This window comes from Bacillus sp. ISL-7, from assembly GCF_018613065.1.
In genome coordinates, this window is the sequence record NZ_JAGGQW010000041.1 from 115,343 (window position 1) to 173,013 (window position 57,671).

The window sequence follows — 57,671 nt, forward strand, 5'->3', positions numbered from 1 at the left end:
TACCATAGGAATATTATGTAGTTAGTTAAATAAAGTATTAGATCTACTAGGGGTGCCCTGTAAACAGGCTGAGAGAAAATGGAGAAATTTTCAACCCTTCGGACCTGATCTGGGTAATACCAGCGGAGGAAAGTAGCCAAGTGAATGTTAATTATTTCTTTGACTAACTAACCAGGTCCATTATTGGATCTGGTTTTTTTATTTTAAAATAAGAAACGGGGCAATTGAAATGGAAAAAAAAAGTTTGTATGAAACGTTGGAAGAAGTTAGAAAGGTTAATCCGCTGGTACATAATATTACCAATGTGGTCGTTACGAATTTTACGGCAAATGGGCTCCTTGCCCTTGGTGCCTCACCGGTTATGGCATATGCAGCTGAGGAAGTAGCAGATATGGCCAAGATTGCAAGTTCATTAGTATTGAACATTGGAACATTAAACCCACAGACAGTAGAATCGATGATCATTGCCGGAAAAGCGGCCAATGAATCCGGTGTTCCCGTCATTTTTGACCCGGTTGGTGCAGGGGCTACCCGCTATCGAACCGAAACCGCGCAAAGAATTATGAACGAGGTAAAAGTCTCTGTGATTAGAGGTAATGCAGCCGAAATTGCCAATGTGGTTGGTGAAAAGTGGGAAATTAAGGGCGTCGATGCTGGGGATGCTAAAGGAAATATCATTGAACTAGCTATTACTTCAGCACAAAAATTGAATGGTCTTGTCGTCATCACTGGAAAAGAGGATGTCGTTTCGGATGGGAAAACAACCTATGTCGTGTCAAATGGACATCCAATTTTAACGAAGGTGACAGGCACTGGCTGTTTATTAACCTCTGTGATTGGAGCGTTTGCAGGAGTGGAAAAGGACCTGCTTCAAGCTTCAGTGGCTGCTTTAACGTATTATGGAATCGCGGCAGAGAAGGCAGCAGCAAAAACAGTTGAAATGGGACCTGGAAGTTTCCAAATCGAATTCTTAAACCAATTAACTTTAGTTTCTTCCGAAGATATCATTTCACATGCTTCTGTTAAACAATTCAATCGATAACTGGGGGTAATTTAAATGAAAAAAGCATTAACAATCGCTGGCTCTGATAGCGGCGGTGGAGCAGGAATTCAAGCGGATTTAAAGACATTTCAGGAATTAGATGTTTTCGGGATGTCGGCATTGACTGCAGTAACTGCCCAAAATACATTAGGCGTCCATGCTGTCTATCCAATGACGGCTGAGGCAGTCGTAAAACAGATCGAAGCGATCGGCGAAGATATCGGTACGGATGCGGTGAAAACAGGAATGCTTTTTAATGCTGAAATAATCGAGGCCGTCGCTGCACAGCTTAGAAATTATCAATGGCAAAATATTGTTGTCGATCCTGTCATGATTGCAAAGGGTGGCGCTTCTTTGTTGCAAATGGAAGCCATTTCTGCCATGAAAAAATACTTATTGCCGCTAGCAACGGTAATCACCCCGAATATTCCAGAAGCGGAAGTACTAACGGGCATGTCGATTCTGACAGTGGAAGATAAACTGGAGTCTGCTAAAAGACTACTTGCGTTAGGCGTAAAAAATGTCGTGATTAAGGGCGGCCATGATGAAAATGAGTCTGAATCCACTGATTTATTATTTGATGGAAAGGAATTTTACTACTTTACCAGCAAGAGAATTCAGACAAAGAACACACATGGAACCGGTTGTACTTTTTCCGCAGTAATTACTGCTGAACTAGCAAAAGGGGAAACTCTTTATGAAGCAGTTTGTATAGCAAAGGATTTTATTCAGTCCGCAATTGAAAACCATTTGGAGATCGGGCAGGGACATGGTCCAACTAACCATTGGGCATATCGAAAAAGAAAAATTGCAAAGGAACTGGCTGAATTATGAAAAATTTACGAGCGGCTTTAAGTGTTTATTTTATCATGGGCAGCACCAACTGTTTAAAGGATCCAGTCGAAGTTTTAAAAGAGGCGATTGCCGGAGGGATTACACTTTTTCAATATCGAGAAAAGGGTGACGGCGCATTAACTGGAGCTGACAAATATACACTCGCGAAAGAACTCCAAGCCATTTGCAGAGCACATCATATCCCTTTCATTGTTAATGACGATATCGAGTTGGCTGTGGCAGTTGATGCGGATGGTGTACATATCGGACAAGAGGATGAAACGGTATACACAGTTCGAGAGAAGATCGGCGATAGGAGAATCCTTGGGGTTTCCGTCCATTCAACGGAAGAAGCAATGACTGCAATAAGCGGTGGTGCTGACTATTTTGGCATTGGCCCTGTTTTTCCGACAAAAACAAAGTTGGATGCCAAACCATCACGGGGAACAATACTGATCGAAAAATTACGAAAAGATGGCATTGATATTCCGATTGTTGGGATCGGAGGTATCACGGTAGAAAACGCTCATTCGGTAGTGGAAGCTGGGGCAGATGGGGTTTCCGTTATTACGGCCATAAGCCATGCAGAATCACCAATCGAAGCAGCCAGGGCGTTAAGAAATAGTGTCGGTATTAAAGGAGAAGTATTCTAGTGAACAAAACACATAAACTGACGTTAACTGCGATGATGATAGCGATCGGTACCATTTCAAGCAATCTGTTCTATATACCGATTGGATTTACAAAGGTCTTCCCGGTTCAGCACTTTTTGAACGTTTTATCAGCCGTTCTTTTAGGACCTTATTATGCTGTAGCTCAAGCCTTTTGTGTATCCCTGTTAAGAAACCTGATGGGAACTGGTTCGATTTTTGCCTTTCCTGGAAGTATGGTTGGAGCTTTACTGGCCTCGCTATTATTTTTGAAAACTAGAAAGATCTATCTTGCTTTTATCGGAGAAGTAATTGGAACGGGTATCATTGGGGCACTGCTTTCTTACCCAATCGCTACTCTTTTTCTCGGTCAAAAGGCAACATTATTTGGGTTTATTCCATTATTTATATTTAGCTCGTTTGCTGGAGCGCTGATTGGATTTATTATTTTAACCGTATTTTTAAGAAAGAAAGTTTTGATTGTTAGTGAAAATGATACCACTATCAGGAACTAATCATCGATAGTAAGGGAGTAAACAAATGAAAGAGGATTTGCTTGAAAAAATCTCACAAGAAGTTGAAGCGAGAGAAGCGGAATTAATCGAATTGTTGACCACGCTTATCGCATTTCCAACCGTTAGTCCTCCTGCACGGAATACAAATGATGTCCAGGAATTTATAAAAGGGTATTTAGAAACCATGGGATTTTCCACAGATAAGTGGGATGTCTATCCCGGAGATCCGAATGTGGTTGGCAATTTACCTGGTGAATCTTCTAATCAATATAATAGTTTGATTGTAAATGGTCATGTGGATGTCGCGGAAGTTGGGGATAATACAGAATGGGATTATTCTCCGTTTTCTGCCTATCGCAAAGATTCCTACATATATGGACGTGGTGTGGCCGATATGAAAGGTGGAATTGCGGCATCACTAATCGCAATTAAACTTTTAAAAGATCTGGGTATCCCGCTCAAAGGTGATCTCCAATTTCAATCTGTTATCGGTGAAGAAGTTGGAGAGGCTGGGACGCTAGCGTGCACTGAGAGGGGTTATACCGCTGACTATGCAGTAGTGGTTGATACAAGTGATTTACATATTCAAGGACAAGGCGGAGTCATAACTGGATGGATTACCATTCAAAGTAAAGAAACTTTTCATGATGGAATCCGTAGGATGATGATTCATGCAGGTGGCGGTGTTAAAGGGGCCAGTGCGATCGAGAAAATGATGAAGATTATTTCGGGACTACAAGACTTAGAACGCCACTGGGCCATTACGAAAAGTTATCAGGGCTTTCCTCCCGGCACAAATACGATTAATCCTGCCGTAATTGAAGGTGGCAGGCATGCAGCATTTGTGGCCGATCGCTGTGCTCTATGGGTTACGGTTCATTTTTACCCGAATGAAGACTATGAAGAGGTTATTAAAGAAATAGAACAACATATTGGTGCAGTTGCAGCGGCAGATCCGTGGCTTCGCGAGAATCCGCCACAGTTTGTTTGGGGCGGAAAATCAATGATTGTTGATCGTGGTGAAATTTTTCCATCGTTAGAAATTGATTCTGATCATCCTGGAACGAAGGTTTTAGCTAATTCCTATGAAAAATTGTTAACAGACAAGCCGACGATGGGCATGTCAACCACCGTTACAGATGCAGGCTGGCTGGGTCGAGCTGGTATTCCAACGGTCATCTTTGGACCTGGTAAATTGGAAGATGCCCATTCAGTCAATGAGAAAGTTGAAATTCGCCAATTATTAGATTTTACAAAAGTATTAGCCGTATTTATCGCGGAATGGTGTAACACGAGGAAGGAAGAGTATGGAAATGAAACTCACCGAAAGACTTTATCAATCAGTAAATGATGTATGGCGGAAAACCCATCAACATCCATTTGTAGTCGGAATAGGTACAGGGGATCTGCCTGTTGAATCCTTTATCCGCTATATGAAACAGGACTATGTGTTTTTAATTGACTACTCTAAGCTGTTTGCTATAGGGGCTGTTAAGGCAAAGGATATTGAAACCATGGCCGCATTTGCGAAGCTTTTGCATGAGACATTGCACGGGGAAATGGATCTGCACCGACAGTATGCTGAGAGGTTTGGAATTACCCATCAACAGCTGGAGGAAACAAAACCAACGCCGGTTAACTTAGCTTATACTCGGTATATGCTTAATGTCGCTCAAACAGGTTCGCTCGAGGAATTAATTGCTGCTCTCTTGCCGTGTATGTGGAGCTACTGGGAGATTAGCAAGATGCTAGCAGATACTTATCCAAATGCTAGTGACCACCATCTTTATGGAGAATGGGTGAAAATGTACTCTTCTAATGAATTTGGTTCATTAGCAACTTGGTTGATCGATTTGTTAGATAGATTGACAGAGGGTAAACCGGAGCGGGAATTAGCCAACTTAGAAGAACACTTCCTGACTACATCAAAATTTGAATATATGTTCTGGGATATGGTCTATCAGGGAGGCGAGTGGCCTGTCTAGCTCAGCCATGTTATCTATCAAAGACCTATCCTACTCTTTTCAAAGTGAAGAAAACTCCAATCCTATTTTCGATCAAATTTCACTAGACATTAAACCAGGTGAGTTTGTCTCAGTGATAGGCGCAAGTGGATCTGGAAAGAGCACTCTTTTTAAATTGATTTCTGGTTTACTTGAACCTGATCAAGGAGATATTATGGTCAATGGTCAAAAGACTGGAAAGAGATTAGGGAGTATCGGTTACATGCCGCAAAAGGATCTGCTTTTACCATGGAGAACCGTTTTAGAAAACGTGTTACTACCTTTAGAAGTGACAAAGGAACCTAAGCAAGCGAGAATACCTGAAATACGAGAGTGGTTATCGCGGTTTGGTTTGGCAGAATATGAAAAAGCTTATCCGAATGAACTTTCGGGAGGAATGAAGCAGCGCGTGGCCTTTTTAAGAACCCTTATGACAGGGAAAGATCTATTATTATTGGATGAGCCCTTTGGCGCACTCGATTCCCTGACAAAACGGAACATGCATAGCTGGTTATTAGGACTGTGGGGGGAATTACAAAAGACGGTATTGTTCATTACCCATGATCTTGAAGAAGCGGTTTTGTTGAGTGATAGAATTTATTTGCTCCAAGACACCGGAATCAAAGAAATAAAGGTCAACCTGGCGAGACCAAGAAGTTCACAGCTAATCTATCAATCAGAGTTTATTACGATGAGAAAAGAACTGGAGTGGCTGATTCACAATGAAAGCTAGTTTGAAAAAATGGACGGAACAGTACGGTTTGTTTTTGATCGTGGTGATCCTCCTTGTCAGCATATGGGAATGGGTCGTCAGGCAAGGCATGATTCCTTCCTTTATTTTGCCAGCGCCTTCGGCTATTTGGGGGTCATTACAAGAAAATCGACAGCTTTTGTTTGAAGTGCATTTGCCGGCTACCGTAAAGGAAGTTCTGATCGGTTTTGTGCTCTCCGTAATCGGTGGATTATCGCTGGGAATTGCTATGCATTTTTCTCGTTCCATTGAAAAGGTATTATATCCATTTCTTGTTATCTCACAAACGGTGCCGTTAATTGCAATTTCACCGATTTTTATTATGTGGTTTGGCTATTCGATTTGGAGCAAAATTGCCGTGACTATTTTAACCGCCTTCTTCCCCATCGTCGTAAGTACCTATGATGGGTTGAAATCTGGTGGAAGCGAATACCGGGAATTACTGTTAACGATGGGCGCCAATCGCTGGACAATTTTTAAAAAAATCCAGATTCCCATGGCGTTGCCAGCCATTTTTTCAGGATTGAAGTTGTCAGTTGTTTATTGTGTTGTCGGAGCGACGGTTGGTGAATGGCTGGGTGCTAGTGAAGGCCTAGGGTACTTCAGTCGACGAATGTCTGGTAACTTACAGGCAGACTCCGTGTTTGCTGCAATATTTTTATTATCGCTTTTAGGAATTGTGTTGTTTTTATTCATTGGTTTATTGGAAAAACAGCTATTGAAAAATAAGATTCGCAACTAGAAAGGGAGTAAACTCAAATGAAGAAAAGTTTTTTGATCATGTTAAGTCTATTGTTACTGCTATTAAGTGCTTGTGGTAAAAACAATGAAAAGGAATCAGATAAAGCCACGGGGGCTGCCGATAAACTACAAAAAGTTAGCTTAATGCTAGATTGGTATCCAAATGCGGTGCACTCCTTTCTTTTTGTCGCTGAAGAAAAGGGCTATTTTAAAGAACAAGGCTTAGATGTTGATATCCAAATGCCAGCAGATACCAATGATCCGCTTAAACTAGTTGCGGCCAACCAAATTGACATGGCGCTTAGCTATCAACCACAGGTACTTGTGGCACGCAGTGAAGGTATTCCTGTTCAATCCATTGGAGCAATTGTCCGTCATCCATTAAATCAATTAATGGTGCCAGCAGATGGTTCGATAAAATCACCCAAAGATTTAGCTGGGAAAACGATTGGCTATCCATCGATTCCATTAGATGAAGCGATCGTTCAAACGATGGTGAAAGCTGATGGCGGAGACGCCGGAAAGATAAAAATGGTCGATGTGGGCTGGGATCTCATTCCTGCGATGGCAACGAAAAAAACTGATGCGCTGATCGGCGGCTATATTAACCATGAGAAGTTATTGCTGGAAAAAGAAGGTCACCCGATGAGAGCATTAAATCCGGCGGACTATGGCGTTCCAGATTATTATGAATTAGTTTTGGTCGCTAGTGAAAAGGGATTAAAAGAAAAACCAGAAGTGTATAAAAAGTTTATGGCTGCGATTTCAGATGGTCAAAAATACGTTCAGAAACATCCAGAAGATGGTCTCTCGATCTTAATGAACCATGAAGATAAAACATCACCATTAGAAAAGGACGTCGAAACAAAAAGCTTAGAAATTCTTCTCCCGCTAATGGACGCCAAAGAAAAACCATTCGGCTACCAAGACCCAGAAACCTGGAAAACCGCAGCCCAATGGCTAAAAGACAAAAAAGTCATAAAAGACACCGTAAAAGCCGAGGATGCATATATTAACTTTTAAAATATTTTGGTGTCAGGCACCACAAAAAGACAAAATGAGTAAAATGTCCGCCTTGGGTGGACATTTTTTTGTTAGTCTTTTTATGGGGTTGTTGCTGTATACCTCAATGAAGTTTGCTAATATATAGGTAAAATCTATTATTGAGGTAGCTACATGAAAATCTTTGTAACAATGAAAAGTCTGGCTAAGAGGAAGGATTATCTTACGAGTAAGGAGATTCATTTAGAGAGTTCTCCGCCGACACTTAGAGTGCTGTTGACAGAATTAGTGTCAATCCAAGTCCAGGAGTTTAATGCAACAACCCAAGCAGAAACCAACTTGGTAAGTTTTCTTACAAACGAGAAAATCGAACAGCAAGTCCATGCCGGAAAAGTAGGGTTTGGGACTAAATATAGCGACCAAAAAGCCAATCTGCAAACGGCAGCCAGGCTGGCTATCCAAGCCTTTGAAGATGGGTTATACCGAGTATTTATTAATGAAAAAGAGTCGCTCGATTTAGATAAGCCATTGGATTTACAAGTGGATGATCAACTTACTTTTATAAAGCTGACAATGTTAGCAGGACGTATGTGGTAATGGGGGGAAACGGTATGAGAGCAAAAAATAAGGATCAATATTATGAGAGTTTAGAAGCGAAGGCAAACAAAGAATTTTCTGGAACAGAGCAGAAGTTGGCGCTGCTGCTAATAAAATTAATGGACGCGACCTACTTTGTACGCGACACAAATCTTCAAGAAATTAGAAACATCCTATTCATACAAAAAAGCCCCCGTGACCCCCTCATTTTCCAACCGCTAGTGGAAATTGTGCACACCTTAATCGGAGCAGAATACGGGGCTCTTTTTCAATATATCGTCGATCATAAATGTGAATATCCATACAGTGAAGGGTATTCGCGACGACCGTTTCGGACGAGAAACCTCGAGTATCACTACCATGGAATGATCGAGAGCTTCCTTTATATATTTGACTTGGATTTTGAAGAGTTTTCGATTATTGATTATCTATCTAGCCGTGAGGGTTCGCCGATATACAATCCTCTGATCAGTGATATGATTGCCTATGAAATTGACCAAAATAATGAGCGGGTATTTCAAGCCCTATCCAATATAATTTTCGGAGAAAATAACACGACACTACTTACATATGAAATGATCAAGGGTATTTTTAAAAGCCATAGCCAGCAAGGATATAATATGCTCGGTGATTTGTTACTTGCTGCCAGACTGCAAGAGGGCTTGCGCCAAAGCATTGTCGAAAATATGGATGAAGGTACATTAGAAGCTACTATATACATGCTTAAAGTCATCCTTGACAACGAACTTATTCGTTACAGTTCCGTCGTGAGAGCGCTTGACGTTTGGACAGGCTTGGACCTGCAATCCTCGGATAGAAGAGTGACTAAGCAATCGATTCAATACGCGGCAGATTCTCTATCCAATCGAGTGCTGCGTGAAGAAGGAGTTAGAAGCGAGAACCTAAATACGCTTTGCATTAGCCTTTGGGCAACAGCTGTGAATGAAGAAGACGATATAAAAGAACCGATCCAATTTTTTAACACAAAGCCAAAATTCGGGTATGAGATTTGAGTTAGCACACCCGTTTTTAAGTGAAAAGAACGTAGAGCTACAATATTATCTTCTCAAAAACTATGTTTATGACTACGATATCCATTGGTCATACGATTCTGAAAAAAGTGAAAGCACCCTGACATTCAACCAGGTACCATTTTTAGAAAACAAGAAGGAACGATCTCGACAGTTTGAGTTGTTTAAAAACATGTTCTTACAAATACCCAAAAGAGAACTCGAAATCGAATCAAAAACGAATCAAGGACTTACGCTAATTTTCTCAAGTGACGAAATTGCGAGAAAATTGATGTTCTTGACCGCCTACGACTTGGATAAGGATTGGCTAAGACAATTAATTGAATCGAAGGACAAGCTAAGTGCTGAATTAAGAGAAGATCTGCTATCATTTTTTATCAAGGATTACTCGGATAAAACACAACGCGATTTCCTTTTTGCAAGCCTCGCTGATAAAAGTGTGAACAATCGAGAAATCGCACTCACAATCATCAAATCAATGGAACTTATGCCTGAGGAAATTTTAAAGATTGAAGCGATGTTAAAATTAAAAACTGGAGCCCTCCGACAAGGAGCCATTCAGATTTTACTAGGACTCCCAAAGGATCAACTAGAAACCGCGCTTGACCGTTTAATATCAAGTAAAGCAGAGTTGCAACGAGTGGGTGCGCTTGAAATCTTATCAGAAATTAATGATCAGGAGGAACGTGAAAGACTTATTAAAGCGTTTAATAATACAATCCTTAAAATGAAAGCTGGCTCAAAAGAACAAATATTACTTGATAAGTTGTTTCAAACCGAGGAATACAACCTGGAAAATGGGTTTGGATTATATGACCCGAATCATCGAGTAAACCTTGAACTTGAGCATCCTAAACAAGAGTTAAAAAACCTTTTACAGCAAACCACAGATTCTAGCAAGCAATTTCTTCAAGGTTTAGCCGCATTAATTCATGAACATCGTCGGGTGGAATATGAGGTCGAGTGGTATGATGGCTCAAAGGATACACTCCACATTGGCGAGGAATTAAGGTGCACTTATCAAGAGGATGAAAAACAGCAAATCGACCAACTTCCAATAGCTGAAGTTTGGAAGGAGTATTTTAATACCCATGTGCTACCAGCATCAGAGCTCATTCAGACTGCCTTCTATCTTCACTCGGACAGGATCTTTAGCTATTACAGTAATAGGCTGGATGTTTGGGAGGTTATGGATTATCCAAAGGTAGAGGGCTGGAGGAAAACATTTTTAGAAGAAATTTATCCAATCGAAAACATCGAAGAAATGAATCGCTTTCTTGATGATTTGAATTATCGTTCCCAAGTAGAAACGCTTTTCGATGCTTATTTTACCAGTCAAGATTCAAAAGAGCTTTTCGACAACATCAGTGCTGTGTTAAATTTTCTGGTACATTCAATCCCTGAAGATAAGCTCAAAACCGAATATAAGCTGCTTGATTTTCTTATCGATCCATGGCTGGAATGGACCGAACACTTTGCCGATATTACTAGTGGATCCTTTGATGTGTATTTCAAGCTTCATTATCAGTTATATACGATGGCTAATTTTGAAAGTTTTCTTCCGTCGATGGAAGATTTAGCAAAAGCTTATGCACGTAAAATGATCGATGAACAAGTCATTTTTCATGAGCTTTTGGGTCGAGAGGATACAAGTAGAGACTATGTATCAGAATTAACCAATCCCAAGGATCATTTTTTAAAAAATTATCCTGATATGATTCCTATTAAAGATCAGCTGGTTCAAAGAATATTAGAAATTGAACTAAAAAGAGGGGATCTCCAAACAGATATAACTACCGTAGCAATGGGAATTGAACGCCATGAAGGCATAGAATCCTTTGTTCAAATCTTATTAGGCCTTGATAAAGAATCGTTCGTGCGCGGCTATATTTATGGTAATGGCAGCGATCTCACTAAAAAAGAAGTGTTCTCCCATTTATTAAAAACAAGTTATCCAAAAGAGGGAGACAGCGACGTACAACTGAAGCAATTTTTAAAGGGGAAGACATTGTCGGAAAAAAGATTATTAGAGGCAGCGATGTATGCCCCGCAATGGCTAGACATTGTTTCAAAGCACTTAAATTGGAATGGTTTGAGGAGTGCCGCCTGGTATTTCCATGCCCATATCAATGAGACATTTTCTGAGGAAAAAGAAACCATTGTCGCGCATTATTCGCCCATCTCACCACAGGAATTTCAAGATGGTGCTTTTGACATCAGGTGGTTTAAAGAGTCTTACGAACAGTTGGGTGAGGAACGCTTTCAAATTCTCTATCAATGTGCTAAATACATTTCGGCAGGTGCGAATCATCGCAGATCACAGCTGTTTGCGGATGCGGTCTTGGGGAAATTAGCACTTGAAAATACTAAAAACCTAGTTCAGGAAAAAAGAACAAAGGATCAGGTATTATGTTACAGCTTGATTCCAGTGAAAAATGAACAAGATGTTCTCGAACGGTATGTATTCATACAAAGATTTTTACAGGAAAGTAAGAGGTTTGGAGCACAGCGCCGTGCCAGTGAATCGAAAACAGTCACGATTGCCCTTGATAACCTCGCCAGAAATGCAGGCTATAAGGATGTAACAAGGCTAAAGTGGGCGATGGAAGCGAAAAAAATGGAAGAAATTGCGCCATTTCTTAAACCAAAAGTGATGGATGATCTGACTGTACAGCTCGTGATTGATGCCAATGGGCGAGGAGATATCAAAGCAGTAAAAGGAGATAAAGCACTAAAAAAACTCCCAGCCAAGTACAATAAACACGAATATATAGTTGTCTTAAAAGGGATCAAATCCGATTTAAGGGAGCAATACAAACGAGCAAAAGAAGAGTTAGAACGCTCGATGGAGCTTGGAAACGGTTTTCTTTTAAGTGAAGTTTATACTATGATGAAAAATCCGGTGTTAACGCCACTCATGACATCATTGGTACTAAAAGTGGGGAACTATTTAGGCTTTTTTGAAGACGGTTGTCTAAATGGTGTTGGGGCGGTTGATAAGTATTCCATTCAGGCCACTGATGAAATTTTCATCGCTCACCCAGTCCATCTCTTAGAGAGTGGGCAATGGAGTGAATTCCAACGGGATTTATTCGCTCGGAAGGTGAAACAGTCGTTTAAGCAGGTGTTTCGAGAACTATATTTACCAAATCAAGATGAACTTGCAGCGGGAACGGGAACACGAAGATACGCGGGTCACCAAATCCAGCCGCAAAAAACAGTTGCCTTATTAAAAAATCGCTTGTGGACGACGAGCTATGAAGCTGGACTTCAAAAAGTCTACTACAAGGAAAATATTATCGTGCAACTAAATGCTTTAGCCGATTGGTTCTCTCCATCGGATGTTGAGTGTCCGACCTTGGAAACAATCGAATTTTTCGACCGTCTTACCTATCAACCTCTAGAAATTAAAAATATTCCGAAGGTGATCTTCTCGGAAACGATGCGAGACATTGATTTGGTTGTCAGTATCGCCCATGTCGGCGGGGTGGACCTAGAGGCGAGCTTAACGACGATTGAAATGAGAAAAGTAATAGTGACGGAATCGGTTCGATTAATGAGACTGGAAAATGTAAGAATCGAGGGCAATTTTGCGTTGATTAACGGAAGTCTTGGGGATTATAGTGTTCACCTGGGAAGTGCCAATGTGTATAAACAGGCTACAGGTGCCATTTATATCGTTCCCGTCCATTCACAGCAGCGTGGTCGAATCTTCCTGCCATTCATGGACGAGGACCCAAAAACAGCCGAAATTGTTTCAAAAGTCCTTTTGCTCGCGGAAGATAAGAAAATCAAAGATCCGTTTATTTTGGAACAAATAAAGAACTAGCAAAATTTCGTTCATACAAAAGACCGCTATTTCGATGGTAGCGGTCTTTTCATTTTATAAAAATGTACGATAAACGGGTCTCGTGATAAGATTCATGAAATATGCAGAGATCCGCGGATTTGGCTTTCTTTTTTTATTTAGGAAGGTAATGATGGTGTCTGCCTTTTTGATCCCTACTCCATGTCCATAGAATTGGTCATCGGACATAAAAATTACATTTTCAGCGCGCCAATGTGACTCCTTCGGGTTGACATCCGGATTATTGAAATGCAAGATGTCACCAGGTATGAAATCATACCCATATTTTTGAGTTAGCTTTAGATCGTTATCAAATTGCCAATCCATTAAGAGAAGCCGGTTAAAAAGTAGATCAAACCTTGTGCTTCCAATCGAATAAAGGGTAGCAAGATATAAGACAATCGCGATTCCTGTTGAACAATCAAAGGCATAAAGGGCTCCATTTTTTAAAACATCAAGAATGGCGACGCTGGGCCTAACACTTGGCTTCAAGAGAAAGCCGCCATTACTTAGACGATCCCAATACTTTTTATTGCAAAAGGCATAGGTAAAGGTTGTAAACTTTACCTTACTTTTATTAAGCTCTCGGGCAGCTTGCAGCGTTTTTGTTCGGAACAGCAGCTCAAATTGGAATTGACTTAAAGTTTGATACTGATAAATTTCCTTGTATTTCTCCATTTTAGTAACGATGTCTTTCTGTTCTTTCGTTGTAAGGGTATGACTAAGGTCATCCACGTGAATCGTTTGCTGATTTATTTTAATCATTTTCCCACCTGCTTCCCTAATCCACTCCTTCTAAAAAAATATGAAACTTTTAAACTAATAGTTCCAATTATCTGCTAGTTTTTTATTTTTCATAAATCTAACGTACATTAAGAAGAAGACGATTGCGCTGATGAATCTTAGGATGGATATGATGTTCATTGCTTTTTGTATGCCGGTTACTTCGAGAAGCCAAATGCCGATTTGCGGCGCGATGAAGGCAACAAAGGATAATAGGACATTATAGGTTGTGATGCAATACGTTCTTTTTTCCTTTGGAGATTGCTCCAACAACAGGTTGAACAATAGCAGCATGGTACCTGAAAGAAAGAACCCAGAAGTCATCGAGACAAAGGTTAAATAGATTAGATTAGTGGACAAAACGGTCAAAAACGGTGCAGTTGCCATTCCAGCAGCAACCCAAACGAGCATTAAGGTATTGGATTTTTGTTCCGCCCATCTTTTCCATAAGGGGAAGGTAAATATCTGCACTAATTGATTCGCTACTGAAAATATACTAATCCAAAGAATTGTTGCATGAGCATATTTCACATTATAAATATTAAATAATCCCCATGCCATTTGCCACGAGAAATTAAAACATAAGGCAGTGATAAGAAACCATTTGTATCCGTTATCCTTAAAAATCGACCAATCCATTGACGCATTCTTTTGCTCCTGCTCCTTGTTCGTCTTCGGTTGTACCGTTTCCTTGTGCCTCATTAAGAAAAATACTTCTAATAACCCAAATAGAAAGGCCATGAGAAATAAAAGCTGGTAGGCGACCGCATGGTTAGTTTGGTTTTTCATAACGATCCCAATGATCAAAGTTGTGATCATGCCTACAATGGTTAACAGTCGATTTCTATCACTGAAAAACGCTCCTCTTCGGTCTTCGTTAATCATTCCACTAATAAGAGTTTGCCACCCGATATTTGAAATCGTTCCGGGCACATTCATTAGAGCCACGATGATCAAAAACGTCCATGCTTGATAATCCGAACGAATAAAAAGGACTCCAGCTAAAAGAACAAATAAGATTCTTGCCCATAAAACGGACATGGCAACGGTCTTCTTTTGCTGCTCTAAACGATTCAACATGATAGCGGCTGGAATTGTCATAATAAGTGCAACCAATGGCGGAAGCGAGCTGATCAAACCGACTTGATAGTTGCTTGCGCCGAGAATGGAAATAGCGAAAATAGGAAAAAAATTACTGGCAAGGTTCACAGCTATGGTAGACACCATCCCATGATAGATACTAACTTTTTCGTTGTATGTGCGCATGTTCATCCACCATCTTCATCAAAATTCTATAGGTATTATACAACAAGAATACTTGATTTTTTCAAAATTATTTTAAAATAACTAACCGGTGGTGCATTTATGAAAGTGTTTTGTGATACCCTTAGAAATATTCCGTCTGGATTGAAGTGTTACTGCCTTTTAATGATAAAAAGACAATAGTATTTCTACAATATTTTTACAAAAGAAATAATAAATTCCTCATATTTATTTGCATTATCCAGGACCATCTGTTATAGTTAAGGAGAATTATTTTTGTTAGTCGGTAAGGATGAAAAAAGGGAAAACTGCTTTTTGTCTAAAAGATCGAACTGAGCAAGGATAGTAATTTTATGTGTGCAAAGCACACAGCAGGAGGAAACACAAATGGAACAAGGTAAAGTAAAATGGTTTAATGCAGAAAAAGGTTTTGGATTCATCGAGCGCGAAGCTGGAGACGACGTATTCGTACACTTCTCTGCTATCCAAGGCGAAGGTTTCAAATCTTTAGACGAAGGTCAAGCAGTGACTTTTGAAGTTGAACAAGGTCAACGTGGACCACAAGCAACTAACGTTCGTAAAGCATAATCTAAACCACATAAATGTGAATGAAAAGGCTCTCTTGTAGAGCCTTTTTTTAATTTCATACAATTTATAGGCAAATACATAAAAATACCGCAGGGAGAAGAGGAAAAACTCTTTCCCTTTTTTATTAGCAGAAGTTGAAATATAATGAAATCACATACATAGTGGAAGGAAGTGTTAGGATGATCATCCAGCGTCCTCAATTAGAGCAGTCCGAATTGACGAAGTATATTCCGCCCAAAGGTGAATATGAAACATTCCGTGATATGGACCATTACAAAGAGAAACTCAAGGAATGGGGTTTATCCTCAGCGAGAGAAGCAAAAAAAGAATTCTGGTACAAGGATCGAAACTATCAGCGGCAAGTAACTATTAAAGGGTATGAAACTTACGGGAGCGCATTGGATATTAATACGCTTGTGATTGAATTCCAGGACGGAAATCTCACCTGTATCCATCCAGCCTATTTAAAAGAAATGCAGCAATCAAGCTTTGGAAAAGAAAGCTTGTTAACTTTTGATGAAAAAGAAACGGTTGCACTTGAACTTGTGACTGTAGACGAAAGTGAGCCAATAATTGCAGAGGCAATCACAGAACCAGCTGAAAAACCTGCCAAAAAAGAAGCAGCTAAGCCACCAAAAGCAAAGGAACCGAAACCTAAAAAGGAGAAGGCTCCAAAACTTGAACTTCCAGTAGACAAGGTCCATTTTACTGCCAATGTAAAACAGTTCGCGCTCGTTTACAATCCGTTTAATGAGGAAAATGATGAAGTTGTTGTCTTAGAAAATGTTCAGATTGTCCACGAGGAAAATCCACTAGAAATAGGTCTAGCCTGGTGCAGCCACAGCAAGACACTCAAAAAGTTTGAATTGGCGATAGGGGATGCACTTGAATTCGATGGTAAAGTTGCTGCTAAGAAGCTTGGAAAAGGAAAAGATGTAGACGAAGAATTTCTAGTAGATGTCCCGGTCTTGTATAAAATCAATAACCCATCAAAAATCGTTAAAAAATAGGACGCTCTCATAGAGGTCCTATTTTTGTCAGATAAACATGTCAAAGGGAGAGGCACTTGTATGATCGCACTAATTATTGTTTTAGGCTTAGTTGGACTTACTTATTTATTCTTGAGTTATTATCCTCCATTTGGGAAAATGGCTTCGAAGGAGAGGCTTAGTAAATATGAGCAATCCGAAAACTTCTCCCATAAAAGGAAATTCGTCAACCGCGTTCCAACAATAATGGAAAATAGCTTTAAAGAAACGGTTTCAATATTAATTGATTTCATCAAAGGTAATCCCAATGGAAGACCTAAGAATGCCATCCCAATAGAAAAATTGAAACTTTCGGATCACCCAAATGATACACAACCAAAAATCACCTGGTTTGGGCACTCGGCTCTACTATTAGAATTGGATGAAAAAAGAATACTATTAGATCCGATGTTTGGCGGAGCACCTACACCATTTCCAATCTTCGGCATAAAGCGCTATAGCAAAGGCATTCCATTTATCATAGAAGATCTTCCAACGATTGATATAGTCATCATCAGTCACGACCATTATGATCATTTGGATTATGGATCGATTAGAAAAATAAAGGAAAAGGTCAAACAATTTATTGTCCCTCTAGGTGTTGGATGCCACTTAGAAAAATGGGGAGTAAATCCAGAAATCATAATAGAGCTAGATTGGTGGGATGAGCTTCATCATGAAGGACTTAAGATTGCTTCCACACCGGCAAGGCATTTTTCAGGCAGAAGCCTAACAGACCGCGATACGACATTATGGTGTTCATGGGTAATTAAGGGGGAGGATACTAATATTTTTTTTAGTGGGGACAGCGGGTATGGACCACATTTTAAAGAGATTGGTGCTAAATACGGTCCCTTTGATCTGACACTAATGGAATGCGGTCAATACGACAGACGTTGGGCGGAAATTCATATGACGCCAGAAGAATCCGTCCAAGCACATCTCGATGTGAAGGGGAAAATAATGATACCAATTCATTGGGGAGCCTTTACACTAGCCTTACATGACTGGACGGATCCAATTGAAAGAGTAACAAAAGCTGCCCAAAAAGAAAGACTACTTGCCATTTCAACACCCAGAATAGGTGAAACGGTTTATATTGATTCGGAAGATTACCCTCGTAAAGTTTGGTGGAAATAGAGTTACAAAAGCTAAAGATTGATGTCCGCTATTTAAGTGGAATCAATCTTTTTTTATTCGATCATTTATTACACTTAATTGATAAGAATCCTTTTTATTTAATACATTTTTGCTTCCAACAACTTTTCTCTATATTTTTGGAGATAAGTCGAAATCCAAAGTAAAATGGCGAAAAACAAAGCAAATATAGAATGTATCCGATTATATTGAGTTTCACAAATTTGTCACAATCCTTTATACTTTGTTCTGTTAATAACGGACCCGACTTTCATGAGAGTTGAAAGTCATTAATAAAAGCAGATGTACCTACACGTGCTAAGGCTGTATTATTTTCATAAAAAATATATATAAACTAAGGGAGAGTGTAATTTTGGATCTAAATAAAATTAAATATTCATGGTTTGGAAATACAAAGGGAGATATTTTAGCAGGTATTGTGGTAGCACTTGCATTAGTTCCAGAGGCTATTTCTTTTTCCATTATTGCTGGTGTTGACCCAATGGTCGGATTGTATGCTTCTTTTTGTATTGCCATGACAATCGCGTTTGTTGGTGGGAGGCCGGGGATGATTTCTGCGGCTACGGGTGCCACTGCCTTACTGATGGTGACGTTGGTTAAAGACCACGGATTGCAATATTTACTGGCTGCAACGATTCTAACGGGTGTTTTACAAATCATTATGGGAGCTTTAAAGTTAGGGCGATTGATGAAATTTGTTCCCAGGTCCGTAATGACCGGGTTTGTTAATGCACTAGCGATCCTTATTTTTGCCGCTCAATTACCGCATTTCGTCGGGGAGTCATGGCAAATGTATGCCATGGTCGCACTTGCGCTCGCGATCATTTATATCTTACCTCGTTTTACGAAGGCTGTCCCTTCAGCGTTGGTTGCGATTATTGTAGTAACAACGGTTGCTATTTTTACGGGCAGTGATGTTCGGACCGTCGGAGATATGGGAGAATTAACATCCAAATTACCTGTCTTTTTGATTCCGGACATTCCATTCACCTTTGACACACTACAGATTATTTTTCCCTATTCATTATCCATCGCGATTGTAGGGTTAGTTGAATCACTTCTTACGGCAACGATTGTCGATGATCTGACTGATACAGAGAGTGACAAGAACAGGGAAGCCGTTGGACAAGGTATTGCGAACATTGTTTCAGCATTCTTTGGAGGAATGGCTGGATGTGCAATGATTGGTCAGTCTGGTATTAATATCAAATCTGGAGGCAGGGGCAGATTATCCACTTTTGTCGCAGGGGCGTTTTTATTAATCTTGATTGTTTCGTTAAGAGGATTCCTCGTGCAAATTCCAATGGCCGCACTTGTTGGTGTGATGATTATGGTTTCGATTGGAACTTTTGATTGGTCTTGCCTAAAGTCATTCAAAAAGGTGCCAATTACCGATACCATTGTGATGGTTGTGACCGTTGTTACAGTAATACAGACTCATGACTTGTCTAAAGGGGTTTTAGCGGGAATCATTTTAAGTGCGATATTCTTTGCTTCAAAGATCTCAAAAGTGAAAATATCAAGTCTTTCAGCTAAGGGATCAAATAAAAAAATATATCATGTTTCAGGGCAACTTTTCTTTGCTTCAGTAACTGACTTTGTAAACAGTTTTGATTATAAAGAAAACGTTAGTGAAATTGACCTAGACCTATCGAATGCCCACCTTTGGGATGATTCTGCGATTGGTGCGATTGATAAAGTAGTCATCAAGTACCATCAAAATGGAGTTAAAGTAAACTTAATAGGATTAAACTCTGAAAGCAATAAACTGATTGAAAAACTTGCTGTTCACAACAAACCGGGTGGACTGGGAAAAGCAGTTGGCCACTAAATAAATGAACGCTGGATCAATTGAATCCAGCGTTTTTTTGCATATTATTTTTAGGGAAAAACTCCTCCAAAGACTTTTTTAAGGTGGAAAGCAAAGAGATAACTGAAACTAAAGAGGGCCTGATCATACACACGAAAACTGCTGCACAAATTCAGGAGAACAGAAATCATCTTGCAGCTAAGGAAAACTCTTCTATAGTTCTCCAATTTAATTGAGGAATAATAACCCAATATAGAGTATAATGAAGTTTCGGATTTTTATTTCTCAAGGAGAACCTGTATATGAATCAAACCTATACGTTAAAGGAAAAGACAAAGCAAATTTTTATTTTGTTGATTCCTATCTTAATCACACAGCTTGGCATGTTTTCAATGGTGTTTTTTAATACGATTATGTCAGGGAAGTACCATTCCACCGATTTAGCCGGAGTAGCGATAGGTACCTCGATTTGGAGTCCGATTTTTACGGGGATCAGCGGAATTCTTCTTGCGGTTTCACCCATTGCCGCACAACGCTTTGGTGAAAAGAAGAGCAATGAAGTAGCATCAGTGGTGAAGCATGGAATGTATCTTTCCATTTTAATTGCATTAGTGGTCATCATCCTGGGGTTCTTTTTGTTAAACCCGATCCTAGATTTAATGAAACTTGATTCCGGTGTGCATAACACTGCCTTTCATTATCTAGTCGGACTCAGCTATGGAATTCTTCCGCTATTTATTTTTAATGTACTTCGATCATTTATTTATGCACTTGGCAAAACAAGGGTCATTATGGTAATCATGCTTTTGTCGTTACCGTTCAATTTCTTCTTAAACTATGTGCTCATTTTTGGAAACTTAGGTTTCCCAGAGCTTGGTGGTGCAGGGGCAGGGTATGCAACATCGATTACGTATTGGGGGATTATGGGGATGACAGTGTTTATCGTTAAAACCCAAGAACCTTTCTCTACGTACTCTGTTTTCGCTGATTTAAAAGAATTTTCTTGGGATAAATGTAAAGAGATATTAAAGATCGGCGTGCCGATGGGACTCTCTACATTCTTTGAAACTAGTATGTTTGCGGTGGTTACCATCCTACTAAGTAAATTTAATGTCACTACCATTGCTGCCTATCAATCTGCCTTAAATATCGTCTCTTTTCTATACATGATTCCGATTAGTATTTCGACGGCACAAACAGTCCTAGTCGGGTATGAAGTTGGGGCCCGTCGTTATAAAGATGCGAAACAGTACAGCTGGTTAGGAGTTTATCTTGCCATCTTGATTGCCATTGTGACTGGAGTATTAGTAGTGATTTTTCGCTATCAAGTTGCCGGTTTATATTCGAATGAAACAGCCGTCATTAATTTAACCGCTAATTTCTTAATCTTTGCGCTGTTTTTCCAAATTTGTGATGCCATCCAGGCAACTGCCCAAGCAGCCTTAAGAGGATATAAGGACGTCAACCTTGCCTTTATCATGACACTCATAGCCTATTGGCTTATCTGTCTTCCATCAGGATATCTACTCGCACATTATACGAGTTTAGGAGCAAGAGGCTACTGGATCGGACTAACCATCGGCCTGCTCGCAGCCGGAATAGCCCTATCCATCAGACTCATCTACATCCAAAAGCAGAAATTCGTCAGTAGAGGGGTCTAATGGTCTCATTTATTGGAGTCATTATTTGGTGTCTTTATTCGGTGTCAGGCACCACGAAAAGACAGTATTTGGATTTTGTCCGTATGGAATTGACACTTTGATATTGTTGGAAACAAAAAGGGTTACGTAGATTAGCTACGTGCTCTTTTTTGTTCATTTTTACATTTTAGGGTCACGTAGAGCACGTCTACGTGCCCGTAATTGTATAATTACACCGATTAGGGTCACGTAGAGCACGTCTACGTGCCTGTAATTGTATAATTACACCGATTAGGGTCACGTAGAGCACGTCTACGTGCCTATAATGGTATAACTGCACCGATTAGGGTCACGTAGAAAATTTAATAATTAATTGGCTTACTGAATCTTCCAATGGTAAAATATAGATGATGGTATGTTTCAAATATGCAGGTGAGGTGACTCTTTATGGGAAGGGAAGTACACTTTAAAGAGGAAGAATTCGTACTGAAGTTAACTGGGCTTTTAAGCATTTTTGCATTAAAGTGGCAGTTGAAAATTCCTTACAAGGCGATAAAAAGTGTTTATATTGATGACTTTGATCCTCCAATGTGGATGCTCCGCATGCCTGGAACCGCCATTGCACCACTCAACATTTACGAAGGCAGCTTTAAGTTTGGTAATTAATGGTATTTCCTTTCGTGTGAACATAAGGTACCATTTATCCATTTTGAATTAGAAAATTTCGGAAAGTATACATATGTCATTTTTGAAATTAAAAACCCAAGAGCTGTAATGATAGAATTGAGAAAGAAATTAAGACATTTGGAAGAGTGAATAATGCACATAAAAAAGAAAAAAATGTAATGATTAATACGTCATTACATTTTTTTCTTTTTACTTTACGTTTTTTAACTAATCTTCTAACAATAATAATACCGCCAATTAGAGCAAATAAATTTAATGGATCCCCAAGGTTAATATTCAAAGTGAAATTATTAGTTACCCTGACATCATTTTTATTGTTATTCGAACCTGGTTGGTTATTAAATTCCTTCAATTCTTTCAAAAAAAATCACCCGTCTAATAAATATAGTATAATTATATTCAAAAAAAATTCCAACTATAAAAGGCTAGGTGTGAATACACTAATAATCTAAAAAATAAATGACGCCATTCTATTAAGAATGGCGTCTGAAATGATTAATATAATTTTTTTAAGTTAAATAGTTTAGAGAATAAAGTTTGATTTTTATCAGTTACCTTTAATTCTTCCATGATTAATTTTTCTTGATTGGTTGTAATCCAATTCTGTAATTCTTGTTTATCTTTACAAAGAGTATAATATGTTTCCCCACCTTTACCAAGTGCGTTGACAACATATCTACAAGTGTTCGCCATAATGTCCACCTTTAAAAATAAATTATTGTTTTATATATGGATTATATCAGGCTTGAAAAAATAGTCCATCATTATTTTTCATCAAAAATCAGCAAATAAGGCCGTTTACATCGAATGTTATCTCTAATTTCGATTATTGAGTGGAAGTTGTGTATAATACATTCATAATAGTGATTGGTGTAAATGGAGTGGAAGATATGATTACAATAGCGGATATAGCAAAACTGTCGGGTGTTGCAAAGAGTACGGTTTCTCGTTACTTAAACGGGGGATCTGTGGGTGAAAAAACGAGTAAAAAAATTGAAAGTGTCATTAAAGAAACGGGATATACACCTAATAAATTTGCCCAAAGCCTAAAAGCCAAGAAAACAAATATTATAGGCACGATTGTCCCAAGATTAGATTCATTCGCCACATCACAGACACTGATTGGGATGGATGACCAGCTAAGGGAACAAGGATATCAATTAGTAATATCCAACTCTAGTCAGGATCTAGATCGAGAAATTGAAAACATATATGGTTTGGCCAAACAAAAGGTAGCAGGAATAATTCTTCTTGCAACCGAAATCACTGAAAGGCATATTGAAGCCTTTGACAATATTCAGGTTCCCATCATATTAGTGGGGCAGGAGCATACTGATTTTCATAGCGTTATCCACGATGATTATCAAGCTGCATACGAGTTAGGCCAATATATTCTGGAAAAAGGACATAGAAGAATTGCCTACTTAGGTGTTTCAGAAAGGGATATAGCAGTAGGTGTCAAACGGAAAGCTGGGTTCATGAAGGCAGTTTCAGAACAACCTGGGTGTGAAGTTCAGTATTTTGAAACAAGCTTTAAAATTGAAGATGCAATCAAAAATGTCCCCAATATTATTAAAAGCTTCCATCCTACTATTATTGCTTGTGCAACCGATAATATCGCTTTAGGTGCTTTAAAAGCAGCAAATATGGAGGGGCTAACGGTGCCTGACCAGCTTTCCATCACTGGATTTGGCGGCTATGATATCACGAAAATCACATTTCCAGGCATCACAACAGCTAAGTTTTTCTATAAAGAGGCAGGACATGTAGCCGCAATGAATATAGTTAAATTGGTTAATGAGGAACAAATAGAAAAAACAACACTTTCAAAATTTAAAATAATGGAGCAAGAAAGCGTTGACAAGGTAATCTATTAATCTTATAATCTAATTGAAACCGGTTCCACTCTAATATATTTATTTTTGGAACCGGTTCCTAAGAAATCATCTTGGAACTCGTTCCTTTAATTGATTTTTTTTGAATAGATTCGGAACCGGTTCCACAAAATAACTAATAGGATAGGGTGATTTTTGATGAATTATAAAAAGATTGCTGAAGAGATACTTGATGCAATTGGTGGTAAGGAAAATGTATCGGCAGCAGCACACTGTGCAACAAGATTAAGAATGGTTTTAAACGAAGATGAAAACATTGATAAAGCTAAATTAGAAGAAATTGATGTAGTTAAAGGTACTTTTTCTACGGGTGGTCAATTCCAAATTATCTTGGGGTCAGGAACAGTAAATGAAGTATACAAGGAACTCGCTAAATTAACGGAATTATCTGAAATGTCTACTAAGGAAGTTTCCAAAGCAGGATCAAAGAAGTTAAATCCTATTCAACAATTTGTCAAAATGCTATCGGATATCTTTGTTCCGATTATTCCAGCCATTGTTGCTGGCGGATTATTAATGGGAATCAATAATCTCTTAACTGCTAAGGATTTCTTTATTGCAGGAAAATCATTAATCGAAGCTTATCCAAATATCGCAGATTTGGCGGGACTTATAAATACATTTGCTAATGCAGCCTTTGTATTTTTGCCAATATTAATTGGCTTCTCCGCAACACAGCGGTTTGGTGGTAATCCATATCTTGGTGCTGCACTTGGAATGCTCATGGTCCATCCCGACTTATTAAACGGTTACGGGTATGCTGATGCGGTAGCTAAAGGCGAAGTTCCAATTTGGAAGATTTTTAACTTTGAAATCGAAAAGGTAGGTTATCAGGGCTCTGTGCTTCCTGTACTAGTTTCATCATTTGTTTTAGCAAAAATTGAAACATTTTTACGAAGGAGAGTCCCTTCATTCCTTGATAACTTAGTTACACCATTATTATCTATTTTTATCACAGGAATTCTTACGTTCACATTAATCGGACCGATCACTCGTGGAGCGGGTAATCTGTTGACAGACGGTTTAGTTTGGTTATATGACACAACTGGCTTTATCGGCGGGATATTATTTGGTCTTGTTTATGCTCCAATCGTCATCACTGGTATGCATCACAGCTTTATTGCCATTGAAACGCAGCTTTTAGCTGATATTGCAAAAACTGGCGGGTCATTCATTTTTCCAATCGCTGCCATGTCTAACGTGGGTCAAGGTGCGGCAACGCTGGCAGTCCTTGCACTGACTAAGGATGCGAAAGTAAAAGGAGTAGCTTCTGCTGCAGGTATTTCAGCACTTCTTGGTATTACCGAACCAGCCATGTTCGGGGTTAACCTTAAGTTAAAATATCCGTTTATAGGTGCAATCGTTGGTTCTGCCGTAGGTTCCGGCTTTGTTACTTTGTTTAAAGTGAAAGCTATTGCCATGGGGGCTGCTGGTTTACCTGGAATCATTTCTATTAAACCAGGAACAATTACTTTCTATATTATCGGCATGGCACTTTCTTTTGCTGTGGCTTTCCTTGTTACTATTATTCTCGGGAAACGCGATGCGAAAAAGCAAGTAGCAGCCAACTAGAGATCTATAAAATCGGAAAGGGAATCATTAATGATTCTCTTCCATTTATTTAAGGAGTAGAAACATTATGGAGTGGACTAAAGAGAAAAGATACCGCCGAATGGAAGATGAAAGCCCTGAAGCAATGCAGGAATTAATGAAAACGGTAAATGCTTGCCCTTGGAGGCAATCGTTTCATATACAGCCTAATACAGGTTTACTAAATGATCCAAATGGCTTTGCTTTTTATAATGGTTACTATCATTTATTTTATCAATGGTTTCCTTTAGGACCTGTCCATGGGTTGAAATATTGGTACCATGTGAAATCAAAGGATCTAGTGCATTGGGAAGACGAAGGAATAGGCATTGCACCGGGGGATTTTTTAGATAGCCATGGAGCATATTCAGGCAGTGCAATTGAACAGGATGGAAATTTATATTTGATGTATACAGGGAATACACGCGATGAAAATTGGCAAAGGCATCCATATCAATGTTTGGCTGTTATGAATGAACAAGGAGATATTGAAAAAGAGAACCTGCCAGTAATCTCAACTGTACCAAGTGGTTATACTGACCATTTTCGTGATCCGAAGGTGTGGAAGTCTGAGGATGGCCAATATTATACGGTTATTGGTGCACAACGTGATAATTTAACCGGTGCAGCTGTCCTTTATCGTTCGTCCAATTTAAAACAATGGAACTTTGAAGGAGAATTAGAAACGGAGCTAAAGGATTTTGGGTACATGTGGGAATGCCCAGATTATTTTGAACTCGCCAATCAAGGCATTTTTGTATTTTCTCCTCAAGGGCTCGAACCCCATGGCGATGATTTCCACAACATTTATCAATCAGGGTATATTCTGGGAAAGAAGCTAAACCTGCCGAATAGAAATTTTGTCCACGGTGATTTTCGTGAGCTTGACCGCGGCTTTGATTTTTATGCCCCCCAAACGACACTTGGACCGGATGGGAGAAGAATTCTTATTGGCTGGATGGGGTTACCGGAAATAGAATATCCAACGGATCCTAACGGCTGGGCTCATTGTTTAACAATTCCTCGCGAATTAAAGGTGAAAAATGATAAATTAATCCAACAGCCAATAGAAGAAATGAAACTGCTTCGTAAAGTTGAACAAAAAATTACGGCCTTTATTGAGAATGATGTGAAAAGCTTCCCAAGTATGAATGGTACAACATTTGAAATGTATTGTGAAATGTCCGATATTTTTGCAGAAGAATGTGGAATCGAGTTTCGGGCGAATGATACGAAAAAAACCGTAATTAAATATCATCTTGCCGAACAAAAGGTGATTTTGGATCGCAGTTATTCTGGTGAAGAGGTTGGGACTGCTTATGGGACAACAAGAGCATGTTACCTTAATAGCAATAAGATTTCGATTCATATGTTCGTAGATACCTCTTCTGTTGAGATATTTATAAATGATGGGGAAGAAGTCTTTACAGCACGGATTTTCCCAGAGTCAGATTGCGACCAAATTAGATTCTTTGCGTCAAAAGGCAGTGCTATGTTCAATATAAAGAAATGGGATTTTAAGAAGAAGTAGGTGTGAATTATTTCTTACATTGTTTATAGAAATAAACTAAAGCTGTTGAGGTTAATCGACAGCTTTTTGTTAACAATTTAATTAGACTAGAATTATGTATTTAAGCTTCATTTATATTTGGAAAATTCAATAATAAATCAGGCCTAATCATAAAAGGGGCATTTTTAAAGCTTTTCTTTTGATTTCTAAAATGGTCAAGTTTATATTAAATTCCAACAACATAAAGTAACTTTAACAAAAGAAAATTTATTGCCCCCGTATCTTTTCATCCCTCTCGAAACGTTTAAAGGGTAGAGAGTGCAAAAGGAGTGAAATCATGTCACAGAAACTTAGAGAGGCCAACTTAATAAGATCACAGAACGAGGATACGTTCGAAAATGAATTTTGGATCGAAAATTATCCAAAACTTCGAAGATATTGTCACTTTCTTGCCCGTAATGGATGGGATGGAGACGATATCGCACAGGAAACGTATATAAAGGTTTTAAAATATTGCAATCACCAGCAAAAGATGACCACTGCTTTATTAAATAAGATTGCCTATAATCACTGGGTCGATATGCTTCGAAAAAGTAAAAATGAAACCGTTGAGGCAGATCCCGATTTTGCCAATCATGCTTTAGTAAATCAACTTGATGAAACAATGGAGTCTGTTGATTTGCTCTTAAATAACTTTACCCCAAATCAAGCTATCATCTTTTTGTTAAAAGAGGGATTTCAATATCAACTGAAAGAAATCGCATCGATGTTGGATTTTACAGAAATTGCGGTAAAGTCCAATCTTCATCGGGCAAAAAAGCGTTTGGAAAAAGCAAACAAAGAGAAGCATTTTCAGTCAGTTGACAGTTTTTGGGATAAAGAAGAAAGGGAACTGCTTTCGGACCTATTTTATGAGGCATTAAAAAATCAAGATCCAACCATCCTCATTCAAGCGCTTCCTTCACGAACAGGTATTAGTAAAGTTCCTAAGCACGTGACAGGTAAATTACGGTCCAAACCAAATTACACTCCTTCAAGCACTCTCTGTATGGCTGCATAGCCAAATTGCTTTCAAGGAGGGATTGGGATGAGTACCATTCCATATGTAATCGAACAATCTAATCGTGGAGAACGTTCTTATGATATCTATTCACGACTTTTAAAGGACAGAATTATTATCATTGGGGATGAAATAAACGAACATACGGCCAATAGTGTTGTTGCCCAATTATTATTTTTAGCTGCAGATGCGCAGGATAAAGAAATTTCGCTCTATATCAACAGCCCAGGAGGTTTGACTACAGCTGGTTTTGCCATTTTTGACACGATGCAATACATTAAGCCAGATGTCAGGACAATCTGCACAGGGATGGCCGCATCATTTGGGGCGATGTTACTGCTTGCTGGAAAAAAGGGAAAACGGTACGCACTGCCAAATAGTGAAATTATGATTCATCAGCCGTTAGGTGGAGCAAAAGGGCAGGCAACGGAAATCGAGATTTCTGCACGAAGAATCTTAAAGCTTAGGGAGCATATCAATAAAATTATTTCAGAACGGACCGGCCAACCGCTTGAAAAGGTAGCAAAGGATACGGATCGAGATTACTTCATGAGTGCCGAAGAAGCGAAAGAGTATGGGATAATCGATGAGATTCTCTATCCAAAATAAGTTTTAATGGAATAGAAAGAGAAAAATAGAGTATAAAAAAATATATTTAAAGTTCCCTCCATTGGGAGCTTTTTTATGTTGGGATTCTTAAAAATTGAGAAGAACTAAAAACTTTTATTTTTACATCAAACCGTTTTAAAGCGTTGTACGTTTCCTTTAATGTAAGCACTATTAAAGGAGGAACTTAAATGAAAAAATATGCTTATCTCATTTCCGTTTTCTTATTTATCTTTTTGTTAGCTGCATGCAGTAATGGTACAAAGGAAGTTACGAAAGAGAATAAATCAAAAAGTGAATCCTCAACTACTGACAAAGAGAGTAAAAATGATCGTTTACAATTATTAGAGAATGATAAGATAGGAAAATACTTAGCTGATTCAAAAGGAATGGCGTTATACTATTTCGCTAAGGATCAGCCGGGTGTAACCAATTGTAGTGGAGAATGTTTAATGAATTGGCCGGCGTTCCCTGCACAATATTTCGAAGTTCCAGACGGGTTTAATAAAAGTGACTTTGGTACAATCAAGAGGGCAGATGATGGAACCGAACAAGTAACATACAAAGGATATCCACTTTATTATTTCATTAAAGATAAATCAAAAGGTGATGTAACAGGACAGGCAGTAGGAGATGTGTGGTTTATTATTAATGCGGAAACCTCTTTCTAATTACATTATTTAATTGTACAATGAATGGAACTAGAACATTCAGATGAAGCAAATAGAGAGTAATAGACCGACTGTCGATGCAGCCGGTCTATTTAGTTTATCTATAAAATTTTTATTGCATATCTGCCAATACTTTTTCCAGTTTTGTACGAAAGACATTTAACCGAAACTCAAGGAGGTTTTTGTCCATCGGAACCAGGCCGAAGGACAATTTACCGATTATCAAATGAGTTTTGTCAAGAAAGTTGCCGATGGGCGCTTTTTTTATTAGAAAAGGAATTATTACTGGCACTAATCCTGCTAATAGTTTAATATATTTTCCAATATAGAGACTGAGGGGGATTTTCTATGGAAATAAAAATAGATAATTTAACGGGAGCAGAAGTGGCTGAATTAGTGGGGGAGCATCTTCATGGTATGAGACTGAATTCCCCGCCGGAAAGTATCCATGCATTAAATCTTGATCAATTACGAAAACCAGAGATTACTTTCTGGAGTGCATGGGAAGGAAAGGAATTACTTGGGTGCGGTGCTTTGAAAGAACTTGATGATCAACATGGAGAGATCAAATCCATGCGAACCTCTTCCTCACATCTAAGAAAAGGTGTAGCTAAACGGATGCTAAAACACATTATTGAAGAAGCCAAACAGCGTGGCTATCACAGGCTGAGCTTGGAAACAGGATCAATGGATGCTTTTGAACCAGCAAGAAGACTATATGTAAGTTTCGGGTTCCAGTTTTGTATGCCTTTTGCGGATTACATGGACGATCCAAATAGTGTATTTATGACAATGGAATTATAATTAAGTTGGGGAGGGATAGATGATGGAACACGAATTAAAAGAGGTCATCAAAAAGTGTGATATGGCAATAAAACAGGAAGATTTTGATACGTTGATGAATTACTACACCGATGATGCCATTTAGGTTGTAAAGCCTGGAATGATTACACGCGGAAAAGAGGAAATCAAAAAAGCAATTATTGCAATTGCAAACTATTTCAATAACAGTGTTGCACCATCACAAGGGGAAATGATTATACTAGAAGCTGGAGACACGGCATTAGTCATTTCCCAGACACTACTCGCTGCCGATAAAAAGGATTCGGAATATTCTATGGATAGAAAGGCGACCTATGTATATAAGAAAAATTTACAAGGTGATTGGCTTTGTGCCATCGATAACTCATATGGGACAGAATTAATCAATAATTAACTAGACGAAGGAATAAAAGGAGTTGGATACCTACCATATGTAGATAATCAGCTTCTTTTTTCATAATTGAAAATGTATTAAAATTATTATAGGATTAAACTTTTTGGGGGAATGAAATATGAGTGGAATTGCACAAACGCCTGAACCACCATACTACGCAGTGATTTTTGCTTCACAGAGAACTAACGGTGACAGTGGTTATGGAAAAATGGCAGATAAAATGGTAGAGTTAGCTTCTCAGCAAAAAGGATTCTTAGGTTTGGAAAGTGCAAGGGATGAAGAGTTAGGAATTACAGTGTCATATTGGGATTCATTAGAATCTATAAAAAACTGGAAGGAAAATTCTGCTCATAGAATAGCACAGGATAAAGGGAAAAAAGAATGGTACAAGAATTTTTCTCTCAGAGTATGCCGTGTAGAGAGACATAACTTTTATGAAATGTGACAATCCAAATTTCGAAGGTGGATTTGAAATAAATAAACTTTCTAATAAAAATAGAGGTGAATAATTCACCTCCATATTGATTGTTTAAAATATTAGTCCTGTCTATGTGGATACATTTGATGCCATTTCTGCCATGTACCATGTGGATGCTGGTGATGCCATTGCTGCCAAGGTACCCAAGGATGTTGTTGTTGCCACTGATGATGAGTGCCATGAGGATAGTGATGATGCCACTGCTGCCAAGGCATATAAGGGTGTTGGTGGTGCCATTGTTGCCAACTACCGTGTGGGTTGTGCTGATGCCACTGTTCCCAAGGCATAAATGAGGATTGTGATTGACCATGACCATGAGTCATTTTAATACCTTCTACCTTCTTTGCAATAAATTAATTCTTTATAGCTTATGCATTGTATATTTTGAAGGACATATTTCCACTAAATTTAAGCTTATTTACCAATAATTAACACTGTCAGGAAATAAAAAGATAGCTGTGAATATACTTCAAGGTTGTGAAAACAGAAATAAAAAAAACGCACCTATTAGAGATGAAAATCTAACATGTACGTTCTTATTCTTGTTTACCGCTTTTTCTTTTTTGAATTATCTACAACAAGTTTATTTTTATTAACGACCACTATGGTAACCTGAACATGAATATTGAGATCATCAATATTCTTAACACTTTCAACTTTTGCCTTTCGACCTTTAATTTTTAACTCTTCACCTTCGGTTGGAACACGATTAAGCAGCTGAGTTAATAAAACGTTATTTTTTTCAATAAAATGAACAGCAAACATTTTAGTCTCACCTATTTCTTATGATATATGATACATAAAAAATGCTCATATAAAATATATGAGTTAAATTTAAACCAAATTACTAATACAAAACAAAAATTGAAAAATGCTGTTTACCTCAATTTTAGCTGGGGGTAATAATCGTAACTTTTCAAAAGAAAAAAACTGTGTAGAATTACTAGTGGATATGTTTGCTAAAAAATGAAATACGTTCGGGGGCCGACATGGGTGACTTTAAATTATGAAGGATTAGCAAGAAAAATTGAGGATATAAAAATTCAAGGGACCATGGAGTACATTATTAATCGGAAGAAAATGTCACCATCTTATAATGGAGATTATTTGTCATTAGATGGAAAGGGAACTGTGTTTCAAATGGATAATTATTGTTTTGGTGTAGGCCTTGGCTTAAATGGAACTGTTTTATCCAGTGATATTGAGAGGGTAGAAAACTTCATTCGGGAAAAAGATAATTGTTCAAATATACATTTTGAGTTAACTCCCTTTTCTGATCAAACATTACTAAAAATACTCCAAGAATCAGGATACACTCTAGAACAATTCCTAGCTGTTTGGGTACTCAAATTAGAGGAGTGGAATCCAAACAAAGGAAACCTAAGAAATGACGAGGTTTCAATAGTAAAAGTGGGTGCTGAAGAAACATATGAATGGGCACGAACCGTTGCCCTTGGTTTTTCAAGCGACCAGAACACAACGGAGGATTCAATCGAATCCGTAAGAGGTTTTTTTAATTTATCTCATTCAGCTGCTTTTTTATTAAAAGAAAAGGAAGAAAGTGTGGCAGGGGCATTCGTGGCAATATCTGACCAGCTCGGTGAAATGTTCTTAACTAGTACGATTCAAACACACAGAGGAAAAGGCTATCAAAATTTACTAATTGAAGAAAGAATTAATTATGCAAAGTCTAAAGGATGTACCCATTTGACTGTGACGACAAAACCGAATAACATATCCGCCAGGAATATGGAAAGAAACGGTTTTAAATTAGCTTATAACAAGGTAATTATGAAGAGTTCACTATGTAAGTAATCTTGTATAGAGAGGAAAAATATTCCTTCTAAGGCTTGCAGTTTGTTTATTTGACTAATATCCTTTCATTAATTATCCGTACAAAACGAACTAAATAGGAATTTATTATATAATTACCTTGATCATTTTTCACGATAAAGTATTTGTTACGCTCCATCATTTCAACTACTTCTTGTTCAACATCTTCTTTATTAACATCTAATTCTTTAATCATTTTTTCGGTTATGATCTCATGATCAAACGTATAGCAAACTGTAAATTCCTTCAATCTAATTTTCCTTTCTGTAATTAATTGTGGTTTTGAATAGAAATCACTTCATTTTTTGCAACTGTACTTCTGTAAACAAGAAATCTGCCCCTCGAATGAAGTGGGCAGAAGCCACTCAAGAGGGACCTTATAATATCTATTTCTTCTCCACTTTGACTAAACCTTTTCCTAAATTATTCTTATCAAAATAGCATATGACCACATCATGAACGCGTATTTTATCACCCGAAAGGATGTTCTTTGAAGAAAAGATGATATCTGTTCCGTCATCACTTTTTCCGTAGTATTGCTTCCCTTTAATTTTACTAATCTTGTATTCTACCGTGGTGTACTCAGAGGAACCATTGTTTTTAGTTATAGTATTGTTAACAGGAGCAGAAGTATGATCTTTTACTAATACTAATGCTATTAAAATTGATGAGAGCACCAAAAGGATGATCACTCTTTTAATCATTGTACTCTACCTCCTTCTATGTATTTTAAGAGAAATGATAGGAATGTAAATCCTCCTATCTTCCTTATGTCTTTATACCTATTTCTTAATTCAACCACCTGTTAAGTCTTGTGAGAAAATGTGATTTCGTTGATAAAATTTCACAAGTTATTCACATTTATACCTTGTTAATATTTTAAAGGTATTCTAATCTTATTATATAATAGCAATTTCAACAAATCTTGAAGGAGGTGCACAATTGTTACCTATTGAACGTCGACAGCACCTATTAACTTGGTTAAATAATGAAGGAACCCTATCGATTACAGAAATTAGCAATCGTTTACAAGTTTCCGAAATGACCGTTTATCGAGATATTAAGCCATTAATAGAAGACAAAAAGGTCATTAAAACTTCAGGTGGAATCTGCTTAACACAAGAAACTAACACATCTTCTAGCGCATGTACATATTGCTTGAAGGAATCAAATAATCGCCACCCAGTTCAAATTATAACCCATGAGTTAAGGGTAGAGCACCTTTGCTGTCCTCATTGTGGCTTATTACGATATAACGACATAGAAAAAGATGTTTCTCAAATCATTTGTCGCGATTTCCTTCAGGATACGACTGTTAGTGCAAAAATGGCGTATTTCTTACTTGACGCAGATTTTAAATTGAATTGCTGCCAGCCACAAGTATTAGCTTTTGATTCATTAAAACATGCCGATCAATTTCAAAAAGGCTTTGGTGGAATTGTTCTCCGATTTAGAGAAGCCATCTTAGAAATACAAAAAAGAATGAATGGTCAAAGTGGATGTGGATGCAATAAAAAAGAGAGATTGTTGGAATGAAATTAAGAAGGAAGCTTTTACTTTTGCAGTAATGAATAAACATTGAGGAGCAAAAATGATGAAACGTACATTGAAAAAGATTTCTAAAGTGTTTTTACCAACAATATTAGGTTTATTATTATTCTCAAGTGTGGCAAGTGCCCATGTGACAGTAGTACCGAAAACGTCGACAACAGGTGCATGGGAAACATATACAGTTAAAGTTCCGGTTGAAAAGGATATAGCCACGACAAAATTCACGTTAAAAGCACCAGCTGGAGTTGAAATTAAGTCTTATCAGCCAGTCCCTGGATGGAAATATTCCGATGAAAAAGATGCGAAAGGTATAGTAAAATCATTTACTTTCGAAGCAACAGGTGACGGGATTTTACCTGGTCAATTCCAGCAATTTACGTTTGTTGGAAAAAACCCTGAAACGGCAACTAAAGCAGCTTGGGATGCTTTTCAATATTATAAAGATGGCAGCATAGTAGAATGGACAGGGGAAGAAGGAGCAGATAGTCCTCATTCCATAACTGACATTGTTGCAGGCGCATCATCGGATGACCACAACGACAATGCTAAAATGGAAGAAACGAAAAAAGAAGAAACAAAAACAGTTGAAGCTAAAAAAACAGACTCTGATAACACTAATTCACTTCCGACCATCTTATCGGTTGTTGCAGCCTTGTTATCATTAGTGGCTCTTGTATTTGCCATTCGTAAAAAGTAATACCTATTAAAAAAATGACGATAAGCTTGGAATGATCAAGCTCATCGTCATTTTTTTGGAAATTATAATCGAGGGCTATTATTTACGTATAAAAAAGTCTGCCCGGGGTTAAACTTAGATGCCGTAAACAGAATTACATAAATTTCAAATGTTGATCGCCATAAAATATCTTTAAAATATAATCCGCATCAGGTACATTCAATCTGTTAAAACCGATCAGAAATTCTTTATTGTCATACGGCACTTCCCTAAAAGTAATAGAAATATCTCCCAGTTCACCAATCGTCACAACAGCGTAAGAGGCCAATGGCTTATAATGACAGCCCAAAGAGCTTGGGTTGAGATAGAGTCGCTCCATGGATTTAAAGTGATGGATCACGTGATGATGGCCAAAACAAACAATATCCGCATTAGATGTCTGGTAAATGGCGTCAAGTTTCTCCTCGGTTGGCTCTTTATCCACTGAGATAAATTTATTTAGTTCACTCAAATGATAGTGAACAAAAAACAATCTTTTACCATTGTAAATCGATTCTAACGTGACAGGAATCTCCGTTAAAAACGGAATAAACTTATGGTCTAGATGGGCTGCAATCCATTGATGATGTACCTTTTCACTACCCCTGCTATAAGGCTCTCTACCTGCAATAATATCCAAAATAGCTTCATCGTGGTTTCCCATAACAAACGAAATATCAGAACGTGAACTTAGGAGCTCAAGAACCTCATTTGTTTCATACCCAATCCCGATCAAATCTCCCAAACAATAGATATGCTCAGTCTTTTCGTCCTTGTCAATCTCATTCAAAACTGCCATTAATGCCGAATAATTACCATGAATATCCGTTATGATTGCTATTTTCTTCTCCATTTTCTAATCTCCGTTTTTCCGATAGTTTACACATCTGCAAGTAATAAAATACAAATATTTGGACCATAGGACCTAAGGGGTCTTTGCTGTTTTCCTCATCCCGACTTTAAAAATCCATCTTAGAAGCGGTGGAACGGCAAAGTAAATAAAAAAGAGTCGAAAAAGTTGATAGCCGGTCACCATCGATAAATCGGCATGGACCTCATGAGCGAGAATTCCCATTTGATCCATTCCTCCAGGAGCCAAAGCTAAAAAACTGGTTGATTGGTTGATAGGGTAGTAAGCAACGAGTAATAAACTTAGCCCGATGGAGACCAAAATCATTACCATCCCACTAAGGAGCGCAAGTGTAATAATTTTTGTTTTGTGCTCCAGTTTCTCAGGATTTAATAGCAAACCAATGTACCCGCCAATCATAAATTGAGAGGCATCCAGAATCGAAGCTGGTACCGCGGGCCCATGTAAGCCTGATAAATTGATGACTGCTGTTCCTAAAATTGGACCTAACATATAGGGGGTAGGAAATTTTAATTTTCGAGCAAGCAATGCACAAACAACACAAATAATAGCAAACCAAATGATGGTTGGAAAAAGTGGGATAGGGGAGACGGTACCATTATTAACCAAGACCAAAGCTTTGTTTGTCGTATTTTTAAAAAGAGGTCCCAAAATAAGAAACGGAACAAAGAAAATAATCATAATCAATCTAGCTACCTGTAGAAAAGTTACCGTAGTAATGTTAATTCCTTTCAATTCTTCGGCGAAAATAATCATTTGTGATAGCCCGCCCGGAATACTTCCAATCAACACGGTTGGATAATCGACACCAGTTAACTTAGAAACAACAAAAGCAATTCCAGCACAAAAACAAACAAGTAATACTGTCATCAGCAACATGGAAGGCAGTTTAGCCATTATTTCCAAAAGTGCTTCTTTTGTGAACGAGAGGCCAACCGAATATCCGACAATCACTAAACCTATGTCGCGAATGGTACTAGGCCAGTAAAACTGAACTTTTCTAAACCTTGAGCCAATTAAAACTGCTGCCATTGGTCCAAGCAGCCATGGAATAGGTGTATGTAGTGCAGCGAACGTAATTCCTCCTATTAAAGCGATTAACAATGAGACACAAAATCGAATCCTTTTGTCGCCATTTGCAAATTTGCTCAAGCAGAACCCTTCTATCTCTATAAATTAGTAGAATATTAACAACCTTGAAGCAAGGAAACACGATATTTATGTAATTCCGCGCTTAAACTATTTTATCATGGTGTGGAAATTTAATCTAAACTGGTGCATTTGAGTGAAGTAATTTTGGGAAGAATTACGCATAATAATCGGGAAAGTTTACATGGAAAATATAGCTGAAAAGGAGAGTAATATATGAAAGCACCATTTATTTTAGGACTGGGTATTACCTTCTTCTTATTAGTCCCACTTGGCATTTATACAAATATCTTCCCATTCTGCGCGATTGGCTTAACCGGTGCAGGTTTATCATTTATATTATTTAGTTTAAAAGTAAACAATGTCTGGAAGGGATTCACCAGGGTGCAAGAATTACCTTTTATAGGCTCATCGGTCATGTGGATCTATCGCTTAGGGATTCTGGGACTTGGAGCTCTAGCCTTGTTCAGCGCTTCTGCGTATTGGGCAGATTCACCGGCTTACATAAAAAAGAATTACACAATATTAGAAGGGATTCCTTCAAAAATTGTTTATGAGAAACCTTCTAAGGGTGAAATCCAAGGAACTATTACTGTAATAATCCATAACAAACGTTTAAATATATCCCCAAATCCACAATATCCAATCGAAAAAAATGTGGAAGGACGCCGTTTTCTGATTAACTACCTGCCAAACACAGAGTGGGTCATGGATTACAAAATCGAATAATAACAGAAAAAAACTAGGAAGTTCCTAATGAGTTCCCTAGTTTTTTGTTTAATTAAGAATATTAATTTACCTGACTTTGCAAAATTTCTTGTCGTTTCTCCACGATAATCAATCCACCCACTAACCCTAGAGAGGCGAATATGACAGGAATAATGAAACCATATTGGTATCCAACACTACTTGCAGATGCGTGGAAATGGTCTAACACTTTCCCAAAAATACTTGGCAAAAGAACAGCACTTAAAAAACCGCCCATATTGGCAAAGCCAGAAACAACCCCGACTTCTTTGATATCGAAGGATTTTCTAACAATCGCAAAGGTTAAAGCACTCGCTCCATTTCCGTATCCAATAAGAAAGAAAATAATCGTAAGCATTAAGACTGGCGGCTTTCCATTCATGAAAAGGAATGACGACCAGCATAAAAACACAATGCAGTGAACAATAACATATGGACGTTTAATCGAGTCTAAGCGGCTGGAAATCCAGCTAGTTAATGGAGCACCAATAATTGCCCCGAAAAGACCTACCATAATCAGTTGACTCGCATCTGAACGAGACAATCCATATACATGCATCCCATAGGGGACAGCCCACGACCCAATAAATCCTACATACGTTCCAACAGTACCAAAGTGACAGAAGAACGTGGCCCATGCTTGGCGGGTGGAAAAAATACGACGTAACAAAATCAGCGTTTTTTCACGAGGCTTTTTCTGTTTTTTAGGTATGGTATCGTTCCATTCAAAAGTCTTTGGTTTTTTTACTAGGACATAGTAGAGAAGTACTCCACAGAGAACTACCATAATTCCCGATGTAAAAAAGGGGGCGCGCCAGCCTGATAGAGTAATCCATGCTGAAAAGGGGACGGTCGCTAGCAAAAAGCCAAAACTCCCTGCCATTCCAGCTATGCCCAGTAATCCAACAAACTCCCGCACTTTAAACCATTGACTTAGGATCAACACTAAATTAACCCAAATAGCTGAATCACCCGTACCTACCAATAATCTAGCAAAAAGAAGCACTATTTCATTCGTGGCTAGACTATAAATTAATGTACCTATTCCAGTAAGAAGCGCCCCAATCACTAGAAAAAGGTTGGGGCCAAACCGATCAGACAAGATCCCAATAGGAATTTGTAGACCAGCATAGGCAAAAAATTGAATACTTGTCAGTAATCCAATCGTAGAGGCTGTAATGTTGAAATCTGTCATCAATTGATCGGAAATTAACCCTGGAGCTGTTCGTTGACTAACAATTAATAAATACGTTAATAAAATAGATACAAAAACGACCCATCTATACTTGCTATTTTGTTTTTCCAATGTTCTCTTCTCCTGTTTGCTATAATTTCCTTATTATACTATATAAATCTTAATTAGGGACTATCGAGACACTGGCTTTTGTCCGTGTCACTATTATATTGAAAAGTTTATTTCCGATTTTAAATTGTCCGCTAATACTAATGCACTAACTTTTAATGGGAAAGGCTCATTTTATCATGAAAATGATGTTATCTCATATAATTAAGTTACACCACTATTTAAGGGGGGATTGGTTCATGAATCAACAAACCTTAATATTGGATTTAGATGACACCTTGATTCACTGTAATAAATACTTTGTAGAATCTAGAAACAGATTTGCAAATGTGATGAAGAAATGGTTTAAATCCGTACAAAAGCAGGAAATTCTCCAAAAACAATCTGAAATTGATATAAAATCTGTTGAAAATGATGGCTTGCATTCTTCCTTATATACGCAATCCCTAGTGACAACCTATCGGTATTTTTGCGAAAAAACGGGGAGAAAAATGAAAGCGTCTGAACTAAATCAAGTAGAAAAAATTGGTCAAAGTGTTTTTCAAAGAAAGGTAAAACCTTTTCCTTATATGTATGAAATCTTGGATACCTTACAAGCAGAGCGGCATCAATTATATTTATTTACTGGAGGAGATGAAGAGAATCAAAATAGGAAAATTTCCCAATTACGCTTATCGGATTACTTTCAAGAAAGAATCTTTATCTTTGAACATAAAAATACAGAAGCATTGCAACAGGTTTTAAACAAAATAAACGCTGATAAAAAGAATACTTGGCTGATCGGCAATTCACTCAAAACAGACATCAAACCGGCGATTGAGCTTGGTCTAAATGCTATTCATATCCCAGCGGAGATAGAGTGGAGCTATAATATCGTGGATATTGAAATTCAACCAAGCGGTACCTATGCCGAATTAAAATCACTTGTTCAATTGCCAGAGTATATAAGAGAACAGGCAGATTCTCGTGGCGAAACTAGAAGGGATTCTGTCAAAGAATTCCGGTCTCAAGAATGGGTTCATTTAAATAAAGAGGTTCAAGCGTAAATTAGTCCAATCCCAATAGATAAAGCAGAGCAGTTTCCATCATGGGGACTGCTTTATATTTCCTTAATTAATTGATTTGTTAGAATAGTAGTTATGGCTCATTTAGAGTATAATAAACTTATCATCGTAATAAGGAGATACCTACATGAGCATAAAACCAAAAAAGTATAATTTATTGCAGCGATTTGGACGTGCTTTTAAGTTTAATATAACTAAACTTCTTCGATCTCCTGGTGGAGCGAGAAAAGTATCCTTAGGATTTGCGCTGGGCCTTGGTTTGGAAATGTTGGTTCTTTCAACAGGTTCGCTTATTTATATATTATTTGTACCGATCGTCCGTTTAGCGAAAGGTTCATTACCTGCATCCATTATTGGTAATGTCATCGGTAAACTATCCCTTCTTCCAGTTATTCTGTTACCTTTTGCAAAAAAAATTGGGAAATTGATTTTTCCGATGAAAGTAAATTTAGGCCACAAGTCATCATTTTCTTTTCAAAAGTTAATCCACGGTGATCTTCATAGTCTAATTAGTATCCTTCATGGAGGCTTCCATACTTTAATAGGTATGACCATTTTTGGGATGATCCTAAGCTTTAGTTCTTACTTTATTGTTTATCATTTTTATGAAAAAGAAAAAACGAAAAGGCTTAAAAGAAGACGCAATAAACGAGAGACACCTCTCAATTCAATCAAGCAGAATTATGTTTAATTGTTTCGAAAAAGAAAACGCCGCCACTTAACATCGGAACTAGTGGAAGGTGTTTTCTTTTTTTTACTTTGATTAATCTTTTCTGATATATGTACATATTAATAGGTGAGGTGATTAACATGGACAAGTTGAATTCAAATCCCAAATTTGATTTACATACGCATCATGATCGTTGCGGCCATGCTCGCGGAAAGATTCGTGATTATATTGATGCCGCGATTGAACGAGGGCTAAGTGTCATCGGGATTGCTGATCATTCCCCTTACTTTAGTAGTGACGAAGATCATCTCCGTCCCCATATCGCGATGGCAAAAAGTATGTTTCCAGAATACGTCAACGAAGTACTGCAGCTGAAACAAGCTTATAGCGATAAAATCGAGGTTCTTCTTGGAGTGGAATCGGATTTCTTCCCTGAGTCTGTAGAGATTTATCGTTCCTGTTTTGAGCCGTACCCTTTTGATTACATCATTGGTTCGGTTCACCATGTGGACGGGGTGAGTATTTTTAATAAAAAGCGCTGGAATGGGCTCACTGAACAAGAAAAAATCAGAACGAAAGAAAATTACTATTCGCTTATTGAGCAATCGGCTCGAAGTGGGATGTTTCAAATCCTCGGCCATATTGATGCTATGAAAGGATTCTATCCTGCCTTTTCATCCATCCAGACAGCTGCAGTTGAAAATACCATTAAGGTGATAGGAGAAAATGATATCGCGATTGAAATCAACACATCCGGAAAAACAAAAGACGTTGGCGGCTGGTATCCGTCGGATGATATTTTAGAGATGGCACTTCACTATGGTGTGAAGGTAACGTTTGGATCGGATGCCCATGATCCACATCGAGTAGGGGACGAGTTTGATCAAGTTCATCGGCGCCTTAAGGAAATCGGCTTCAAGGAATGGGTTTATTTTAAAAATAAAGAGAGAGTCACAGTTAGGATTTAGGAAACACATGCTTCGTATATTTATTCTTGAATTACAAACACTACCAGTAAAAAGGCGGTGTAATCATGGATAAAGAGAAAAAGAATGTACCACAAGAGTTTCAAAATAATGTAAATGATCATAAAAATAGCAAAACAAATCTAACAGCTAATTTAGAGGATAATGATATTCAGCCCGACAGCGCTATTATCACTGGTGGCGGAGATCCCAATCTTTCACCTGATGCGGGAAGACCTCTAATATAGTGTTAAGCGATTTATTTTTAATCAAAAAAACACCTTCTCACATTCATTTTCCTAAAATGAAACGAGGAAGGTGTTTTTCTGAGTTTGTTTTTATGAAGTTAAAGAGTTCTTTTACCGATCTTTCTTCGGTTCTATACGGCACTTTTTCTGAATTGATGTTTAAATTGATAAATCATTTGCTCCGAAATAGCGGTATAACCGGCCAAATTTGGATGGACACCATCAGGGGAAAGATTTTGCAGGTGGTCCCCGTTTATGACCTTTGTTGTTTCGATGACAATCGACCCAGGGACTTTATGAGCAACCTCATATATATTAACATTCCATTTTGGCAGCATTTTATCAGCTATAGGGTACAGTTGGTCATCTGGTGATAATGGATTATACAATTCTAAGAATACAATTGTGACCTTTGGATTTAGCTTGGTAATTCTCGATGTAATATCAGACAAATTTTTCGAGAAGGTGGTTTGCAATTGGTCATAGCTTTGAATGACGGTACGAAAATTTTGTCCGTTTGCCATTCGAAGAATATCATTACCGCCTACATTAATCGTGACAATGTCGGATTGCTTAATTGATTCATCAAATCGACCCTCTTGAACCAAGTCATTTAATTCACTACTGGTGATCCCATTGATCCCTTGATTTTGAAATTCAATTGGTTTTGCGGTTTGTTCTGCTAATTTGCTAGAAAATAGACTGACAAAACTTTCATTCTTTCCGGCACCAACTCCACGTATAATAGAATCACCAATCGCCAAATGGTGAATCTGAGAAGTTTTAGAATTTCGATAATAATTGAGATAAGAGATTTGGTCAGAACTCTTATTAACCACCGCAACCGCGTGTTTTTTCATTTGGTGGATTTGGTACTGAGGATAATAAAACCACGCAGAAATACCAAGGCCAATGAGCAATACAAAAACTATTAGGTATTTTACTATTTTCATACCAACCACTCCTTGAATATCCTATTATAGCAAGAATAACAAGTGAAAATAAGTAGGAGTTGATTTCCAGTTAAAGTAAGGTAAATAGAGATACAATTGAAAAATTGGTTTGAACCTAGAGGGTTAATTAATGGAGTATTGAAATTATTTCTTTGGGTTTCAAAAAGGACGGGAGAGGAGTCTATGTGCTTCCTTCTAATAGGAAGCAAACCGTGAGCGGTGACAGGAGAGAACAATTCTAAAGAAAAAAGCTGCCGAAAATTTATCCGGCAGCTGATTTCCTCTTATCTAAACATCCTGTTAACAGAATTGGTAAAATCGTTCCACAGGCCATTTCTGTTTGTTCCAGTACGAATATCATTTGTATAGTTCGTCATTTGGCCGAAAGTATCGGTATCGTAAGAAATATAAACGTTGTCAATATTTCGATCAGCTGCACGGACCTGATCGATTATTTTCTGATCAAGTTTGGTGGTAGTCCCACGGGTTCCAGTTGTAGTTCCGAGATTATTTCTTGTTCCATTGGTAACCGTGTTGTCAAGATTGCCGGTAGTAGCACTCATATTTGTAGAGCCATTGGTTCCTGTTGTTCCGGAGTTATAGCCATTCCCATAAGTAGCATTCATATTTGGCCCTGTCCCAGTTGTGCCTTTATTGGCGCGGGTGCCATTTTGAATATTATTATTTAATCGAACGGCCACATATGCATCATTATTTCGAATGATTACATGGGCTTGGTCAACTTCTTTCAGGCTTTCTACATTACTAATGGCACGACCTGAAAGACGTAAATTTTGGTTCGAAACATTCCTTACGTTAACCCCATTAATGGCATTGTTTCTAACATTGTTTACTCCCATATTGCCTGCATTATTGTCATTCAATGCATTCTTATTATTATTTGCGCAACCAGTTAATCCTAATAAGGTAGTTGCTAAAACAAAAGTTACCCAACTTTTTTTCACCACAGAAGTCACTCCCCTTTAAAAATGGTCTTACAAATATATAGTGACCAATTAAAGTGGAACTATGCGAGTCAAAGAGCAGGTAATTTAAAATTAGAAGCCCCCAACTAAAATACCGTTTCCCCAAGTAGAAGAACCGTTAACTGTTCCTTGCGAAGCTGATGCTTTTCCCACGCACGGATTAAACGTTCCAAGGCTTCTGGCCCCGTGTCGTCGGCTAACCGAAAAGTGCCATAATGCATCGGGACGAAGTTTTTTGCCTTTAATTCAATGAATGCTTTCACACTGTCTTCTGGTGATATATGGGCAGGCGCCATGAACCATTCTGGCTCAAAGGCACCAATCGGCATAAACACCGTATCAATGGTAAATCGTTCGGCTATTTGTTTAAAACCACTAAAATAGCCGGTATCGCCAACAAAATAAAGCGTTTCTTCTTGGGTTTGAACAATCCAGCCCCCCCAATGGGATGTATTCATATCCTTCAGCGACCTTCTTGTCCAATGCTGAGCGGGAACGAAATGAATAGTTACTCCCTCATGTTCGGTACTTTCCCACCAATTCATTTCAGTTACCTTCTGATAGCCCTTTTTGTTAAAAAGGGACTTCATACCCGCTGGAACAAAGTATTGGGGATTCCCATTTAATTTTTTTAGTGTGGGGAAGTCCAAATGATCGTAATGGCCGTGAGAAATTACAACCACATCAATCTCTGGCAGATCTGCTAACGAGAGGCCCGGCTCCGTTAATCTTTTTTCTAGTCCCATCCGCTTGGCCCAAACAGGGTCAGTTATTATGTTCATCCCATTTATTTGAATCAAAAAGGTGGAATGTCCAATCCAAGTATAAGATGTCTGGCTCCTGTTCTCATTTAATTCTCTCACTTTTTTAGAAGGACACTGTTCAATGTTAACGGATAAATCTTTCACTTTCTTCCTTCGTTCACTCTGCCATTTCCTCATGTCCTTAAACGATTTGTAGCTCTTCACATTATCCAAATTAGTATATATCTTCATTAATTTTCACCGATTTTCTTTTGAACTTTTTTATAACCAAATCATTGATATTTAATGTAAAGGATACCATGTATTAAAGCATTTTTTAAAAAATTTATAATCCATTAAGAAATTTTGTCTTTCGTATATGGCATAACAGGGAGAACAAGCATGTCCGACGTTTTTCCATGTCAGAATCTTTTTGTAAAGCTAAGTAAATAATAACCGTTAACCTCAGTTTACAAAATAAATGGCAGGGAGAAAAGCTTTAATGGAGAAAAAGCGCAAAGGACTGTCTGCATGGCAGCTCACCATGATGGCCTTAGGAAGTGTAATTGGCGGGTCCTTTTTTCTAGGCTCATCAGTCGCCATTCATGCAGCAGGGCCCTCAATTTTAATATCCTATATTTTAGCAGGTGGATTGGTATATTTAATTCTATACGCCTTGTCAGAGATGACTGTAGCTAATCCTACAACCGGTTCCTTTAGTAATTTTGCATCACGAGAACTAGGGGAGGGGACGGGATTCGTTGTCGGATGGCTGTATTGGACCGGAACCGTTTTATCCATGTCTAGCGAAGCAACAGCTATATCCATCCTAATTAGGGAATGGGTTCCCAATGTATCAATAGGTTTGCTAGGAAGCGCGATTATCATCGGTGTAACGCTCCTGAACCTATTAGGGGCTGATAAGATTGGCAAGCTCGCAAGCGGTCTTTCTGGGGTGAAAATATTTGCGATTATTTTTTTCATCCTTACGGCATTAGTACTAATTTTCGGAGTACTTCCAGGGTCCCCGCCGGTTGGTGCTGGAGAGTTGAGGACAGAGCCAATCATGCCAGGAGGAATAAAGGGGATCGCTGGAAGCATGCTCCTCGTGATTTTTGCCTATGCAGGTTTTGAAATCATTGGATTAGCCGCGACGGAAGCAGAGAATCCGCGAGATACGATTCCAAAAGCCATTCGTTATACGGTGTTTTCATTGGTCGGATTGTATATTCTCTATGCTGCGGTTCTACTGCCACTCATCCCAACAGCATCATTAAATGAAAGCGTGAGTCCGATGGTAGCCTCGCTTGAGAGACGGGGAATCGGTTGGGCTGGGCGAGCCATAAATATAGTGTTAATTTCGGCCATTCTTTCAGCCATGCTGTCATGCATATTTGGTCTAGGGCGAATGATCAGGTCGCTCAGAGATGAAGGGCATGCGCCGAAATGGCTTCAGGATGATCAGAACGTACCTTATCGAGGGATATTATTTTCGGGATTTGCGATGCTTATAGGATTAGGTTTTGGGCTCTTGTTTCCCAGAGTTTACTTGGTTTTAATCACTACTAGCGGCTTCGCTTTAATATTTACTTACATGGTAATTATGGCCAGTCATATCCGCTTTCGCAAAAGGAACGGATGTCCTCCAGAAGGAATGTGTCAAATGCGCGGATATCCGTACACTTCTTAGATTGCATTAATAAGCATGATTATTGTCCTTATATGTATGCCGTTTATTCCCGGGCAGGGAGTAGGGATGGTAGCAGGGATCATAATGGTTGTGTTATATTCCTTGATTTATTATATGATGAGATTTAGCACTAGGTCCAGAGTACAAAATACGACAAGAAAAGGAAAACCTATTATGAAAAAACAACCAAGTTTTGTGACTGAATTTTCTGAGGAACTGAACGGAAATACCAATGAACAAGAGATTCTCTCGCAAAAAAACGATTCGCATAAATCACAGGATTTGCTCAAGGGCAACCCAATCAAAGATAATGACGAAATGTTTGAGGAAGAAGAGAGAGAAAGAGAACACTACGATGGATGATAGATATAATTAGGTGCGATGCTTCTTTTTAAGAAGGATCGCTTTTTCTTTTTTAAAGCAGGCGAGTAAAAAAACAAGTATCTGCGGTAAATGAAAGAGCGTTACAAAGAAGGGTACATTGGATACGTTCATAATATGTTTACTTTTAGACCCATGGATTGATGATTACGCCGAGAGCAATAAGGGCTATGCCAGTTACATTTACCAAACTAAGCTTTTCCCCGATAATTACCGGGATTTCACCTCCCTTTACTATGGATTTTTTAATTAACTTTTAATATTTCATTAATACAATTTTTAGGTTATCAGACTATACTTTACCTGTATCAATATATTGAAACATTTGGTAAGTGATCATCGAATATAGAAAGATATAAAGTAAAGGAGTAAAAAGAAAATTCATTAAAATTCTTAAACTGTCTGATAATTTGGAGATGCACATAAACAGGTAGAAAATGCCATAAATGAAGCAAACGATGATATTAGTTTACGAAGAAATTTATATAATGCGGTGAAAAAATGTCTAATTTTTTGAAAAACGCTAATCAAGAGAAAAAGCATTTATACTTTGCAACACTTTTATTGATAGTTTACGTTTCGCCCTTATTTATTTTGGGGGAAAACGCCCATATAAGGGTTCATGATAATCTAGATTCTAACATTGCCTGGTATAAAGTGTTGAAGGATAGTGGCCAATTGTTTGGCGGGATCAATAGTACTCTCCCACAAATTATTAATGGTCTGCCTAGAAATGCCTTTGGTACGGAGTTCAGCGGGATACAATGGCTGCATAACTTGTTTCCCTCGATGCTTGCGTATTCTATAAGCCAAACAATCACAAGAATGTTTGCTTTTTTAGGCATGTATCTACTACTAAAGAATCATTTTGTAAAAGAAAAAGAGGCTTACCCTATCCGTGTTTGGGTATCGGTGGCTTTTGCCCTGACTCCATTTTGGCCGTCCGGTATGCTAAGTACTTTGGGAATGCCACTTGCATTATGGGCTTTTTTGAATATTAGAGAGGGTAAACATACCTGGAAAGAGTGGCTCACTCTTATATTGTTACCTTTCTATTCTAGTTTAGTGTTAGGATTTTTCTTCTTTTTATTTTTCATGGGATTACTATGGTTAAGAGATTTTCTCGTAAAAAGAAAAAGCAATTGGTTCTTCTTTTCCAGTATCGCACTAATGACAGTTATTTATTTACTGATAGAGTATCGTCTTGTTTACTCGTTAGTGTTTCCCGAAGCACCAACCAGCAGAAATGATTTTGTTAGTTCAAAGCTTGGACTTTGGCGCACCATCCGATTAGTTTTTAAAAACTATTTTTTAGGCCATACACATGTATTAACACTTCACACCTTAGTAATAGTCCCTCTTTCTTTTCTAGTTCTATGGATGTTGAAAAATAAAAAAAGAGACTGGTTAGAAAATCGCTATCTTTATCTTTTCATGTTTAATATCGTTTTATCCGTTTGGTATGCTTTTTGGTTTTATAAAGGCTGGGAGCCTCTTAAGGAGCGAGTCTCACTCCTAAATACATTCAACTTTGCAAGATTTCATTTCCTAAGACCTTTAATCATTTATCTTATGTTTGCAGTTGGTTCTTATTTACTTTGGAGGATGGGAAAGAATTGGCGGAGATTTGTTAAAATATGTCTCATTGTTCAGATGTTCGTCTTGTTTGCAGCAAATGATGAAATTGTCTACAGAAGTGCTGGAAAGCCCTCTGTAAAGCAATTCTATGCGACAAGCCAATTTCATGAAATTAAAAAATATATAGGTAAACCCCAAAGTAGTTACAGGGTGGCAAGTATAGGACTCCACCCGGCAATAGCCCAATACAATGGTTTTTATACACTTGATACCTATAATAATTTCTATCCCTTAGCTTATAAACGAGAGTTTCGGAAAATTATTTCAAAAGAATTAGATAAAAATCCTACCTTGAAGGAATACTTCGATGAATGGGGCGGTAGATGCTATCTTTTTGTCGCAAAATTAGGGAAAAAATATGAATTTAAAAAAGATTCAAAGGTAAAGATTGACCATTTACAACTTAATACAAAAGTATTTAAAAAGATGGGCGGACAATATATCTTCTCAGCAGTCCCAATCTTAAATGCGGATGAAAATGGACTTGTATTCAAAAAGGCCTTTGAGCAAAGAGATTCTGCTTGGAAAATTTACCTTTACCAAGTCAAATAATGTGGTTATAGGAGTGATTCCATATGAATAAACCGGTGCTAACGATTGTGGTCCCTTGTTTTAATGAAGAGGAGGTATTAGCTGAAACTTCGGCACAATTATCTTCTGTTTTATTTGAATTAATGGAGGAGTCGCTTATTTCAATAGACAGCAGGATCCTCTTTGTGGACGATGGCAGCAGGGATCGGACCTGGGAATTAATTGAAGTGGAAAATGAAAGAAATCCAAATATAAGAGGATTGAAGCTTGCTAGAAATGTTGGTCATCAAAATGCACTCTTAGCTGGATTAGAGATAGCCTCAAAGCATTCGGATTGTGTCATTTCAATCGATGCGGATTTGCAGGATGACATAACGGTCATCCATCAATTTATTGAAAAGTTTTGGGAAGGACAGGATATTGTCTATGGTGTAAGGGATAGCCGAGAGACGGATACGTATTTTAAGCGGACAACTGCTTTAGGTTTTTATCGCATGATGGAAAGAATGGGGATTAAACTTGTCCCAAACCATGCAGATTTTCGTCTTATGAGTAAACGTGCTTTAGTTGAGCTATTAAACTATAAAGAAACAAACTTATTTCTTCGTGGACTTGTTCCACTTGTAGGTTATAAATCCACAAAGGTCTACTATGACAGAAAAGAGAGGTTTGCTGGAGAATCAAAATACCCACTAAAGAAAATGCTTGCCTTCGCATTTGATGGAATGACATCCTTTAGTGTCGCCCCTATTCGATTTGTCACATTTATTGGATTTTTGGCAGTGTTAATAAGTGCCATAGCAGAGGGCTATGCGATCACCCAAGAAATATTAGGTCACACCGAATCCGGATGGACTTCTTTAATTATTTCCATTTGGTTCGTTGGAGGTTTACAAATGTTGGGTATTGGTATTATTGGAGAATATATCGGTAAAATCTATCATGAGGTTAAAAGACGGCCAAGGTATGCAGTTGAAAAAGATTTGTACACAAATTTATTAGAAGTGAAAAAGCAGAGTGAAGCAGTGATAAATTAGGAGTCGGTTATGAAATATTCATTCGTTCGATTTATTATGGTAGGGGTCGTTAATACAGTCGTAGGGTTATCCGTCATGTATCTTCTTTTACATCTACTTGGACAGTCCTATTGGATAGCCACTTTTGTTGGCAATTCGATTGGAGCCTTTGTTAGTTTTATATTAAATAGAAATGTTACGTTCAAAAGCCAAAATTCATTGTCAAAGAGTGCGGTCCGCTTTGTAATCGTTATCTTGTGCTGTTATTTCCTTTCATATGAAATGGGAAGGCGTTTCGTGGTAGACATTTTAAAAAATAATGACTTCATCCCAAAGAATATTCAAACTGATCTCTCTGTCCTAGTGGGTACTTGTTTGTACACGTTGTTAAACTATTTTGGGCAAAAGCTGTTTGTGTTTTCAAAAGAGGGTACCGCTATAGTGAGTGCTGATTCAAAATAAAAAAGAAAAAGAGGAGCATTTTAAATGAGTTATTCAGGGGAGATACCAAATCTATCCAGAGGCCGTCAAATGTTGAATAAGGTTCCAGAAGTTACAATCTTCTTCTGGATCATTAAAATTTTGGCAACCACGGTGGGGGAGACAGCTGCAGACTTTTTGAACGATACCTTGAACCTGGGCTTGACCAATACCACTTATATCATGGCAATCCTGTTAATCATTACGCTGTTCTTCCAGTTTAAGTTGAAGATGTACGTGCCAAGGATTTACTGGCTCGCTGTTGTGCTAATAAGTGTTGTCGGTACACTAGTCACTGATAACCTTGTAGACAATTTCGGTGTAGCATTAGAAACAACCACCATCATCTTCACCATTGCCATGCTGGCAACCTTTGCGGCTTGGTACGCGAGGGAAAAGACATTGTCTATTCACTCCATCTATACATCCAAGCGGGAGGCATTCTACTGGTTGGCCATCTTGTTCACCTTCGCCTTGGGTACAGTAGCCGGGGATCTAATTGCAGAGGGTCTTAACATGGGTTACTGGAAATCTGCACTAATGTTTGCTGTACTGATTGGGTTAGTGGCAATTGCGCACTACAAATTCAAGCTAAATGCAGTGCTGTCCTTCTGGATTGCCTATGTCTTGACCCGTCCATTCGGCGCTTCTCTTGGTGACTTCCTGTCACAGTCTCAAAAAAACGGCGGTCTTGGTTTGGGTACGGTGGGAACCAGTATAATCTTCCTGATAACCATCTTGGGATTGGTTATCTACCTAACTAAGACGAAGATCGACTCTCCGAGTATAGTAGAGAAGTAGAACTTGTCTTGGTACAATATGACAAGTTTATTAGGTAAAGAAAATGGACGTTACGTGATTATATTATTCAAGTGATATTATTGCCGGATATTTAGCGAGCGGATTTTGGTAACAGTTCCATTTGGTTTTTCCAATACTATGAAAAAAAGGTACTCCAAGAAATATAAACGAGGAGAATAATGGTGAAAATTATAATGGAGTAGCCGTACTCCTTTTCGATTTTGATCTTATTCGCTTTTCTTCACAGTATTGGAATTACTTTATAGAGATCGTACATGTTCTACCCTTAGATTAAATCAACTAGGATCGTTTTCATCCAGAGACAAAACAGTTACATTTGTTGAATTCCCATTTTCAATTTCTGCTTGAGTGGCATCTCTATTTAGTACATCCTCTGTATCCATACCTTCTGCAATAGTTGGTTCTCCTTTTGAATATGTATCTTTTTTCATTTTAGATTCTCCTTTAAATCGGTTTGAGTAATAAATAACACTATTTTATTGTTTGCAAAAATAATTAATTTATTTAAGTAGGTGGATAACATTAAATTCAAAGAGAAAAGCACCCTATATAGAGTGCTTTCCATAATCATATTTACTTACTGAACAAACTTCTAACTCCTTTATAAATTAAGACGAGTGAGAAGATTAAAACAGTTAGTATACCAATGATATCAGTGACTGGGGAAACGCCTTCAAGAAATGAATCAGCTAAAGGAACTCTAATAAGTGCGAAACCAGATAAGATTGTAGCAAGTAATAAAAAAATTCGATTATCCATTTGGTTTACCCTCCTTCCGATGCGATTGATAAAATATATGTCAATATTGTTACGGATATGTCAATTGCTTAAAAAATATAATTACAAAAGAAATGTGTAGAAGTGAAATGATTTTAGAAAAAGCGCCTCGTTAGGATATCGAGATTCTTTATGTACGCTTATAAACCATCAAGTAAAGAAGTCGAAAATTATTAGTGATCAAACATTCGATAATGATGATAGGTTAGAGGTTTCATTAAAAAAAGAAGATCGTAGTGGACATGAGGCAGCAATGCTCCGGGTCAATAACGAGATTGCAGTTTGGTAAAAACGCACTTCATAAAACGGAATGATAAGCTGCCTTTATTGGTGGCTTTTTTTCACTTTGTTAAAAGATTTGTTGAAATAAAAATAGATACATATTGACACGACAACGTGAAATATGATATTTAATTATATGGATTAGCACTCAGGTGGTGAGAGTGCTAATAGGTGCTGATTTACTTTTTAGACAATCTAAATCAGTCTTTACATATTAAGAATAGGAAGGGGCTTTTTCTATGTCGAAGATACAGTTTAAAGCAGAATCTAAACGATTACTAGAGATGATGATTAACTCTATTTATTCTCACAAAGAGGTATTTTTAAGAGAGTTAATTTCTAATGCCAGTGACGCCATTGATAAAATTTATTACAAAGCCTTAACTGACGATGCTTTAAGTTTTGATCAATCCAATTATTATATTAAATTGGAAGCTGACAAAGAAAACCGTACTCTTAAGATTATCGATACAGGGATCGGGATGACCAAAGAAGAACTGGAAACAAATCTTGGGACGATTGCCAAAAGTGGTTCCCTAGCATTTAAAAAGGAAAACGAATTAAAAGATGGCTATGACATTATCGGTCAGTTTGGAGTAGGTTTTTATGCTGCTTTTATGGTTGCTGACGTAGTTACTGTGATTAGTAAAAATTTAGATGGTGATGAGGCTTTTAAATGGGAATCCACAGGTGCTGATGGATATACGATTGAGCAGGTAGAAAAAGATTCAGTTGGGACAGAAATTATTTTAAAGATTAAAGAAAATAGTGAAGATGAAAACTATGATGAGTATTTAGAGGAATATCGCTTAAAAGCGATTATCAAAAAATATTCTGATTTCATCCGTTATCCAATCAAAATGGATGTTAATAACAGAAGACTCAAGGAAGGCAGTGAGTCCGAATACGAGGATTATCAAGAAGAAGAAATTATCAATAGCATGGTTCCAATTTGGAAAAAGAATAAGAGCGAGCTTACCGATGCAGATTACGAGAACTTTTATAACGAAAAACGCTACGGATTTGACAAGCCGATTAAACATATCCATATCAGCGTCGAAGGGACCATTAGATATAATTCAATCCTATATATTCCTGAAAAAACTCCGTTCGACTTCTATTCGAAAGAATTTGAAAAGGGCTTAGAACTCTATTCCAATGGGGTTCTGATAATGGAAAAATGTGCTGACTTGCTGCCAGACCATTTCAGTTTCGTTAAAGGGATGGTCGATTCCGAAGATTTATCTCTTAACATTTCAAGAGAAATGCTCCAGCATGATCGCCAATTGAAGCTGATCGCTAAAAACATTAACAAAAACATTAAAAGCGAATTACTAAGCCTTCAAAGGAAAGAACGCGAAAAGTATGAAGAATTTTATCAATCCTTCGGTCGTCAGTTAAAGTACGGAGTTTATAATGATTTTGGTGCAAACAAAGAATTATTACAGGACCTGATCATGTTCTATTCTTCTAAAGAGAAGAAATTGGTCACCTTAGATGAATATGTATCAAGAATGCCAGAAGATCAAAAATATATTTATTACGCTTCCGGTGAATCGATTGAACGAATTGAAAAATTACCACAGGCCGAATTCGTTTCTGAAAAAGGCTATGAAATCTTTTATTTCACTGAGGATATCGATGAATTCGCAATTAAAATGTTAATGACCTACAAAGAAAAAGAATTCAAGTCGATCTCAAGTGGTGACCTGGGAATCGAAGGGGAAGAAAACAAGGACGATTCCGAATCAACAGAGACGGAAAACAAAGAACTCTTTGACTATATGAAAAATATTTTAGCTGATAAAGTGAAGGATGTAAGGATTTCAAAAAGGTTAAAGTCCCACCCGGTCTGCCTGGCAACTGAAGGGGAAATATCGATTGAAATGGAAAAAATTCTTGCTGCGATGCCGAATAACCAAAATATCAAAGCGGATAAGGTCTTAGAAATCAATAACCATCACGAAGTCTTCCAATCATTAAAAGAAGCATTTGAAAATGATAAAGATAAATTAGATCTGTATACCAAGTTATTATACAATCAAGCTCTATTGATTGAAGGATTACCAATTAATGACCCAGTAGAATTTACGAATGATATTTGCAAAATAATGGTGTAATCTTCAAATGAACTGGCCGTTATCGCATAAAGTGAGGGCGGCTTTTTAATTTTCATAGGTAAGTAACTAAAATGGTAATATTTAGATCATTGGCGACAGAAATCTAATAAAAATGGCTAATATGGTATCCAATAGGGCTTATTGGCAACAATATTCCGATAAAAAAGGTGAAAAATGAATCCAATAGGGCTTATTGGCGACAATAATCCGATAAAAAAGGCTAAAATAGTATCCAATAGAGCTCATTGGCGATGTTTTTTAGATGAAAAATCCATGAAATGTATCCAATCAGTGTTTTTAATAACAATAATAGGCGGTTTTCTGAAGGTCTACTATTATTGGAGCTAGTTGTTGATTTTATTTATTTTCCTTACAATTTTTAGAGATCAGGAAGATTGACGCGTGATTGGGCTGAAACAACGCATCGTTCCGAAACGGACCAAGTTCAGAAGTCTAAATATGATGCTACTGCTGATACGGACAGATTGATCGCGAAGCAGGTTGCTGCCATTGCCGAAAAACGCGGCGTACCTCGCGCCCAAATTGCACTTGCTTGGTTGCTGCAAAAGGAACCGGTAACAGCTCCTATTATTGGGGCTACAAAAATATCGCATCTTGAAGATGCAGTACCAGCTCTTTCAATTAAGCTAACACCTGAAGAAATAGCATCACTAGAGGAACCATATGTACCGCACCCTGTAGTTGGTCCCTTAGTTTAGGTCAACTTGAGATATACATTGTGCTTTAACGGTCTACATGATAACAAAGACATAACAGTAAAGAAACGGATGATTTTTCTCATCCGTTTTTCATTTTTGTTCGAATTAATTGAGATACTGTCTTAATATACTTAGTCCTATTTTTAACTCTTCTAATGAGTTAGTGGAAGCAAGTGCAATTCGCAAATACTTATCAGGGGTGGTCTGCCCACTTAAAAAACGATCAGAATGAAAGACTCTAATACCTTGTCTTTTTAAATCCGATTCTAGCTGAAAGGCGTCGTTAAATCCATGAATTGGAAGCCAACGATAAAAACTAAAAGGGTGTCCAACATTCTTCCTTAAAGGAAAATATTCAAAATAAATATCATTTGCAGTTTGTGCAAGCTGTTTCTTTAGAGAGACAATTTCATGAGCCTTCCCTGATAAGATTAGCTCTGTGATCACTTCTGCATCAAAAGAAGAGGTTTTTACATTGATGTTAAAAATAGCCCGCTGAATTTTCTCACGTAACGCATCCCCGTAGACCATATAGGCAACTCTTAATCCAGAACAAATGGACTTAGAGGTGCCGCAAATATAAATGCTCTGTTCTGGGAGTGAATTGAACATTGGCTGCTGGTAATCGGAGATTATACCTGCAGTCAGAAATGCATGAATATCATCCTCAATTAAAATTAAACGATGCTTACTGATGACCGCAGCTAATTCTTGCTTTCGAAACTCTGGAACCATCACTGTGGTAGGATTACAGCAAGAGGGCATTAGGAAAATTCCGTGTATATTTATTTGGCTGCACTGCTTTTCAAGTTCGTCTGGTAACATCCCAAACTCGTCTCCGAGAATGGGGACTAACTGAATATGGAACATTTTTGCTAATTCAATAAAATTCGAATACGTGTATAAATCGGTGGCAATTCTATTGCCAGGCTCAAACAAAGCAGCTAAAGCAATTGCCAGTGCATTTTGGGCACCAGAAACGATTGCTATATGCTCATGGTCCGTGTGAATTCCGTATGATTCCATCCAGTTTAGAGCTGCCGTTTTTTGATGTAGAATCCCTGTCGGTTCGTTGTAATTTAATAGCTGTTCTACATAACTTTTGTTCACAACCTTTTGAATAACCTCTGTTACGATAGCATTGGTTTGCTCAAACGATGCCGCAAATCCGAGCTCAATGAGGTTTGCTGTTTTATCAGCGGAAATGGTTATTGAACGGGCGGCATTTGGTGCTACAAAGGTTCCATTCCCCGTAACGGCATAAATTAATCCCTTTACCTCACATATTTTGTAGGCACGGGTAATCGTGGTGAAGTTTAAATCAAGAAAGTCCGCTAATTCTCGTTGCGGAGGTAACTTTGTCCCAGGGGCCAAAAAGCCATTAATAACATCCTGTTCAAGTAATAACGCAAGAGATTTATAAAAAGGACGATTTAAGGCTTTCTTATCAGGTTTCCAAGACATTGGATAATTTTCAAATGAATTGATTGGCATAGTACACCTCTAATAAATTTGTTCCATACAATCATATCATTTTTGTATGGAATTCTTATAATGAAATCAGATCGTTTGAAAAGGTGAATTCACGAGTTTATTTTATTTGAAAAAAAACTTTGTACCCCCGTTTTGATAAAAGGGGGTATTTCTATGTAGGGATAATTGTAATCCATACAATTATCTTGTTTTTTGTATGGATTTTGTATGTTAAATTTAAATAAATTTAGCAATCGAGGATGTGAATCATTTGAAAAAAAGAAATCAAATATGGATTGCATTTCGTGCGGCTTTTCCATATACAGTCCCCATTTTTGCTGGATTTGTATTCTTGGGAATCGCATATGGCATCTATATGAATTCATTAGGGTTTCGTGCAATTTACCCGATTCTGATGAGTCTATTCATATTTGCAGGATCAATGGAGTTTGTGGCAGCCAATTTATTGCTTTTCGCGTTCAATCCGATTAACGCCCTTTTTCTAACTTTAATGGTGAATGCACGACATTTGTTTTACGGCATATCCATGCTGGATAAGTATAAGGGAATTGGGAAAAAGAAGTTTTACATGATTTATGGGCTTTGCGATGAGTCTTTTTCTATCAATTGTACCGTTGATATTCCGAAGAATGTAGACAAGGGCTGGTTAATGTTCTTTGTGACACTACTCAATCACTCTTATTGGGTCATTGGTTCAACAATTGGCGGTATTTTTGGATCTTTTGTCAAGTTCAACACAGAAGGGCTCGATTTTGTTATGACGGCTCTCTTTGTAGTCATTTTCATTGAACAGTGGATGAAAGAGAAAAAGCAACACAGTGCTCTCATCGGTGTTGGGCTTTCAACGGTCAGTCTCTTTATTTTTGGCGGAGACCACTTCATTATCCCTGCGATGTTTGCAATTCTTGGGTTACTGACCCTCATTAG

General features: G+C 37.9%; 58 protein-coding genes, 3 pseudogenes and 1 riboswitch (1 of these 62 cut by a window edge). Of the genes and pseudogenes, 45 read left to right on the top strand and 16 right to left on the bottom strand.

Features of this window, described 5'->3' with window-relative positions:
* Positions 1–38 precede the first annotated feature (38 nt).
* Positions 39–148, top strand: a riboswitch (TPP riboswitch).
* Positions 149–229: 81 nt separating this feature from the next.
* From thiM to J7E66_RS16940, 12 genes are all read left to right on the top strand, one after another.
* Positions 230–1,042 (top strand): hydroxyethylthiazole kinase, encoded by an 813-nt coding sequence (gene thiM, locus J7E66_RS16885; protein WP_215001941.1) that lies wholly within the window; start codon positions 230–232, stop codon positions 1,040–1,042.
* A 15-nt stretch (positions 1,043–1,057) separates the two neighbouring features.
* Positions 1,058–1,876, top strand: coding sequence for a bifunctional hydroxymethylpyrimidine kinase/phosphomethylpyrimidine kinase (thiD, locus tag J7E66_RS16890; RefSeq protein WP_215001943.1), 819 nt, complete (start codon positions 1,058–1,060; stop codon positions 1,874–1,876).
* Entirely contained in the window at positions 1,873–2,529 is a 657-nt protein-coding gene (gene thiE / locus J7E66_RS16895; protein WP_215001945.1) for a thiamine phosphate synthase, read from the top strand. The genes thiD and thiE overlap by 4 nt, the downstream gene beginning before the upstream one ends.
* Positions 2,529–3,041, top strand: coding sequence for an energy coupling factor transporter S component ThiW (thiW, locus tag J7E66_RS16900; RefSeq protein WP_214716817.1), 513 nt, complete (start codon positions 2,529–2,531; stop codon positions 3,039–3,041). The genes thiE and thiW overlap by 1 nt, the downstream gene beginning before the upstream one ends.
* A 25-nt stretch (positions 3,042–3,066) precedes the next feature.
* Positions 3,067–4,392, top strand: a complete 1,326-nt coding sequence (locus tag J7E66_RS16905; protein WP_215001947.1) for an acetylornithine deacetylase — start codon at positions 3,067–3,069, stop codon at positions 4,390–4,392.
* A complete protein-coding gene (gene tenA, locus J7E66_RS16910) occupies positions 4,355–5,026 on the top strand; it encodes a thiaminase II (protein WP_215002073.1) in 672 nt (223 codons plus the stop codon). The genes J7E66_RS16905 and tenA overlap by 38 nt, the downstream gene beginning before the upstream one ends.
* Before the next feature lie 7 nt (positions 5,027–5,033).
* The gene (locus tag J7E66_RS16915) at positions 5,034–5,777 is read left to right on the top strand and encodes an ABC transporter ATP-binding protein (protein WP_215001949.1); all 744 of its coding nucleotides are present in this window, start codon (positions 5,034–5,036) and stop codon (positions 5,775–5,777) included.
* Positions 5,767–6,537, top strand: coding sequence for an ABC transporter permease (locus tag J7E66_RS16920; RefSeq protein WP_215001951.1), 771 nt, complete (start codon positions 5,767–5,769; stop codon positions 6,535–6,537). Before J7E66_RS16915 ends, J7E66_RS16920 begins: the two co-directional genes overlap by 11 nt.
* A 17-nt stretch (positions 6,538–6,554) precedes the next feature.
* Positions 6,555–7,559, top strand: a complete 1,005-nt coding sequence (locus J7E66_RS16925) for an ABC transporter substrate-binding protein (protein ID WP_215001953.1) — start codon at positions 6,555–6,557, stop codon at positions 7,557–7,559.
* Positions 7,560–7,712: 153 nt separating this feature from the next.
* Positions 7,713–8,135 (top strand): hypothetical protein, encoded by a 423-nt coding sequence (locus tag J7E66_RS16930; RefSeq protein ID WP_215001955.1) that lies wholly within the window; start codon positions 7,713–7,715, stop codon positions 8,133–8,135.
* A 14-nt stretch (positions 8,136–8,149) separates the two neighbouring features.
* Positions 8,150–9,148, top strand: a complete 999-nt coding sequence (locus J7E66_RS16935) for a DUF5724 domain-containing protein (RefSeq protein WP_215001957.1) — start codon at positions 8,150–8,152, stop codon at positions 9,146–9,148.
* A complete protein-coding gene (locus J7E66_RS16940) occupies positions 9,138–12,995 on the top strand; it encodes a DUF4132 domain-containing protein (RefSeq protein WP_215001959.1) in 3,858 nt (1,285 codons plus the stop codon). The genes J7E66_RS16935 and J7E66_RS16940 overlap by 11 nt, the downstream gene beginning before the upstream one ends.
* 54 nt (positions 12,996–13,049) lie before the next feature.
* Here J7E66_RS16940 and J7E66_RS16945 read toward each other — a convergent pair whose 3' ends face one another.
* Complete coding sequence (locus J7E66_RS16945; protein ID WP_215001961.1) at positions 13,050–13,778, bottom strand: protein-glutamine gamma-glutamyltransferase; 729 nt, start codon at positions 13,776–13,778, stop codon at positions 13,050–13,052.
* 54 nt (positions 13,779–13,832) lie between these two features.
* Complete coding sequence (locus J7E66_RS16950) at positions 13,833–15,062, bottom strand: MFS transporter (RefSeq protein ID WP_215001963.1); 1,230 nt, start codon at positions 15,060–15,062, stop codon at positions 13,833–13,835.
* A gap of 384 nt (positions 15,063–15,446) precedes the next feature.
* Between J7E66_RS16950 and J7E66_RS16955 the strand changes: the two genes are divergently transcribed.
* The 6 genes and pseudogenes from J7E66_RS16955 (at position 15,447) to J7E66_RS16980 (ending at position 22,099) form a co-directional block, all read left to right on the top strand.
* Positions 15,447–15,647, top strand: a complete 201-nt coding sequence (locus J7E66_RS16955) for a cold-shock protein (protein ID WP_066253749.1) — start codon at positions 15,447–15,449, stop codon at positions 15,645–15,647.
* 179 nt (positions 15,648–15,826) lie between these two features.
* On the top strand, positions 15,827–16,657 hold the full coding sequence (locus tag J7E66_RS16960; protein ID WP_215001964.1) for a hypothetical protein: 831 nt from the start codon (positions 15,827–15,829) through the stop codon (positions 16,655–16,657).
* A gap of 138 nt (positions 16,658–16,795) precedes the next feature.
* On the top strand, positions 16,796–17,815 hold the full coding sequence (locus J7E66_RS16965) for an MBL fold metallo-hydrolase (protein ID WP_251032973.1): 1,020 nt from the start codon (positions 16,796–16,798) through the stop codon (positions 17,813–17,815).
* Between the two features lie 370 nt (positions 17,816–18,185).
* Positions 18,186–19,664, top strand: coding sequence for a SulP family inorganic anion transporter (locus J7E66_RS16970; protein WP_215001968.1), 1,479 nt, complete (start codon positions 18,186–18,188; stop codon positions 19,662–19,664).
* 281 nt (positions 19,665–19,945) lie between these two features.
* Positions 19,946–21,304, top strand: coding sequence for an MATE family efflux transporter (locus J7E66_RS16975; protein ID WP_215001970.1), 1,359 nt, complete (start codon positions 19,946–19,948; stop codon positions 21,302–21,304).
* A 426-nt stretch (positions 21,305–21,730) separates the two neighbouring features.
* Positions 21,731–22,099: pseudogene (locus tag J7E66_RS16980) on the top strand (hypothetical protein).
* On the opposite strand, the gene J7E66_RS16985 reads toward J7E66_RS16980, so the two are convergent.
* Both J7E66_RS16985 and J7E66_RS16990 read right to left on the bottom strand, forming a co-directional pair.
* Positions 22,038–22,331 (bottom strand): hypothetical protein, encoded by a 294-nt coding sequence (locus tag J7E66_RS16985; protein WP_215002081.1) that lies wholly within the window; start codon positions 22,329–22,331, stop codon positions 22,038–22,040. The pseudogene J7E66_RS16980 and the gene J7E66_RS16985 sit on opposite strands and share 62 nt — an antisense overlap.
* 134 nt (positions 22,332–22,465) lie before the next feature.
* On the bottom strand, positions 22,466–22,663 hold the full coding sequence (locus tag J7E66_RS16990; RefSeq protein ID WP_066253763.1) for a hypothetical protein: 198 nt from the start codon (positions 22,661–22,663) through the stop codon (positions 22,466–22,468).
* A 197-nt stretch (positions 22,664–22,860) separates the two neighbouring features.
* On the opposite strand from J7E66_RS16990, the gene J7E66_RS16995 reads away from it, so the two are divergent.
* The 10 genes and pseudogenes from J7E66_RS16995 to J7E66_RS17040 all read left to right on the top strand — a co-directional run bounded on the left by J7E66_RS16995 (position 22,861) and on the right by J7E66_RS17040 (position 31,285).
* Positions 22,861–23,847 (top strand): LacI family DNA-binding transcriptional regulator, encoded by a 987-nt coding sequence (locus J7E66_RS16995; RefSeq protein ID WP_215001972.1) that lies wholly within the window; start codon positions 22,861–22,863, stop codon positions 23,845–23,847.
* A 156-nt stretch (positions 23,848–24,003) separates the two neighbouring features.
* Positions 24,004–25,437: a sucrose-specific PTS transporter subunit IIBC gene (locus tag J7E66_RS17000; RefSeq protein ID WP_215001974.1), complete on the top strand. Its 1,434-nt coding sequence runs from the start codon at positions 24,004–24,006 to the stop codon at positions 25,435–25,437.
* Between the two features lie 67 nt (positions 25,438–25,504).
* Complete coding sequence (locus J7E66_RS17005) at positions 25,505–26,986, top strand: glycoside hydrolase family 32 protein (protein ID WP_215001976.1); 1,482 nt, start codon at positions 25,505–25,507, stop codon at positions 26,984–26,986.
* 316 nt (positions 26,987–27,302) lie between these two features.
* Positions 27,303–28,025, top strand: coding sequence for a sigma-70 family RNA polymerase sigma factor (locus J7E66_RS17010; RefSeq protein ID WP_215001978.1), 723 nt, complete (start codon positions 27,303–27,305; stop codon positions 28,023–28,025).
* 27 nt (positions 28,026–28,052) lie between these two features.
* Positions 28,053–28,634, top strand: coding sequence for an ATP-dependent Clp endopeptidase proteolytic subunit ClpP (gene clpP / locus J7E66_RS17015; RefSeq protein ID WP_215001980.1), 582 nt, complete (start codon positions 28,053–28,055; stop codon positions 28,632–28,634).
* Positions 28,635–28,822: 188 nt separating this feature from the next.
* Complete coding sequence (locus tag J7E66_RS17020) at positions 28,823–29,302, top strand: COG4315 family predicted lipoprotein (protein WP_215001982.1); 480 nt, start codon at positions 28,823–28,825, stop codon at positions 29,300–29,302.
* 348 nt (positions 29,303–29,650) lie between these two features.
* Positions 29,651–30,106, top strand: coding sequence for a GNAT family N-acetyltransferase (locus J7E66_RS17025; protein WP_215002001.1), 456 nt, complete (start codon positions 29,651–29,653; stop codon positions 30,104–30,106).
* A gap of 22 nt (positions 30,107–30,128) precedes the next feature.
* A pseudogene (locus tag J7E66_RS17030) lies at positions 30,129–30,518 on the top strand (YybH family protein).
* Positions 30,519–30,636: 118 nt separating this feature from the next.
* Positions 30,637–30,963 (top strand): antibiotic biosynthesis monooxygenase family protein, encoded by a 327-nt coding sequence (locus J7E66_RS17035; RefSeq protein ID WP_215002002.1) that lies wholly within the window; start codon positions 30,637–30,639, stop codon positions 30,961–30,963.
* Between the two features lie 106 nt (positions 30,964–31,069).
* On the top strand, positions 31,070–31,285 hold the full coding sequence (locus J7E66_RS17040) for a hypothetical protein (protein ID WP_215002004.1): 216 nt from the start codon (positions 31,070–31,072) through the stop codon (positions 31,283–31,285).
* A 257-nt stretch (positions 31,286–31,542) separates the two neighbouring features.
* Here the strand turns inward: J7E66_RS17040 and J7E66_RS17045 are convergent, their stop codons facing one another.
* On the bottom strand, positions 31,543–31,761 hold the full coding sequence (locus J7E66_RS17045; protein WP_168243338.1) for a hypothetical protein: 219 nt from the start codon (positions 31,759–31,761) through the stop codon (positions 31,543–31,545).
* A gap of 228 nt (positions 31,762–31,989) precedes the next feature.
* Here J7E66_RS17045 and J7E66_RS17050 point away from each other — a divergent pair, with 228 nt between their 5' ends.
* A complete protein-coding gene (locus tag J7E66_RS17050; protein ID WP_215002006.1) occupies positions 31,990–32,811 on the top strand; it encodes a GNAT family N-acetyltransferase in 822 nt (273 codons plus the stop codon).
* 46 nt (positions 32,812–32,857) lie between these two features.
* On the opposite strand, the gene J7E66_RS17055 is transcribed toward J7E66_RS17050, so the two are convergent.
* A complete protein-coding gene (locus J7E66_RS17055) occupies positions 32,858–33,079 on the bottom strand; it encodes a hypothetical protein (protein WP_088087032.1) in 222 nt (73 codons plus the stop codon).
* 136 nt (positions 33,080–33,215) lie between these two features.
* Positions 33,216–33,533: a hypothetical protein gene (locus J7E66_RS17060; protein ID WP_088087033.1), complete on the bottom strand. Its 318-nt coding sequence runs from the start codon at positions 33,531–33,533 to the stop codon at positions 33,216–33,218.
* A 238-nt stretch (positions 33,534–33,771) separates the two neighbouring features.
* Between J7E66_RS17060 and J7E66_RS17065 the strand changes: the two genes are divergently transcribed.
* Positions 33,772–34,365: a DeoR family transcriptional regulator gene (locus J7E66_RS17065; protein WP_215002008.1), complete on the top strand. Its 594-nt coding sequence runs from the start codon at positions 33,772–33,774 to the stop codon at positions 34,363–34,365.
* 58 nt (positions 34,366–34,423) lie between these two features.
* Entirely contained in the window at positions 34,424–35,077 is a 654-nt protein-coding gene (locus J7E66_RS17070; protein WP_215002009.1) for a YcnI family copper-binding membrane protein, read from the top strand.
* Between the two features lie 133 nt (positions 35,078–35,210).
* Here the strand turns inward: J7E66_RS17070 and J7E66_RS17075 are convergent, their stop codons facing one another.
* Both J7E66_RS17075 and J7E66_RS17080 read right to left on the bottom strand, forming a co-directional pair.
* Entirely contained in the window at positions 35,211–35,948 is a 738-nt protein-coding gene (locus J7E66_RS17075) for a metallophosphoesterase family protein (RefSeq protein WP_215002011.1), read from the bottom strand.
* A gap of 72 nt (positions 35,949–36,020) precedes the next feature.
* Entirely contained in the window at positions 36,021–37,118 is a 1,098-nt protein-coding gene (locus J7E66_RS17080) for an AbrB family transcriptional regulator (protein WP_251032962.1), read from the bottom strand.
* A 213-nt stretch (positions 37,119–37,331) separates the two neighbouring features.
* On the opposite strand from J7E66_RS17080, the gene J7E66_RS17085 reads away from it, so the two are divergent.
* Positions 37,332–37,844 carry a hypothetical protein gene (locus tag J7E66_RS17085; RefSeq protein ID WP_215002013.1) on the top strand — a complete coding sequence of 171 codons (513 nt, stop codon included), beginning with the start codon at positions 37,332–37,334 and terminating at the stop codon, positions 37,842–37,844.
* 61 nt (positions 37,845–37,905) lie between these two features.
* Here J7E66_RS17085 and J7E66_RS17090 read toward each other — a convergent pair whose 3' ends face one another.
* The gene (locus J7E66_RS17090) at positions 37,906–39,168 is read right to left on the bottom strand and encodes an MFS transporter (RefSeq protein WP_215002015.1); all 1,263 of its coding nucleotides are present in this window, start codon (positions 39,166–39,168) and stop codon (positions 37,906–37,908) included.
* Between the two features lie 236 nt (positions 39,169–39,404).
* On the opposite strand from J7E66_RS17090, the gene J7E66_RS17095 reads away from it, so the two are divergent.
* From J7E66_RS17095 to J7E66_RS17110, 4 genes are all read left to right on the top strand, one after another.
* Positions 39,405–40,211 carry an HAD family hydrolase gene (locus J7E66_RS17095; RefSeq protein ID WP_215002017.1) on the top strand — a complete coding sequence of 269 codons (807 nt, stop codon included), beginning with the start codon at positions 39,405–39,407 and terminating at the stop codon, positions 40,209–40,211.
* Positions 40,212–40,356: 145 nt separating this feature from the next.
* Positions 40,357–40,920: a DUF2062 domain-containing protein gene (locus J7E66_RS17100; protein WP_215002019.1), complete on the top strand. Its 564-nt coding sequence runs from the start codon at positions 40,357–40,359 to the stop codon at positions 40,918–40,920.
* A 119-nt stretch (positions 40,921–41,039) separates the two neighbouring features.
* A complete protein-coding gene (locus J7E66_RS17105; protein ID WP_215002021.1) occupies positions 41,040–41,867 on the top strand; it encodes a histidinol-phosphatase in 828 nt (275 codons plus the stop codon).
* A gap of 65 nt (positions 41,868–41,932) precedes the next feature.
* Positions 41,933–42,112 (top strand): hypothetical protein, encoded by a 180-nt coding sequence (locus J7E66_RS17110; RefSeq protein WP_214716784.1) that lies wholly within the window; start codon positions 41,933–41,935, stop codon positions 42,110–42,112.
* A 131-nt stretch (positions 42,113–42,243) separates the two neighbouring features.
* Here the strand turns inward: J7E66_RS17110 and J7E66_RS17115 are convergent, their stop codons facing one another.
* The 3 genes from J7E66_RS17115 to J7E66_RS17125 form a co-directional block, all read right to left on the bottom strand.
* Positions 42,244–43,065 carry an SGNH/GDSL hydrolase family protein gene (locus J7E66_RS17115; protein WP_215002023.1) on the bottom strand — a complete coding sequence of 274 codons (822 nt, stop codon included), beginning with the start codon at positions 43,063–43,065 and terminating at the stop codon, positions 42,244–42,246.
* A 284-nt stretch (positions 43,066–43,349) separates the two neighbouring features.
* Complete coding sequence (locus J7E66_RS32625; protein ID WP_215002025.1) at positions 43,350–44,033, bottom strand: YhcN/YlaJ family sporulation lipoprotein; 684 nt, start codon at positions 44,031–44,033, stop codon at positions 43,350–43,352.
* A 104-nt stretch (positions 44,034–44,137) separates the two neighbouring features.
* Entirely contained in the window at positions 44,138–45,046 is a 909-nt protein-coding gene (locus J7E66_RS17125) for an MBL fold metallo-hydrolase (RefSeq protein WP_215002027.1), read from the bottom strand.
* A gap of 250 nt (positions 45,047–45,296) precedes the next feature.
* Between J7E66_RS17125 and J7E66_RS17130 the strand changes: the two genes are divergently transcribed.
* The 6 genes from J7E66_RS17130 (at position 45,297) to J7E66_RS17150 (ending at position 51,331) form a co-directional block, all read left to right on the top strand.
* Positions 45,297–46,484, top strand: a complete 1,188-nt coding sequence (locus tag J7E66_RS17130; RefSeq protein ID WP_251032963.1) for an amino acid permease — start codon at positions 45,297–45,299, stop codon at positions 46,482–46,484.
* A 174-nt stretch (positions 46,485–46,658) separates the two neighbouring features.
* Entirely contained in the window at positions 46,659–46,847 is a 189-nt protein-coding gene (locus J7E66_RS31850) for a hypothetical protein (protein ID WP_251032964.1), read from the top strand.
* 519 nt (positions 46,848–47,366) lie between these two features.
* The gene (locus J7E66_RS17135; RefSeq protein WP_215002029.1) at positions 47,367–49,055 is read left to right on the top strand and encodes a DUF6044 family protein; all 1,689 of its coding nucleotides are present in this window, start codon (positions 47,367–47,369) and stop codon (positions 49,053–49,055) included.
* A gap of 23 nt (positions 49,056–49,078) precedes the next feature.
* Positions 49,079–50,071, top strand: a complete 993-nt coding sequence (locus J7E66_RS17140) for a glycosyltransferase family 2 protein (protein ID WP_215002031.1) — start codon at positions 49,079–49,081, stop codon at positions 50,069–50,071.
* Between the two features lie 9 nt (positions 50,072–50,080).
* Positions 50,081–50,512, top strand: a complete 432-nt coding sequence (locus J7E66_RS17145; protein WP_215002033.1) for a GtrA family protein — start codon at positions 50,081–50,083, stop codon at positions 50,510–50,512.
* A 24-nt stretch (positions 50,513–50,536) separates the two neighbouring features.
* Complete coding sequence (locus tag J7E66_RS17150; RefSeq protein WP_215002035.1) at positions 50,537–51,331, top strand: COG4705 family protein; 795 nt, start codon at positions 50,537–50,539, stop codon at positions 51,329–51,331.
* A gap of 296 nt (positions 51,332–51,627) precedes the next feature.
* Here the strand turns inward: J7E66_RS17150 and J7E66_RS17155 are convergent, their stop codons facing one another.
* Positions 51,628–51,783, bottom strand: coding sequence for a hypothetical protein (locus tag J7E66_RS17155; protein ID WP_215002037.1), 156 nt, complete (start codon positions 51,781–51,783; stop codon positions 51,628–51,630).
* Positions 51,784–51,925: 142 nt separating this feature from the next.
* A complete protein-coding gene (locus tag J7E66_RS17160; protein WP_215002039.1) occupies positions 51,926–52,111 on the bottom strand; it encodes a hypothetical protein in 186 nt (61 codons plus the stop codon).
* A gap of 539 nt (positions 52,112–52,650) precedes the next feature.
* Between J7E66_RS17160 and htpG the strand changes: the two genes are divergently transcribed.
* Positions 52,651–54,531 (top strand): molecular chaperone HtpG, encoded by a 1,881-nt coding sequence (htpG, locus tag J7E66_RS17165; protein WP_215002041.1) that lies wholly within the window; start codon positions 52,651–52,653, stop codon positions 54,529–54,531.
* A 386-nt stretch (positions 54,532–54,917) separates the two neighbouring features.
* Positions 54,918–55,250 (top strand): annotated as a pseudogene (locus J7E66_RS17170) (aldo/keto reductase); the annotation flags it as partial.
* Positions 55,251–55,355: 105 nt separating this feature from the next.
* On the opposite strand, the gene J7E66_RS17175 reads toward J7E66_RS17170, so the two are convergent.
* Positions 55,356–56,744: an aminotransferase-like domain-containing protein gene (locus tag J7E66_RS17175; protein WP_215002043.1), complete on the bottom strand. Its 1,389-nt coding sequence runs from the start codon at positions 56,742–56,744 to the stop codon at positions 55,356–55,358.
* 220 nt (positions 56,745–56,964) lie between these two features.
* Between J7E66_RS17175 and azlC the strand changes: the two genes are divergently transcribed.
* On the top strand, positions 56,965–57,671 hold the 5' portion of the coding sequence (gene azlC, locus J7E66_RS17180) for an azaleucine resistance protein AzlC (RefSeq protein ID WP_215002077.1). It continues 37 nt past the right edge of the window; 707 of the gene's 744 nt are visible here — the first part of the coding sequence; it begins with the start codon at positions 56,965–56,967; the stop codon falls past the right edge of the window.

Excerpts from the sequence above, each read along its gene's own strand:
- thiM (WP_215001941.1), top strand. The coding sequence starts at position 230 with ATGGAAAAAAAAAGTTTGTATGAAACGTTGGAAGAAGTTAGAAAGGTT.
- thiD (WP_215001943.1), top strand. The coding sequence starts at position 1,058 with ATGAAAAAAGCATTAACAATCGCTGGCTCTGATAGCGGCGGTGGAGCA.
- thiE (WP_215001945.1), top strand. The coding sequence starts at position 1,873 with ATGAAAAATTTACGAGCGGCTTTAAGTGTTTATTTTATCATGGGCAGC.
- J7E66_RS16905 (WP_215001947.1), top strand. The coding sequence starts at position 3,067 with ATGAAAGAGGATTTGCTTGAAAAAATCTCACAAGAAGTTGAAGCGAGA.
- tenA (WP_215002073.1), top strand. The coding sequence starts at position 4,355 with ATGAAACTCACCGAAAGACTTTATCAATCAGTAAATGATGTATGGCGG.
- J7E66_RS16915 (WP_215001949.1), top strand. The coding sequence starts at position 5,034 with ATGTTATCTATCAAAGACCTATCCTACTCTTTTCAAAGTGAAGAAAAC.
- J7E66_RS16920 (WP_215001951.1), top strand. The coding sequence starts at position 5,767 with ATGAAAGCTAGTTTGAAAAAATGGACGGAACAGTACGGTTTGTTTTTG.
- J7E66_RS16925 (WP_215001953.1), top strand. The coding sequence starts at position 6,555 with ATGAAGAAAAGTTTTTTGATCATGTTAAGTCTATTGTTACTGCTATTA.
- J7E66_RS16930 (WP_215001955.1), top strand. The coding sequence starts at position 7,713 with ATGAAAATCTTTGTAACAATGAAAAGTCTGGCTAAGAGGAAGGATTAT.
- J7E66_RS16935 (WP_215001957.1), top strand. The coding sequence starts at position 8,150 with ATGAGAGCAAAAAATAAGGATCAATATTATGAGAGTTTAGAAGCGAAG.
- J7E66_RS16940 (WP_215001959.1), top strand. The coding sequence starts at position 9,138 with ATGAGATTTGAGTTAGCACACCCGTTTTTAAGTGAAAAGAACGTAGAG.
- J7E66_RS16945 (WP_215001961.1), bottom strand. The coding sequence starts at position 13,778 with ATGATTAAAATAAATCAGCAAACGATTCACGTGGATGACCTTAGTCAT.
- J7E66_RS16950 (WP_215001963.1), bottom strand. The coding sequence starts at position 15,062 with ATGCGCACATACAACGAAAAAGTTAGTATCTATCATGGGATGGTGTCT.
- J7E66_RS16955 (WP_066253749.1), top strand. The coding sequence starts at position 15,447 with ATGGAACAAGGTAAAGTAAAATGGTTTAATGCAGAAAAAGGTTTTGGA.
- J7E66_RS16960 (WP_215001964.1), top strand. The coding sequence starts at position 15,827 with ATGATCATCCAGCGTCCTCAATTAGAGCAGTCCGAATTGACGAAGTAT.
- J7E66_RS16965 (WP_251032973.1), top strand. The coding sequence starts at position 16,796 with ATGGCTTCGAAGGAGAGGCTTAGTAAATATGAGCAATCCGAAAACTTC.
- J7E66_RS16975 (WP_215001970.1), top strand. The coding sequence starts at position 19,946 with ATGAATCAAACCTATACGTTAAAGGAAAAGACAAAGCAAATTTTTATT.
- J7E66_RS16990 (WP_066253763.1), bottom strand. The coding sequence starts at position 22,663 with ATGGCGAACACTTGTAGATATGTTGTCAACGCACTTGGTAAAGGTGGG.
- J7E66_RS16995 (WP_215001972.1), top strand. The coding sequence starts at position 22,861 with ATGATTACAATAGCGGATATAGCAAAACTGTCGGGTGTTGCAAAGAGT.
- J7E66_RS17000 (WP_215001974.1), top strand. The coding sequence starts at position 24,004 with ATGAATTATAAAAAGATTGCTGAAGAGATACTTGATGCAATTGGTGGT.
- J7E66_RS17005 (WP_215001976.1), top strand. The coding sequence starts at position 25,505 with ATGGAGTGGACTAAAGAGAAAAGATACCGCCGAATGGAAGATGAAAGC.
- J7E66_RS17010 (WP_215001978.1), top strand. The coding sequence starts at position 27,303 with ATGTCACAGAAACTTAGAGAGGCCAACTTAATAAGATCACAGAACGAG.
- clpP (WP_215001980.1), top strand. The coding sequence starts at position 28,053 with ATGAGTACCATTCCATATGTAATCGAACAATCTAATCGTGGAGAACGT.
- J7E66_RS17020 (WP_215001982.1), top strand. The coding sequence starts at position 28,823 with ATGAAAAAATATGCTTATCTCATTTCCGTTTTCTTATTTATCTTTTTG.
- J7E66_RS17025 (WP_215002001.1), top strand. The coding sequence starts at position 29,651 with ATGGAAATAAAAATAGATAATTTAACGGGAGCAGAAGTGGCTGAATTA.
- J7E66_RS17035 (WP_215002002.1), top strand. The coding sequence starts at position 30,637 with ATGAGTGGAATTGCACAAACGCCTGAACCACCATACTACGCAGTGATT.
- J7E66_RS17045 (WP_168243338.1), bottom strand. The coding sequence starts at position 31,761 with ATGTTTGCTGTTCATTTTATTGAAAAAAATAACGTTTTATTAACTCAG.
- J7E66_RS17060 (WP_088087033.1), bottom strand. The coding sequence starts at position 33,533 with ATGATTAAAAGAGTGATCATCCTTTTGGTGCTCTCATCAATTTTAATA.
- J7E66_RS17070 (WP_215002009.1), top strand. The coding sequence starts at position 34,424 with ATGAAACGTACATTGAAAAAGATTTCTAAAGTGTTTTTACCAACAATA.
- J7E66_RS17075 (WP_215002011.1), bottom strand. The coding sequence starts at position 35,948 with ATGGAGAAGAAAATAGCAATCATAACGGATATTCATGGTAATTATTCG.
- J7E66_RS17085 (WP_215002013.1), top strand. The coding sequence starts at position 37,332 with ATGAAAGCACCATTTATTTTAGGACTGGGTATTACCTTCTTCTTATTA.
- J7E66_RS17095 (WP_215002017.1), top strand. The coding sequence starts at position 39,405 with ATGAATCAACAAACCTTAATATTGGATTTAGATGACACCTTGATTCAC.
- J7E66_RS17100 (WP_215002019.1), top strand. The coding sequence starts at position 40,357 with ATGAGCATAAAACCAAAAAAGTATAATTTATTGCAGCGATTTGGACGT.
- J7E66_RS17105 (WP_215002021.1), top strand. The coding sequence starts at position 41,040 with ATGGACAAGTTGAATTCAAATCCCAAATTTGATTTACATACGCATCAT.
- J7E66_RS17110 (WP_214716784.1), top strand. The coding sequence starts at position 41,933 with ATGGATAAAGAGAAAAAGAATGTACCACAAGAGTTTCAAAATAATGTA.
- J7E66_RS17115 (WP_215002023.1), bottom strand. The coding sequence starts at position 43,065 with ATGAAAATAGTAAAATACCTAATAGTTTTTGTATTGCTCATTGGCCTT.
- J7E66_RS17125 (WP_215002027.1), bottom strand. The coding sequence starts at position 45,046 with ATGAAGATATATACTAATTTGGATAATGTGAAGAGCTACAAATCGTTT.
- J7E66_RS17130 (WP_251032963.1), top strand. The coding sequence starts at position 45,297 with ATGGAGAAAAAGCGCAAAGGACTGTCTGCATGGCAGCTCACCATGATG.
- J7E66_RS31850 (WP_251032964.1), top strand. The coding sequence starts at position 46,659 with ATGAAAAAACAACCAAGTTTTGTGACTGAATTTTCTGAGGAACTGAAC.
- J7E66_RS17135 (WP_215002029.1), top strand. The coding sequence starts at position 47,367 with ATGTCTAATTTTTTGAAAAACGCTAATCAAGAGAAAAAGCATTTATAC.
- J7E66_RS17140 (WP_215002031.1), top strand. The coding sequence starts at position 49,079 with ATGAATAAACCGGTGCTAACGATTGTGGTCCCTTGTTTTAATGAAGAG.
- J7E66_RS17145 (WP_215002033.1), top strand. The coding sequence starts at position 50,081 with ATGAAATATTCATTCGTTCGATTTATTATGGTAGGGGTCGTTAATACA.
- J7E66_RS17150 (WP_215002035.1), top strand. The coding sequence starts at position 50,537 with ATGAGTTATTCAGGGGAGATACCAAATCTATCCAGAGGCCGTCAAATG.
- J7E66_RS17155 (WP_215002037.1), bottom strand. The coding sequence starts at position 51,783 with ATGAAAAAAGATACATATTCAAAAGGAGAACCAACTATTGCAGAAGGT.
- J7E66_RS17160 (WP_215002039.1), bottom strand. The coding sequence starts at position 52,111 with ATGGATAATCGAATTTTTTTATTACTTGCTACAATCTTATCTGGTTTC.
- htpG (WP_215002041.1), top strand. The coding sequence starts at position 52,651 with ATGTCGAAGATACAGTTTAAAGCAGAATCTAAACGATTACTAGAGATG.
- J7E66_RS17175 (WP_215002043.1), bottom strand. The coding sequence starts at position 56,744 with ATGCCAATCAATTCATTTGAAAATTATCCAATGTCTTGGAAACCTGAT.